This is a genomic window from Microbacterium sp. JB110 (genome assembly GCF_003335195.1).
GTDB lineage: Bacteria > Actinomycetota > Actinomycetes > Actinomycetales > Microbacteriaceae > Microbacterium.
In genome coordinates, this window is record NZ_QPGM01000010.1 from 1 (window position 1) to 57,671 (window position 57,671).

The window sequence follows — 57,671 nt, forward strand, 5'->3', positions numbered from 1 at the left end:
GGCCCCGGCGGACCCTTCGCTCGCCGCCATCGCCTCGGTCGTCGACGTCTCGTCAGCGGGCGCCGCAGCTGCCGGGGCGGCGGATTCGACGCTGCCCGCGTCAGGCGATGCTGCTGGCGAAGCGCCGAACTCCGGGGCCGGTGTCGGGTCGGCGGCGGCAGGCGGCTCCTCGGCTTGCTGCCGGGTGCGCGCGCCTGTCGGATCGCTTGGAGCGGCCGGCCTCGGCAGCGCCGGGCTGTGCGCAGCGGCGTCGGGTCGCCGGTCCGCGGGCGCAGGAGACGGCGCCGTCGGAGCCGCGGGAACTGCGGTGGGGTTCGCCGGTGCGCGGCCGGAGCCAGCCGAGCGCTCGCGGGGCCGAGCGGCCAGGCCCCGGAGCCTGCGGCCGAGCGCGGAGGCGACTGCTGCCCGGCGCGGCAGCACCGGGCTGCATGGCGGCGGGCGCGACGGTGGCGCGGCACCCCGCCTCTCCACCCGCGAGCGCGGGCGTCGCGCCGGCGGCGCTCGCCGAGCGCAGCGCGGTGAGCCCCGCGCGGATCATCAGTTCGAGCTGCAGGCGAGGCGCCGTCGCACGCCATCTCGTCGAGCGTGCGCGCTGACGAGTTCGGTGCGCGACAGCCGCTCCGAGCCGAACGCCTGCGCCTGCACGGACATGGCTCCGAGCTCGTCCGTCGGTGTTCCCGCACGCACGGCTGCCGCCCCGCGCCGATCGCCGCGATGATGATGAATCTCGCAGACGCTCGAGCAGGTCGTCGAGAAGCCGCGGATCCTGCCGTCTGCACGACGGCTCCTGACCCGCGAGAACGCCGCTCCTGCGATCGTCGGATGCGAACGCCTCAGGACGCCGTCGAGCAGCTCGCGTGCGTGTAGCCGAGCAGCGCGACCGCCGCTCGTACCCGACGGACGCACCGTCCGAAACCGCGATGCAAGCTGGTCAGGATCGAGAGCGTGTCGCGCGGCGACCCACCACCTGACGACACGAGCCGTCAGCACGCCAGGCTCGACGGCGATGCCTCCTGAGCGCACAGGCTCTCGACGTACTCGAGCATGGCGCCGGCGGAACGAGGCGGAAGGGTAGTGGTTGCGTGCGGGACCGGATCGTGCCATCACCTTGTCCGGCTCGTCGTGGCGAAGATGAAGCTTCACATGCTCCGCGGCTCCTCGACGAGCTTCAGCAGCGCGTTGAGCCTGCGGCGTCACCATGTGCCCTCGTCGAGGATGAAGATCGTAGCGGTCGCGGCTCGGTGCGAAACGGCGCGCTCACGCAGATCGCGCGCATCGTCGACACCGTTTGTGGCGGCCGCGTCGATCTCGATGACGTCGAGGATCCGCCGCCCTGCGCGAGAGAGTTCGACGCAGCTGTCGCAGTGCCGCACGGGGTGTCCGTCGACCTTCTGACAGTTTCAGGCAGCGTGCCAGGATGCGCGCGGACGTCGTCTACCGCACCCGCGCGGGGCCGGAGAACAGTAGCATGCCCGATGCGGTCGCCTCTCAGCGCCGTCATCAGCGGGTCGGTCACCTGGGCCTGCCCGATCATCTCCCCGAAGGTCTCTGGTCGTAGCGGCGATAAAGGGCGGTTGTCACTCCACAGCCTACGCGTACACCGACACCGACACGGCGGAGGCACGCGGCGGAACAATCTCCGTCCGCGGCTTGGCTGAGCATGAACGACACCAGCCCGCCCCCGCCCGCCTCGGAATCGACTCTGGGCTCGACGTCGGTGCCCGTGGTGCGCGCTCGGCGAGCGCCGTCTCCGCTCGGTATCTCGGACCTCCGTCAGGCGAGGTTCGACGTGCGCTCCACTCGTCCAGCTCGACTCGAATGCGCCGGAACGCGCGACGATGTCGCAGGCGGAGTACCTCGCAGGCCGCGCCTCGACCGAACGCCTTGAGGCGAGCCACCGCCATCTCAGCGACGCGGCGAGCAGGTCGGCTTCCGCTTCGACCACGCAGCCACCGTGCCGCGAACACGTTCACGGCGCACCGATGATCCAAGGGGCCACCGCTCACGGAGTCCAGGCCGGCGTCGTCGACGCGCTGCTCGTGGTACTTCCAGAACGGCGTCGACGTGGGCGATGCCGCCGCACTGAGGGAGGTCGTCGTCTCCGCCGGCCTCACCCTGTGACGGCCGACGAGGTGCTCGCCGACTCCGCGCCTACGCCGACGATGTGCGAGGCACATCGCCCAGGCGTCCTCTCTGGGCATCCAGGGCGTTCGTTTCTACGTGCTCGACGGCCCTACGGCATCCAGGCGCCCAGCCCGCCGAAGTTTGAACAGGCCTCACCCAGGTGTACGAAAGGCTCAATCCGAAACCGGCCAGCCTGCTGAACCTCGTCGGCGGCGCAGGGCACCGCCTGCGGCCCCGACGGCTGCGAGCTAGTCACCGCTGTACGACCAGAAACGCCGCGATCGGGATCCGAGCTCGTCATCGGGTGCACGACGTCTAACGTGACTGGTGGGCGAGGGTGGCGCAGCGCGGTGCCGTCCAGCGCTGCAGTCCGGAGAAGCGCTTCACCGTGGGCCGGCCGCTTCGCACAGGTCCTGGTCGCGAGCGCGACGGTGAGCGGCCCATCCGTGCCGACGACGAAACCTCGCCGCACGCTCAGCTCGACGGGCTCTCCCGATTGAGCACGATCGGATCGCTCGCGCGTGATCGTCACCGGATCTGCGAGCCCCACCATGCAGCGGGAACGACAGCTCAGGCCAGTCGGCGGCAGGCGCGGATCGAACGACAGCCGCCGCCGTGGTGCGCATTCCGCGAATCCGTTCACGAGGCCGTCCACACCCGCCGGGCAGATGCGACGTGCACGCCGCCGACGCAATTGCTGTGCAGGTCGGCGAGGTCGACGACAGTGCGTCTCGAGTACGAGACTAGAGATAGTGATCTCTCTCAACAACCCGACAAAAACGGGAAAAAAAAAAAGGGAGGGAGGGGAAAAAAAAAGAAAAAAAAGAGAGATCACTATCTCTAGTCTCGTACTCGAGACGCACTGTCGTCGACCTCGCCGACCTGCACAGCAATAGCGTCGGCGGCGTGCACGTCGCATCTGCCCGGCGGGTGTGGACGGCCTCGTGAACGGATTCGCGGAATGCGCACCACGGCGGCGGCGCGTCGCTCGATCCGCGCCTGCCGCCGACTGGCCTGAGCTGTCGTTCCCGCTGCATGGTGGGGCTCGCAGATCCGGTGACGATCACGCGCGAGCGATCCGATCGTGCTCAATCGGGAGAGCCCGTCGAGCTGAGCGTGCGGCGAGGTTTCGTCGTCGGCACGGATGGGCCGCTCACCGTCGCGCTCGCGACCAGGACGGTGCGAAGCGGCCGGCCCACGGTGAAGCGCTTCTCCGGACTGCAGCGCAGGACGGCACGTTGCGCTGCGCCACCCTCGCCCACCAGTCACGGAGACGTCGTGCACCCGATGACGAGCTCGAATCCCGGTCGCGGCGTTTCTGGTCGTAGAGCGGTGACTAGCTCGCAGCCGTCGGGGCCGCAGGCGGTGCCCTGCTTCGCCGACGAGGTTCAGCCGGCTGGCCGGTTTCGGATTGAGCCTCGTAGTACACCTGGGTGAGGCCTGTTCAAACTTCGGCGGGCTGGGCGCCTGGATGCCGTAGGGCCGTCGAGCACGTAGAAGGAACGCCCTGGATGCCAAGAGAGGACGCCTGGGCGATGTGCCTAGCACATCGTCGGCGTAGGCGCGGGGTCGGCGAGCACCTCGTCGGCCGTCACAGGGTGAGGCCGGCGGAGACGACGACCTCCCTCAGTGCGGCGGCATCGCCCACGTCGACGCCGTTCTGGAAGTACCACGAGCAGCGCGTCGACGACGGCGGCCTGGACTCCGTGAGCGGTGGCCAGCTTGGATCATCGGTGCGCCGTGAACGTGTTCGCGGCACGGTGGCTGCGTGGTCGAAGCGGAAGCCGACCTGCTCGCCGCGTCGCTGAGATGGCGGTTGCTCGCCTCAAGGCGTTCGGTCGAGGCGCGGACTGCGAGGTACTCCGCCTGCGACATCGTCGCGCGTTCCGGCGCATTCGGGTCGAGCTGGACGAGTGGAGCGCACGTCGTCGACCTCGCCTGACGGAGGTCAGAGATACCGAGCGGAGACGGCGCTCGCCGAGCGCGCACCCCGGGCACCGACGTCGAGCCAAGAGTCGATTCCGAGGCGGGCGGGGGCGGGCTGGTGTCGGTCATGCTCAGCCAAGCCGCGGACGGAGATTGTTCCGCCGCGTGCCTCCGCCGTGTCGGTGTCGGTGTACGCGTAGGCTGGGGAGTGACAACCGCCCTTTATCGCCGCTACGAGCAGAGACTTTCGGGGAGATGATCGGGCAGGCCCAGGTGACCGACCCGCTGATGACGGCGCTGAGAGGCGACCGCATCGGGCATGCTACTGTTCTCCGGCCCCGCGCGGGTGCGGTAGACGACGTCCGCGCGCATCCTGGCACGCTGCCTGCCTGAACTGTCAGAAGGTCGACGGACACACCGTGCGGCACTGCGACAGCTGCGTCGAACTCTCTCGCGCAGGGCGGCGGATCCTCGACGTCATCGAGATCGACGCGGTCGCCACAAACGGTGTCGACGATGCGCGCGATCTGCGTGAGCGCGCCGTTTCGCACCGAGCCGCGACCGCTACGAGACTTCATCCTCGACGAGGGCACATGGTGACGCCGCAGGCTCAACGCGCTGCTGAAGCTCGTCGAGGAGCCGCCGAGCATGTGAAGTTTCATCTTCGCCACGACGAGCCGGACAAGGTGATGGCACGATCCGGTCCCGCCCGCAACCACTACACGTCCGCCTCGTTCCGGCGGCGGCATGCTCGAGTACGTCGAGAGCCTGTGCGCTCAGGAGGCATCGCCGTCGAGCCTGGCGTGCTGCCCGCTCGTGTCGTCAGGTGGTGGGTCGCCGCGCGACACGCTCTCGATCCTGACCAGCCTGAATCCCGGTTCCGGACGGTGCGTCCGTCGGGTACGAGCGGCGGTCGCGCTGCTCGGCTACACGCACGCGAGCTGCTCGACGGCGTCGTGAGGCGTTCGCATCCGACGAACGCAGGAGCGGCGTTCTCGCGGGTCAGCAGTCGTCGTGCAGACGGCAGGATCCGCGGCTTCTCGACGACCTGCTCGAGCGTCTGCGAGATTCATCATCATCGCGGCGAACGGCGCGGGGCGGCAGCCGTGCGTGCGGGAACACCGACGGACGAGCTCGGCGCCATGTCGGTGCAGGCGCAGGCGTTCGGCTCGGAGCGGCTGTCGCGCACCGAACTCGTCAGCGCGAACGCTCGACGAGATGGCGTGCGACGGCGCCTCGCCTGCAGCTCGAACTGATGATCCGCGCGGTGCTCACCGCGCTGCGAGCGGCGAGCGCCGCCGGCGCGCCGCCCGCGCTCGCGGGAGGAGAGGCGCGGTGCCGCGGCACCGTCGCGCGCGCCGCCATGCAGCCCGGTGCTGCCGCGCCGGGCAGCAGTCGCCTCCGCGCTCGGCCGCAGGCTCCGGGGCCCGGCCGCTCGGGCCCGCGAGCGCTCGGCCCGCTCCGGCCGCGCACCGGGGAACCCCACCGCAGTTCCCGCGGCTCCGACGGCGCCGCCTCCTGCGCCCGCAGACCGGCGACCCGACGCCGCTGCCCGCAGCCCGGCGCTGCCCAGGCCGGCCGCTCCAAGCGATCCGACAGGCGCGCGCACCGGGCAGCAAGCCGAGGAGCCGCCTGCCGCCGCCGACCCGACACCGGCCCCGGAGTTCGGCGTTCGCCAGCAGCATCGCCTGACGCGGCAGCGTCGAATCGCCGCCCCGGCAGCTGGCGGCGCCCGCTGACGAGACGTCGACGACGAGGCGATGGGGCGAGCGAAGGTCCGCCGGGGCCGCGCGGCGACGCAGCAAGGACGCCGGCAGAGCCCTCGCCCGCTGCCGCAGAGGAACGTGCCGGAGACCGGCGTCGATCCGAGGCTCGACGACGTCCCTGCCGCCGGATGGGCGACCGTCGCCCCCGGCACGGCGCAGCAGGCCCCCGCGACATCCGGGTCGGCGCAGGCGGCACCCGCTGACGGTTCGCCGCAGGGCACAGCGCCGGGCGACTCCGCCGAACGGCCCGCGCAGACCGCAGGCGCAGAGCGCCCAGGCGCCTCGGCGCCTGCGGACGAGGCGTCTGCAGACGAGGCGCCTGCCGGTCCGCTGACGCTCGCGCGCTTGAACGAGGCATGGCCTCGCATCCTCGATGGGCTGAGAACCACAGCTCCGCAGAGCGCAGAGCTGGTCGGCCAGTCGCGCGCCGCGGAGGTGCGCCCTGGCGACGTCGTGATGATGGCTTTCCCCTCGCAGCGGCACATGTCGGGGTTCAAGGGGGCCCCGGCCGACGACCTGCGCAACGCGATCGTCGAGGTGCTCGGCGTGCGTGTGAAGTACCTCGCGCGGGTCGAGCCCCAGACACCAGCACCGTCTGACGAAGTGCCGCCGCCAGACGACGACCCCGAGCCGGGGTCGTACGACGACGCCTACGCACGCCCCGAGAGCGGGTCGTCATCCGGCAGCGCCGGTCACAGCCCGCAGGCGGGGTCGAGCACACCAGCGGGTCAGCGACCCGCGCCAGCCGGAGACACGGCAGCGACCGCGCATCGCGGCGGAACTGCGGACGCATCGGCGCAGACGGGCGGAACGGGCGCTCCCGTGACCGAGTGGGCCGTCGCGGCGATTCCCGGGGCGGCGGGCGACACGACCACAGTCACGGAGCCGGCCCGCGAATCGAGCGGCTCTGCTGATGCCGATGTGCATCCCGGCGCGTCGGATGCTGCGCCAGGCGCTGCGAGCACTCCGAACACGGCTCGCAGCGACACGACTGTCGCGCCGGCGACATCCGCGGACGGCGCAGACGGCGCACCTGCACCGGCGGCGCCGAGCGCCGCGCCGGTCGCTGGCCCGACTGACTGGGGCGTCAACCTGAAGGCTCCCGACCCGGTCGACACGGAACCGCCCGCGGCGGACGCGGCACCCGAGGTCGTCGCTACTGTTCCCGCGGCGTCGGCTGCTCCCGCCGCTTCCGCTCCCGCGTCCGCAGCCCCTGCCGAGTCGACCGTTCCCGCGGCACCCGCCGCCTCGGCGGCACCCGCACCCGCTCCCGCTGCGCCAGGGGCGTTCGCACCGCCGGAACCGCATCCCGAGCCCGAGCCGCCGATCGACGAGCCGCCAGTGCCGAGCGAACCGAATGATCCGAGCCGTCCCACCGTGCAGCGGCGCCAGGTGTACGTTCCTGACGGCGTCGAGCGTCGCGGCGAGGCCGTGGTGCGGCAGATGCTCGGCGCGACGTTCCTGCACGAGGAACCGTACGACCCACCAGCGACCGCGCGCTTCTCCTGACCCGGCCGACCGGCCGACCTGACCCCGAGGACACCCACATGTACGACGGCATCGTCCAGGAACTGATCGACGAGCTCGGCAGACTCCCCGGAGTCGGGCCGAAGTCCGCCCAGCGCATCGCATTCCACATCCTGCAGACGCCGAGCTTCGACGTGTCCAGGCTCAGCCAACTGCTGGGAGAGGTGCGCGAGCGCGTGCGCTTCTGCGACATCTGCGGCAACGTCTCGGAGCAGGAGCGGTGCGGGATCTGTCGCGACCCGCGTCGCGACCCCGAAGTGATCTGCGTGGTCGAGGACGCCAAGGACGTGTCGGTGATCGAGCGCACTCGCGAGTTCCGCGGCCGGTATCACGTGCTCGGCGGCGCGATCAGTCCGATCGCGGGCGTCGGCCCTGACGACCTGCGCATCCCGCAGCTGATGCAGCGCCTCGCCGATGGGGAGGTCAAGGAGGTCATCCTCGCGACCAACCCGAACCTCGAGGGCGAGGCCACCGCGAGCTACCTCAGTCGCCTGCTCACGTCGATGGAGATCGCCGTCTCGCGCCTCGCATCCGGCCTCCCCGTCGGCGGCGACCTCGAGTACGCCGATGAGGTGACTCTGGGGCGTGCCTTCGAAGGCCGCCGCCGCCTCTGAGCGTGCTGAGCCGCGCGAGGGCACGCACATCGCGGCGTTGTCGTCGGTCCCCGACCTGATGGTCGACTCCCTCCTCTGCCTTGCGCTGCACGCGATCGAGTGAGGCATCCGAGCGTTTGCGCTCGTGTGCCGAACGATTGAGCGTTGAAGGGGCGAAGCCCCGAACACGCACCCTCGCACGGCTCAGAGGCGCCGGAAACGCGGGTCTGCGAAACGCTGTGAATTTTCCGGTTCGGGCGCACCCCCATACGATTGGGCATCGGGTGTGACCTTCGCATCCGCGACCCGGGAGAGATTAGTGGCCCTGATCGTTCAGAAGTTCGGCGGATCGTCTGTCGCAGACGGCGAGAGCATCAAACGCGTGGCGAAGCGCATCGTCGACACCCGCAGAGCGGGCAATGACGTCGTCGTCGCGGTCAGCGCGATGGGCGACACCACCGACGAGCTGCTCGACCTCGCGAACGCGGTCGCGCCGATGCCCGCGCCCCGTGAGCTCGACATGCTGCTCTCCAGCGGTGAGCGCATCTCCATGGCACTGCTGGCCATGGCGATCCATTCGATGGGCTTCGAAGCCCGCTCCTTCACAGGCAGCCAGGCCGGCATGCTCACGACGGCCGACCACGGCTCGGCGCGCATCGTCGACGTGACCCCGGTCCGCCTGCGCGACGCGCTGGACGACGGCGCGATCGTCATCGTCGCGGGCTTCCAGGGCTTCAACCGCGACACCAAAGACATCACGACGCTCGGCCGCGGCGGCTCGGACACCACCGCCGTCGCGCTCGCTGCCGCGCTGAACGCCGACGTGTGCGAGATCTACAGCGACGTCGACGGCATCTTCACGGCCGATCCGCGGCTCGTGCCGATGGCGCGCAAGCTCGACACGGTCAGCTCGGAAGAGATGCTCGAGCTCGCGGCCAACGGCGCGAAGGTCCTGTACATCCGGGCGGTGGAGTACGCCCGCCGCCACGGCGTACTGATCCACGCCCGCTCAACCTTCACATCGAACGAGGGAACCTACGTTCTCGGTGAGGGGATGAGAGATCCCCGCGCAGCAAGAGGAGAGAAAATGTCGGATGCCAACGGTACCGAGTCGGACGCCATCGGCAACGAGGAGCCGCTCGTCGCGGGCGTCGCCACTGACCGGAGCCAGGCCAAGATCACGGTGATCGGTGTTCCGGATGTTCCGGGCTCGGCAGCCGAGATCTTCGCGCTGGTGGCGAAGACCGGCGCGAACATCGACATGATCGTGCAGAACGTGCAGTCGGCCTCCGCCGGCCGCACCGACATCTCCTTCACTCTTCCGCGCCCCGACTCGAACGAGGTCGTGCGTCGTCTCACCGACGACAAGGAGAAGCTCGGATACGAGAACCTCATCTTCGACGACCAGATCGGCAAGCTCTCGGTCGTCGGCGCGGGGATGCGCACGACGTCGGGCGTCTCGCAGGTGCTCTTCGACGCGCTGCGCTCGGCGAGCATCAACATCGCGATGATCTCGACCAGCGAGATCCGGATCTCGGTGCTCGTCGCCGCCGAAGACCTCGACGAGGCCGCCCGCGCCGTGCACACCGCCTACGGGTTGGACGGCGAGATCGAGGCCACCGTCTACGCCGGAACCGGTCGCTGACCGGCACAGACCTGACGAACGAACGGCGTTCCGCGTGCACGAGCACGCGGAACGCCGTTTTCGCGTCAGATCCCACCGAATGTGACGCGTGTGTGACGACGTTCTCACGTCCCCTCCCGTGCCGAGTGACAGCACGTTGACGGCGAGGAAACGTGCCGGCCGTGGCAGGGAAACACCGAGCTTCTAGCGTCGGGAGCACATCCCCGACCGCGTAGGAGCTGGCATGACCTCGACCATCACAGGCCCCACACCCGCGCACGCACCGACAATGAGACCCGGCCGCTGGCTCGACGGATGGACACCGGAGGACCCCGCGTTCTGGCAGTCCCACGGCAGGCGGATCGCCAGGCGGAACCTGGGCTGGTCGATCTTCGCCGAGTTCCTGGGCTTCGTGGTCTGGCAGCTGTGGAGCATCGTCGTCGTGATGCTGCCGTCCGCCGGCTTCGAGCTGACCACGGCCGAATCGTTCTGGCTGATCTCGCTGCCGAGCCTCGTCGGCGCCACCCTGCGGTTCCCGTACACGTTCATGGTCGCCATCGTGGGCGGGCGGAACTGGACGATGATCTCCGCCGGCCTGCTGCTCATCCCCGCAATGCTGCTCGGCATCGTCGTGCAGAACCCCGACGCCCCGTTCTGGATGCTGCTGGTCGTCGCGGCCACCGCAGGCGTCGGCGGCGGCAACTTCGCCAGCTCGATGGCGAACATCACCCACTTCTACCCGCAGCGCGAGAAGGGCTGGGCACTCGGGCTCAACGCCGCCGGCGGCAACGTGGGCGCAGCGGTCGCCCAGTTCGCCGTGCCGATCGTCGTCACGGTGGGGGCCGCGGCCTCGCTCAACCTGGCGCTTGCCGGCTGGATGTGGATTCCGTTCATCCTCATCGCCGTGTGGGGCGCGTGGCGATTCATGGACAACATCACCAGCGCGAAGGCCGACTTCTCCGCCTCGGCGCAGGCCCTGCGCGAACCGCATATGTGGTTGCTGGCGCTGCTGTACATCGGCACCTTCGGTTCGTTCATCGGCTTCGCCGGTGTCTTCCCGAAGCTCATCGCCGACCAGTTCCCCGATTTCTCGACGTTCCAGATCGGCACGGCATCCGTATCGCTGGCGTTCCTCGGGGCGCTCGTGAGCTCCCTCACCCGCCCGTACGGCGGCAGGCTCGCCGACCGCTTCGGCGGTGCCCGGATGACCGCGGCGAGCTTCCTCCTGATGGCTGCCGGTGCCGTCGCCCTGATCGTGACGCTTCCGGTCGCCGGGTTCTGGACGTTCCTGCTGTGCTTCCTCTTCCTGTTCACCGCCACAGGCATCGGCAACGGGGCGACGTACCGGATGATCCCGAGCGTGTTCGCGGCGCGCTCCGGCGGTGAGGTGGGCACGCAGCGAGCCTCCGCCGCGGCACTCGGCCTCATCTCGGCCATCGGTGCGTACGGCGGGTTCCTCGTGCCGCAGGTGCTCAGCGCCTCGCACTCCGCGACGGGCGGCTATGAGGCGGCGTTCATCGGATTCGTCGTCGTCTACCTGGTATTGGCGGGTATCACCTTCGCCGTCTACGCCACGCGGCGCGGCGCCTTCGCCGGGGCCCGCATCTGATGCCGGCATCGATGCGCGTCGTGGTGGTCGGCTTCGGCCCGGTCGCCGTCAGGTTCGCGGAGGAGCTCCTTCCGCAGGTGCGCGACGGCCTCGTGGCTCTGACGATCATCGGCGCCGAGCGTGAGGACCCGTACAACCGGGTGCTCACGGCGGAGTACGCCGTGGGTGAGGCAGAGCGCGGCGATCTCGACATGGCCGACACGGTGGAGCTCGCCGCATCCGGCATCGCGATCCTGCGCGGGCGACGGGCGATCGCGATCGACCGCGAGGCGCGCACCGTGGAACTCGACCAGGGTGCGCCGATCGGATACGACCGCCTCGTGCTCGCCACAGGAGCTCGCGCGAACGTACCTCGACTGGACGGTCTGCACACCGTCGGGCGTGATTCATCCGGTCTCGACGATCGCCTCGTCGACGGCGTGATGGCGCTGCGCTCGCTCGACGACGCCGACAGGCTGCGCGAGTTGACCTCCCACGGCGGCAGCGCTGTCGTGCTCGGCGCCGGCGTGCTCGGCATCGAGCTGGCGCTGCTGCTGGCGAGGGCGGGGATCGCGGTGCGGCTGGCTCACTTCGGTCCGATTCCGATGTCCAGACAGCTCGATCGCGGGTCGGGTGCCGTGACCGCCGCCGTCCTGGCCGAGGCAGGCATCGAGGTCGTGCCGCACGCGCGGGCCGAGGCGATCGTGACGGAGGAGTCCGCTGCCGGATCGCGCCGCTTCAGCGCTCTCGTCTCGGGCGACGGCAAACGCATCCCAGGCGATGTGCTGATCCTGTCCTGCGGTGTCACGGCCCGCGATGACCTCGCCGTCGCCGCCGACCTGCGCACAGGGCGGGGCGTGCTCGTCGACGAGCGGCTGCGATCGTTCAGCGACGAGAGCGTCCATGCCATCGGCGACTGCGCCCACATGGCCGAGCGTGCGCACCTGCACGACGCAGCAGTGCCAGGCGCTCCCAGCGGGCTGATCGGTCCCGGATGGCGCCAGGCCGAATGGCTGGCGCGTTCGATCGCCGCGGATGCCGTGGGCGCCGAACAGATCGAGGCCTTCGGAGAGGACGTGCCGGCAGTGGTGTCGGTGAAGGGCATCGACGTGGTCGCCGCAGGCGACGTCGACGTCGACCCGTTCGCGCCCGTGCCGAGGGGCGAGACCGGCCCAGGCGTGTCGATGTGGGCCGATCCGGATCACGGCGCCTACACGAAGATGGTGACCCGCGACGGGGTCCTCACCGGATTCGTCAGCGTCGGCATGCCGCGCACCGGAGCCGAACTGAGCGTGCTCTACGCGCGCCGCGGCGAGCTGCCGAGCGACCGCTCTCTGCTGCTGCGCCTCGACGCAGACGACGACGCAGCCCCGCGCGCGACCGGTCGCGACGAGACCGTCTGCGTGTGCAACGCGGTGACCGCCGGCGCCATCGAGGACGCCGTCACGGACGGATGCGACACCGTCGCAGACGTCGGCTCGTGCACGAGAGCGGGAACCGGATGCGGCACCTGCCGGGGACGCATCACCCGGATGCTCGAGGAACTGGAGGCGTCGCCGCTGTGAGCGCGAACGATCCGGCCGTCGACACGCACTGCCCCTACTGCGCCCTGCAGTGCGCCATGACGCTGAGCCCGGTATCCGGTGCAGACGGGCCACCTGTCACGGTCGCGGGACGCGACTTCCCGACCAACCGCGGCGGTCTGTGCCGCAAGGGATGGACGTCCGCTGAGCTGCTGGGGTCGAGTGACCGGCTCACCTCCCCGCTGATCCGCGGCGCAGACGGCGAGCTGCACGAGGCCGGATGGGACGAGGCGCTCGATCTCATCGCCGACCGGATCGACGGGGTGCGATCACGGCACGGCGCGGACGCGATCGGTGTGTTCGGCGGCGGAGGCCTCACCAACGAGAAGGCGTACCAGCTCGGCAAGTTCGCCCGCATCGCCCTGGGCACTTCGCGCATCGACTACAACGGCAGGTTCTGCATGTCGTCGGCAGCTGCGGCCGCCAACCGGTCGTTCGGGCTCGACCGCGGGCTGCCGTTCCCCGTCTCGGACCTCGGCGAGGCAGACGCCGTGCTGCTGCTCGGATCGAATGTCGGCGACACGATGCCGCCGTTCGCCTCGCACCTGCAGGGCGCCAGAGCTCGCGGCGGGCTGATCGTGGTCGACCCGCGGCGCAGTTCGACCGCCAAGATGACCGGCGACGGCGGGGGAGTGCATCTGCAGCCGGCGCCCGGCACCGATCTCGTGCTGCTGCTCGGGCTGTGCCACATCGTGCTCGCCGAGCGGCTGCATGATCGCGAGTACCTGGAGGCGCGCACCACGGGACTGGATGGGCTGCGCCGGTCGGTGTCGTCGTGGTGGCCTCAGCGCACGGCGGAGGTCACTGGAGTTCCCGTCGCCGCTCTGCGCCGCGTCGCTCATCTGCTCGCCGAAGCGGGCTCGGCGTACATCCTGACCGGTCGCGGCGTCGAACAGCACGCAGACGGAACCGATGCTGCGACTGCTGCGATAAACCTCGCGCTGCTGCTCGGTCTGCCGGGAACCGAAGGCAGCGGCTACGGCACGCTCACCGGGCAGGGCAACGGCCAGGGCGGCCGCGAGCACGGCCAGAAGTGCGACCAGCTCCCCGGCTACCGCAGCATCACCGATCCGGATGCCAGATCTCACGTCGCCGAGGTATGGGGCGTGGACGCGGCGACGATCCCCGGTCCAGGCGTTCCTGCCGCTGAGCTGCTGCGCACGGCAGGAACTCCGGAGGGCGTCAGCGCGCTGCTCGTGCACGGTTCGAACGTGGCCGTCTCCGCACCGGATGTGTCCCGCGTGCGCGAGGCGCTGGCACGGCTCGATCTTCTCGTGGTGAGCGACTTCTTCCTCTCCGAGACGGCGGCCATGGCCGACGTCGTGCTGCCGGTGCTGCAGTGGGCGGAGGAAGAGGGCACCATGACGAACCTCGACGGGCGGGTGCTGCGCAGGCGCAGGGCGACGCTGCCGCCCGCGGGAGCGCGCAGCGAGCTGTGGATCTTCCGCGAGCTGGCGGCCCGTCTCCGGGCTCCGGGCCGATGGCAGCTCGACCCGTCCGACGTGTTCGACGAGCTCGCGCAGGCGTCCGAGGGCGGGAGAGCCGACTACTCGGGGCTCAGCCACCGGATGCTCGATACCGGCGTCGCCGCGCACTGGCCGTTCCCTGCCGGGTCCTCGGGGACGCCCAGAATGTTCCTCGACCGCTTCGCCCATCCGGACGGGCGCGCCAGGCTCGTCCCGGTGCGCGCCATCGCGCACGAGCAGGCAACCGGGCGTGAGCTCGCGCTCGTGACGGGGCGGCTGATGGGGCACTACCAGTCGGGTGCGCAGACGCGTCGTGTGCCCGAACTGGCGGCGGAGCATCCGGAACTGGTCGCCCAGATCCACCCGACCACCGCGCGGGACCGCTCGCTCGGCGACGGCGATCGGGTACGAGTGCGCAATGAGCAAGGCTCCGTGATCGCGATCATCGGCCTCAGCACCGACATCCGGCCCGACACGGTCTTCCTGCCGTTCCACTTCGCAGGCGACGCCAGCGCCAACCTGCTCACCAGCGCCAGCACGGACCCGATCTCGGCGATGCCCGAGTTCAAGCACGCGATCGTGGAGGTGGAGCCGGATCCGGGCGTTGCCCGCTGAATGTGCCCTGGTGGCGCGCCGCCGGTAGACTCTTCGCAATCGCAGGCGACCCCGCGCCGCGATCCCCAACCCCCGAGGAAGCTTTCATGGCACGCATTGCAGAATCCGGAGTCTCGCTCGCCGTCGTCGGCGCCACCGGTCAGGTCGGCGGCAAGATGCTGGAGATTCTGGCGCAGCGCGAGTTCCCGATTCGCGAGCTGCGACTGTTCGCCTCGCCGCGCTCGGCGGGCAAGGAGCTGAGCTACGACGGCCACACGGTCGTCATCGAGGACATCAACTCCACCGAGCTGGCCGGCATCGACATCGCGCTGTTCTCGGCCGGCGGCGGGCCCTCGAAGGAGCACGCCCCGCGCTTCGCCGCCGCAGGCGCCACGGTGGTCGACAACTCCAGCGCATGGCGGATGGACCCAGAGGTTCCGCTCGTCGTCAGCGAGGTCAACCCGCACGCGATCGACGAAGCTGTCAAGGGCATCATCGCGAACCCGAACTGCACCACGATGGCCGCGATGCCCGTGCTGAAGGTGCTCGACGCCGAGGCGGGGCTGGAGCGTCTCATCGTCTCCACGTACCAGGCGGTCTCGGGGTCCGGGCTCGGCGGAGTGCAGGAGCTGCTCACGCAGGCCGAGGCCGCAATCGAGCAGGGCAGCGCCGCAGAGCTCACCCACAGCGGCCAGGCCGTCGACTTCCCGGCGCCGGAGAAGTACGTCGCCCCGATCGCGTTCGACGTCGTCTCGCTCGCCGGGAACATCGTCGACGACGGCTCCAACGAAACCGACGAGGAGAAGAAGCTCCGCAACGAGAGCCGCAAGATCCTCGAACTGCCCGAGCTGCGCGTCTCCGGAACCTGCGTGCGCGTCCCGGTGTTCACGGGCCACTCGCTCAGCATCAACGCCGAGTTCCGCGACCAGATCACGGCGGACCGCGCCCGCGAGGTGCTCTCCGGTGCGCCCGGTGTCGTGCTCGACGAGGTGCCCACCCCGCTGAAGGCCGCCGGCGCTGACCCGAGCTTCGTCGGCCGCATCCGTCAGGACGAGTCCGCGCCGGATGGCAAGGGCATCGCCCTGTTCATCTCGAACGACAACCTGCGCAAGGGCGCGGCGCTGAACACGATCCAGATCGCCGAGCTGATCGCCGCCAGAGTCCCCGCGGCGGTCTGACCGAGAGAAGGAAGATCCGGATGCTCCCGAGCGGGGGCATCCGGATCTTCTGCGTTCCGGCGCGACGGGCGTGTGCGGCCTCATCATCCTGAGCGTTTTCGACGGATGCGAAGGAAAGCCCGATTCTTCCCCTCCCGGCCGTTTAGGCGCAGGCGTCAGCGAGTTCTAGGATGATCGGGTGAGCGAATCTGTCGATGTGGTGCTGATCGGCGGCGGAGTGATGTCCGCGACCCTCGGCACTCTCCTGAAGGAACTGCAGCCCGACTGGAAGATTGTCGCCTTCGAGCGCCTCGGTGACGTCGCGCAGGAGAGCTCCAACCCCTGGAACAACGCCGGCACGGGGCATGCTGCGCTGTGCGAGCTGAACTACATGCCGGATCCGGATGATCCGGCGAAGGCCGTGAACATCAACGAGCAGTTCCAGGTGAGCCGCCAGCTGTGGGTCTCGCTCATCGAGCGCGGCATCCTGTCGGCGCCGGAGACGTTCATCAACTCGACGCCGCACATGACGTTCGTGCGGGGTGAGAAGGGCGTCGCCTACCTGCGCCAGCGCTACGAGACGCTCAAGGAGCAGCCGCTGTTCTCCGGCATCGAGTACAGCGAGGACTCGCGGGTCATCAACCAGTGGGCGCCGCTGCTGATGCAGAAGCGTCGTGCGGGCGAGCCGTTCGCGGTCACGCGCGTGCCGGCAGGGACCGACGTCGACTTCGGTGCCGTGACGCACCAGCTGTTCGACCACCTCACCGAGAACGGCGTCGACCTGCACCTCGACCACGAGGTGAAGAAGCTGAAGCGCCGCAAGGACGGCACGTGGGACGTGCGATACCGCAACATGGCGGGCAAGACACCGGGCGAGATCAACGCGAAGTTCGTGTTCGTCGGCGCCGGAGGATGGGCCATCAAGCTGCTGCAGTCGGCGGGCATTCCGGAGATCTCCGGCTACGGCGTCTTCCCGATCGGCGGTCAGTTCCTGAAGACCTCGAACCCGAAGCTCGTCGCCGAGCACCAGGCGAAGGTGTACTCGCAGGCCGCCGTGGGTGCGCCGCCGATGTCGGTGCCGCACCTCGACGCGCGCATGGTCGACGGCGAGGGCTCGCTGATGTTCGGGCCGTTCGCGACCTTCAGCCCGAAGTTCCTCAAACAGGGCAACTGGACGGACATCGTGCAGCAGGTCCGCCTCGGCAACATCGGCTCGATGCTGAAGGTCGGCGCTACGAATCTCGACCTGGTGAAGTATCTCGTCAGCGAGCTGCTGAAGGGTCGCGAGCAGAAGCTCGAGGGGCTGCGCGAGTTCATGCCGACGGCGAAGGCTGAGGACTGGGAGCTGATCCAGGCCGGTCAGCGCGCCCAGGTGATGAAGGGCGGCAAGCTGCAGTTCGGCACGGAGGTCGTCTCGTCCGCAGACGGATCGATCGCGGGTCTGCTCGGCGCCTCGCCAGGTGCCTCGACCGCGGTGCCGATCATGCTCAACCTGCTCGAGAAGTGCTTCCCGAACGAGTTCCCCGCCTGGAAGTCCGAACTGCAGAGCCTGGTTCCCACCTTCGGCACCTCGCTGAACGACGACCCCGACCTGACGGCGCGCACGGTGTCGGCCTCCGCGGAGAAGCTCGGCATCCAGCGCTGAGCGGCGTCCCGTGGTAAGACGGGTGCATGGAGCACGCGACTTCGGCTGACGGCACGCGCATCGCATTCGACCGGCACGGAGACGGCGATCCCGTCGTGATCGTCGGCGGCGCGATGTCGACGGCGGCAGCCGGCACGCCCCTCGCCGAGGCGCTGCCGGAGTCCGAGCTCCTGATCGTGCCGGAATCGCAGAACCACGGCCTCGATCCGGTCGGAACCGCTCGCGAGGTCCGAGTGCGGCTGACGGCACGGGAATAGCCGTCGAACCTAAGCACCGGTCGCGCGCTACTGTGCGTCTGGCAGGTCGCGCAGGCGGGGGAGCGGCTGCGTCTCGATCGCGGCGTGCTCGGCGATGGCACGGCGCTCCAGCAGCGGGAACGCGACGCGGAAGGTCGCGCCGCCTCCCGGCGTCTCTGTGACGGAGACCGAGCCGTGGTGGGCCTCGACGATCGACGACACGATGGCAAGGCCCAGCCCGCTGCCGCCGGTCTCGCGAGCGCGCGAGGAGTCGGCGCGCCAGAACCGCTGGAAGATCTGCTCCCGGATGGCTTCTGGTACTCCGTCGCCGTGGTCGACCACGGCGATCCACCCTGCCTCGGCGGCGGAATCGATGCCGACCTCGAGTTCGATCGACGTGCCGTCGGGGCTGTAGCGGCGCGCATTGCCGATGAGATTCGCCACGACCTGTCGCACCTTGTGCTCCTCGCCCAACACGATAGGGGGCAGGCCCGCATACTCATCCGTCACGGACGCTCCGGTGCCGATGCGCGGTACGGGGCGCGTCTCGGCGTTGAGCTCGTCGTCGGTCGGCGTCGTCTGCTTGCTGCGACGGCGCAGGATGCTGATCGCCGATGTGGTGGCGCGCTCGAGCGCGGAAGGCGTGCCTTTCTTGCGGCCTGCGTGCTCGTCATCCGGAGCGCTGTGCGACTCGTCCTGCAGCGGCCTGATGGGGCCAGTGAAGTCGTGCAGGGTGCGATCGATCACCCTGACTCTGCGCGTGCTGTCGGCGGCGCGGGCGTCGAGCGCGGCGTCACCGGCGACCTTGCGCAGATCGACTGGCGTGATCTCCAGCTCCCGCTTCTCGTCGAGGCGCGCGAGAGCGAGCAGATCCTCGACCAGGGCGCCCATCCGGATCGCTTCCTTCTCGATCCGCTCCATCGTGCGGTCGAGATCCTCCGGCTTGGTGATCGCGCCCATCCGGTACAGCTCTGCATAGCCGCGCACGCTGACGAGCGGGGTGCGCAGCTCGTGGCTCGCATCGCCGATGAAGCGCCGCATCTGGCGCACGGTGGCGTCGCGCTGTTCGATGGACTGGTCGACGCGGTCGAGCATCGTGTTGATCGCGACCGTGAGCCTGCCGATCTCGGTTGTGGGCTCGCTGTCGGCCATGCGCTGGCGGAAGTCGCCGCCCGCGATCGCCATAGCTGTGGCCTCCACCTGGCCGAAGCGGCGGAAGGTGAGTGTGACGACCCAGCGGGTGAGGAAGGCTCCGGCGACGATCGTCATGATCGCCACGAAGGTGAACACGACGAAGTAGGTGCGCACGACACCGAGCGTCTCTGATTCGGGGATCGCAACGATCTGGCTGTAGAGGGTGTTCGTGCCCTCCAGCTCGACGACGGCGACCGAGGCGCGGAAGCGGTCTCCGTCCTCCGAATCGATCGCGAACACGCGCGACTCCAGCGCCGTGGCGCGATCCGGTGTCAGCTCGGTGGCGAAGACGGGCTTCTCCGAGTCCTCACCGATGCCGCCGGCCGAGCCGATGAAGGTGCCGTCAGGACCGTACAGGCCGATGAAATAGCTCGTGTTGAGCTCGTCCTCGTTCGGCGTGATCTCGACCACGCCGTCCTCGTTCTCCGAGACCTGGAGCAGCCGCTTGGCGACGTCCTCCGACTGCACCAGCTGGCGCACCGTCTCGTTCACGTTGTTCAGCAGTGCGCTGTAGAGCACGAACGACGTGCCGACCCCCGCCACGAACAGCCCCATCGCCAGCACCGCGACGGTGACGCCTGTGACCTTGGCGCGGAGGCTGATGCGCCGCCACCACCGGGTTACGGCGTCGGTTTTCTCGGCCAGGGCGAGCCCCTACGCGGCCTTGTCGACCTTCAGCATGTAGCCGAAGCCGCGCTTGGTCTGGATGAGCGGCTCAGAAGCCTGCGGGTCGATCTTGCGGCGCAGGTACGAGATGTAGCTCTCGACGATGCCGGCGTCGCCGTTGAAGTCGTACTCCCACACGTGGTCGAGGATCTGCGCCTTGCTCAGCACGCGGTTGGGGTTGAGCATCAGGTAGCGCAGCAGCTTGAACTCGGTGGGGCTGAGCTCGATGTGCGTGTCGCCGACGTAGACGTCGTGCGTGTCCTGATCCATGGTCAGCTCGCCGGCGCGGATGACCTGCTCCTCCTCCTCGTTCAGCATCGTGCGGCGCAGGATCGCCTGGATGCGCGCCACGATCTCGTCGAGGCTGAACGGCTTGGTGACGTAGTCGTCGCCGCCGGCGTTGAGGCCCTTGATCTTGTCCTCGGTCTCGTCCTTCGCCGTGAGGAACAGGATCGGAGCGGTGTACCCGGCGTCTCTCAGGCGCTTGGTGACGCTGAACCCGTTCATGTCGGGCAGCATCACATCGAGCACGATCATGTCGGGCTCTTCCTCGAGCACAGCCGAGATGGTCTGGGCTCCGTTGATCACGGTGCGGACCTGGAACCCCGCGAACTGCAGGCTCTGCGAGAGCAGGTCACGGATGTTCGGCTCGTCGTCGACGACCAGGATGCGAGGTGCAGTCATGGCCCCATTATGTCGGTGTCTGTGATGATCCGGCTGGAAATCGCGGGTTTACGTGGGATTTCCCCTGCAGGCGAACGGTTTCGGGAGGCAGGTTCCGCTGCCGGGAGTGCTGCATCCGGGTGTGCGGAGCGCGGCAGGAGTGCGCATCCCCGCCGCGCTGCGCACACCTCACCGCCCGTTCAGCGTGAAACTCATCGTCGTCGACGATGTCTCGCCGGATGCATCCGTCGCGCGGATCTCGAGACGGTAGCGGCGCGGCTTCAGATCGTCCGGAAGGGCGATCTCACCCGTCCACGTCTGTTCGCCAGCCGGAGCAGACGTCGGCGCAAGCTGTGCGACGGTGCGCCCTGTCGTGTCGCGCAGCGTTGCGTCTACGGACACGATCCCGGATGCATCGGTCGCGGCGACGGTGATCGCGCCAGGTGCGCTCGAAGGCAGCGGGCGGTGCGGGGCCGCCGCGTCGATCTCCGGCGCGCTGCCGTCGACGGTCAGTGTGTGCTCGCCCTCACCTACGGTGACGGTGCCGCTGCGGGAGCCCTGTGTCCAGGTGAGCTCTGTCGGGCCGTCCGTGATGAGGTCGATCGCCGCTGGCTCGGCATCGCTGATACCCGCCATGTCCATATCGACCGTGAGGGAGGCGACGTTCTCCGCCGCGAGCTCGATCCGGTTCTCCTGCTCGATCGGGTTGCCAGGCACGATCTGCTGATCGCGCACCTCGGCATCGCGCCCGGCGATCACTCGCGTCTCCTCGGTGAGCTCGGGTTCCTGCTCGGTCGTGGCCAGCGCACCCGAGCGCGCGGTGATCCGGGCCCAGCGCGCATCGTCGTCACGGTCGCTCAGACCGCTCGCCCAGTGCGCACGGTCGATGGGGGTGCCCAGGTCTGCACGTCCGTCTCCCGGCTCCCACCGGAAGGCGAACTCGCCGGGCGTCGATGTCGTGCGGCCGTCGAGGTAGTCGGCGACGTCGGCCCATCCCAGCCAGGTGCCCAGCGTGCCGTGATCGCCGCCGTCGAAGTACTCGGCGCGGTATGCGATGCCCGCCTTGTGCATCTCGGCGTCCCACGTCCGGGTGTTCTGCTCGGCGATGTCGGCGGTGCCCGACACGATCAGCGTGTTCAGGCCGACGAGGTTCTCCGCCCTCAGCTCGGCGCCTGACCTGTCGCGCTCACCTGCCGTGTTGAAGTATCCGGCGCCCGAGACGATCGCCGCGCCCGCGAACGCCTGCGGGTAGTTCGTGGCGATGCGGGTAGCACCGACGCCGCCCATGGAGAACCCGGAGATCGTCGTCCGCGCCGGGTCGAGCGCGTAGGCCTGCGCGACGCGGTTCCACGTCTCCCACACATCGACCTCGGCCTCGTTCAGGTACCAGGCCGACAGGCCGCGGCCGAGCGGACTCAGGCAGATCGAGCCGCGCTCCTCGCACAGCGGTCGGTGCACGTCGTCCTTGCGGTCGCTGAGGAACGCGTTGTGGTTGCCGTCGCCGCCGTGCATCATGATCGTCAGCGGCGCCGGATCATCCGGATCGTACGTCGTGGGCACGTAGACCGTGTACGGCTGCACCCGGCCGAAGAACGTCGCCGGCTGCAGCGCAGGGCCAGGGCTGCGGCGGGCGGCAGGGTCCATGCCCTGGCCGAGATCGAGATTCGAGACGTACCAGCGGGTCGAGTAGCCAGAAGGCTGCGGCTCGGGCGTCGTCGTTCCGGATGCCAGATCCCGCCAGTCGAGCGCGAGAGCGAAATCGCTGACATCGCCATCGGCGAGCCGTTCCGACTGCCGGCCGTTGTTCCACTCCGTCGATGCATCACCGGTGTCGCCGACGAGATGCGGTTCGTCGTCCATGTCGCGGAACGCCGCGTTGTACACGCGCGTGCCGTCCGGCGCTTCAGGGGCAGCCGCGAATCCTGTGCCGTCCGCATCGGCGACGCCGGCGACCAGCCTCGCGGTCCACTCGCCGTCGACGGCGAGGGCGTCGCGGGGAACCGAGACGACGAACGAGCGCGCATCCGTGTCGACCGTGAGCCGCCCGCCGAGGTCGGCGACGTCCGCCGCATCTCCGCTCTGGAGGTCGATCAGCTGTGCGCCGCGGGAGGAGACGACCAGCGCCGTGTCGATGCCTGGGGAGTGCACGCCCGCACCGGCCGGCCATGCGTCCGTGCCCGTTGCGGGATCGGAGTCCGTGTCGAAGGCCCACGCAGCGATCGGCACATCCGGGTCGATGAGCGTGTTCCAGTCGACCCGCCAGTGCGTCTGCGTCTCGTCCACGGCGACGCCGGCGCGGAACACGTCTGCGCCGTTGGCACCGGCATCCGGATCGGCGTAGGTGAAGTCACCTGTGCCGGTGTCGTCGTACAGCCAATCCGTCCACAGCAGCGCGCCATCGTCCAGCCGGCTGGTGCCAGAGGTGCGCGAGAAGTCGTCCGAGAAATCCCAGCCAGCGGGTGCCGGCAGCTGCGGTTCCGACCGGAGTGCGGCTTCCGGGACCCCACCGGGCATACCGGAGACTGCCGCTTCCGGATCATTCGGTGCGGCCTGGGCCGCGGCAGGTGCGGCGGCGAGAGTGCCGAGTGCGAGCGCCGCTGCGGCGGCTCCCGCGCTCCAGCTGCGGCGGAATCTGCTCGGCGGTGAGCCGAAGCGGCGCGAGTGAACCATGTGCATTGCATCTCCTTCGAAGCAACATCAACCAGATTGATAATTCGCAGTCACGCTAGCGTTGCGGTGCTTTGAATGTCAACGAGGTTGATCAAAGTGCGTTCGCCAGGCGGCGATAGCGGCCCGCGAGATGCGCAGTTCTTCGACGAGAACCCGTCGAAACCGGCGCATCTCGACGAGATGTGCGCATCTCGGCAGCGGGGTCAGAGTGTGCGGGGCGGGGGTGCCGCCGTGGCGCCGGGGACGAAGGCGACGGGCATCGCGACCGGGTCGGGGCGTCCTCCGGCGAGGAGCTCCTCGACCAGACGGCCAGCCTCGCGACCGCGGTCGCGCAGGGGCTGGCGCATCGTCGTGAGCGGCAGGTCGAGCCATGGCACGGCGATGCCGTCGAAGCCCGTGATCGTGAGGTTGGCAGGCACGCGCAGGCCGCGCTCGCGTGCGGCCGCGACGGCGCCGGCAGCGAGAACGTCGTTCTGCGCAAGGATGGCGGTCACCCGCGGGTGCGCGTTCAGCAGGACGTGGGCAGCGGCGGCGCCCGCCTCGGAGTCGCGACCGCCGGCCTCGACGCGCTCTGCGTGCGGGAACACCTGCTGCACGGCCTCGAGCCGGCCGCGGATGGTGCGGTTGGCGATGGCGTCCAGTCGGGAGCCGATCGGCTCGGGGGCGCCGGGGGAGCGCGGCTCGCCGAGCTGCGTCGTTCTCATGATGACGCCGACCTCGGTGTGGCCGAGGTCGGCGACGTGCTCGGCCAGGCGCATCGTTCCGCCGCGGTCGTCGATCTCGACCAGCGTGATGTCATCGGCGTGCGGGCCCTCGATCCCCACCATGGGCACGCCGCGGGAGCGGACGAGGGGGAGCAGCTCGTCGAACTCCTCGCCGCGCGTGGCGAACACGACGGCGTCGACGGGCAGGGACTGCAGGGGATCGGGGCGACCTGTCGGATGGGCACGCCCCGGGAGCAGAAGCTGGCCGAAGCCCACACGGTCGAGGCTGTCGGAGAGGCCGTCCATCGTTGCCAGGGCCACCGGGTTCTGGAATGCCAGTCCCACACGCTCGGCGATGACGATGCCGACGATGCCGCTGCGTCCCCGACGAAGGGAGCTCGCGATCGGGTGCGGCCCGCCGTAGCCGAGAGCAGAGGCCGCGGCGAGGATGCGCTGTCTCGTCGGCTCGAGTACGCGATCCGAGCCGCGGAATGCGAGCGATGCTGTGGATGTGGACACCCCGGCGCGTTCGGCGACATCGGCGATGGTGACGCGCCCCGACCGGCCTCGACCCTCATGGCTCTCGCGTGCGACTGCTCTCACACTCTTACCGTAGCGCCCGCATCGCAACGTTTCGATACGTTCGTCGTCCGACTTGCCGCTCGTTGCCGGGAGTTCACCGATCGGCCACAGAGGAAGCGAATCATCGAAACGGTGCGATGACCGTCGCACCCGATCTTCGACAGAAGGAAACGCACTGTGATCAGAAAGCGAGCATTCCCAGCGGCCGCGGCCGGTGTCGCCGCCGTCGGCGTCCTCGCGGCCTGCGGCCCCGTTGCCACGGACGGCTCGGCCGCTGACGCCTCGACGGGCGAGTCGAGCCTCACCGTCTTCATCTCAGGTGACACCAACGTGCAGGAGCTGTGGGAGAAGGGCATCATCCCCGCGTATCAGGAGGTGAACCCCGACGTCGAGGTCAGCACGACGATCGACCTCCACGGCGAGCACGACCAGCAGACGGTCGCGAAGCTGACCACGGCGACCGAAGCGGGCGACGCGCCGGGCTTCGACCTCATCGACGCGGGCTTCGTCGTCTCGAGCGCGGCGGAGGCCGACACGCTGCTCGAGGTCGATGCCGACTCGGTCGACGGCCTTGCATCCGTACCGGAGACCACGATCGACGCAGGCAAGGGCGTCGGCATCCCGTACCGCGCTTCGTCGGTGCTGCTCGCGTACGACACCGAGGCGGTCGACGAACCTCCGCACACGCTCGACGACCTGCTCGCGTGGATCGACGACAACCCCGGCCGGTTCGCCTACAACTCGCCGTCGACGGGGGGCTCGGGCGGGGCGTTCGTCACCACCGTGCTCGACAGCTTCCTCTCCGACGGCGACCAGGACGAGCTCCGCGCGGGGTACGCGAAGGAGCTGGAATCCGGATGGGACGCCGGCTTCGAGCGCCTGTCCGAGCTCGGCGATTCCGTGTACCAGGGCGGGGTGTACCCCAACGGCAACAACCAGGTGCTGGATCTCCTCGCCAGCGGTGAGATCTCGATGGCGCCGGTGTGGAGCGACCAGTTCATCACGGGGCAGAAGTCGGGGCTGGTGCCCGACACGGTCGGGTACACGCAGATCAGCGACCCGAGCTTCACCGGCAGCGCCTCGTACCTGGGGATTCCGAAGACGAGCGAGCACACGGACGCCGCAGTGGAACTGGCGAACTTCGTGCTGAGCGCGGAAGGCCAGCAGATCATCGCCGAGCAGATCTCCGGCTACCCGGTCGTCTCGCTCGACACGCTGCCGAGCGAGGTGGCCGACACCTTCGCCGACGCCGACCCGTCTGCTCTGCGTCCTGGCTACTACAGCGAGGTCAGCTCCGACATGGCCAACGAATGGGACAAGCGAGTTCCGTGACCGGGCAGGTCATCCCCGCGGTGAGCGGAGGGTCGCGCGCGAGCGCGCGGCCCTCCCGCTCGGCCGCGCGGAACGCCCAGAGGAGGCGGCGTGCCATCGGCTTCTCGATGGCACTGCCCCCGGTCATCCTGATCGCGCTGTTCGTCGGGCTGCCCGTCCTGCTGGCGATCGGCTTCAGCCTCGGCATGACGGGCGGACTCAACAGCACGGCCGCCGCGATCGGGCAGAACGTGCACGAGGCCGACGGGCTCGTCACCCTCGACGCCTATGCTGAGCTGTTCGCCGATGTGCGCTTCGGGCGCGACCTCGGCGCGACAGTGCTCGTCACGGTCGTGACCACGGCCGTGACGCTCGCGATGGCGATCGGCATCGCCGTGTTCCTGCGGCTGCATGGCGGGTGGCTGGGCGCCGTGCTGTCCGGTCTCGGCATCGTGCCGCTGTTCATCCCCGTCGTGATCGCCTCGTGGGGGATCCTCACCTTCTACTCGGGCGACGGGTTCGTGCGCAGCGTGTTCGCGCAGTTCGGCCTGGAGGGCCCGGTGTTCGGGTTCACCGTCACCGGCGTCGTCATCGCCTCTGTCTGGGTCAATCTGCCGTTCTCGCTGCTGATGGCGACGTCTGGGATGCAGGCCGTGCCCGACGCGCTGATCGACGCCGCACGAGACGCCGGAGCGTCGACCTTCGCGATCATCCGCGGCGTGCTCGTGCCGATGGCGGGCATCCCGCTGGTGATCGCGTCGACCTTCACCGCGATCGGTGTCCTCGGACAGTTCACGGTTCCCTACTTCACGGGGCCGAACGCTCCGCAGCAGCTGGGCGTCGACATCAGCAAGTACTTCCAATCGTTCAACCAGCCGCAGCAGGCCGCCGCGATCGCGGTGGTGGTCTTCGTCATCGCGTCAGGAGTCGCCGCGCTGTACGTCTGGGCGAACTTCCGCAGCGCGAAGCAGGAGGGGAGGGTCTGATGACCGAATCCGTCCGCCGCGGCGCAGGCCGCGTCATCGTCGGTGTGCTCATCGTCGCCGTCGCCTGCTTCATCCTCGGCCCGCTCGTCTGGCTCGCGGCGCACGCCTTCGCCACGGAGTGGAACTATCCCTCTCTGCTTCCCGACGGCCTCACCCTCGACTGGTGGCGCGTCGTGTTCGCTGATCCGGCCCTGTTCGCATCGATCCAGAACTCGTTGTTCTTCGCACCCCTGACCGTCATCGTCTCCGCCGTCGTCTGCCTGCCTGCCGCCTATGCGTTCTCGCGCTTCGACTTCCCTGGGCGGCGGGTGTTCCTCGTCGGCCTGTTCGCGACGAACGCGTTCCCCAAGATGGGCCTCTTCGTCGCGATGGCGACGGTGTTCTACGGCCTGAACCTGATGGAGACGGCGCTCGGCATCGTCATCGTGCACGTGATCGGGACGGTCGTGTTCATGACGTGGATCCCTGCTGCGGCGTTCAGCGCCGTGCCGCGCTCCCTCGAGGAAGCTGCCCGCGACGCGGGTGCGGGGCGCATGCGGGTGTTCCTGACGGTGACGCTGCCGATGGCGATGCCCGGCATCCTCGTCGCCGCGGTGATGTCGTTCCTCGCCTCCTTCGACGAGTCGCAGGGCACGTATCTCGTCGGGGCGCCCTCGTTCATGACGATGCCCACTGAGATGTACTCCCTCGTCCTGAACCATCCCCAGCAGGTCGCCGCGGTGTTCGCGCTCCTGCTGTCCATCCCCTCCGTCGTCCTGCTGCTGCTGACCCGCAGATACATCATGGGCGGGCAGCTGGCCGAGGGCTTCCAGATCCGCTAGGAGAACCGTGACAGACACGACTGCGATCGACGTACCGGGCCTGCGCCTGGCCGGCCTCACGAAGGAGCTGGGCGGCCGCACCATCGTCGACAGCCTCTCGCTCGACATCGCCGAGGGGGAGCTCGTCTCCCTGCTCGGCCCATCCGGGTGCGGCAAGACGACCACGCTCCGGATGATCGCCGGCTTCCTCGCGCCGGAGAGCGGAAGCGTCGCCGTCGCTGGCCGAGACGTCACCGCGCTCGGCCCGGAGCGACGCCCGAGCGCCATGGTGTTCCAGAACTACGCGCTGTGGCCGCACATGACCGTGGCGAAGAACATCGCCTACCCGTTGCGCATCGCGCGCGTTCCGCGCAGAGAGATCGCGCAGCGGGTGTCTGACGTACTCGAGCTCGTCGGACTGTCGCACCATGCCGACAGCCGGCCCGCGCGGATCTCGGGCGGTGAGCAGCAGCGCGCGTCGCTGGCCAGGGCGCTCGTGCAGCGCCCCCAGCTGCTGCTGCTCGACGAGCCGCTGTCGAACCTCGATGCGAAGCTGCGCGTGCGAGTGCGCGAGGAGATCAGAGACATCCAGCAGCGTCTCGGCATCACGACGGTTCTCGTCACGCACGACCAGGAGGAGGCGATGGCCGTCTCGGATCGCGTGGCGGTGATGAACGACGGGCGGATCGAGCAGGTATCGACGCCGGGCGAGCTCTACCGCGCGCCCGCGACGGAGTTCGTGGCGGGGTTCATCGGCGCCAGCAACACCATCGCCGCTCCGGACCTCGGCGACGGCGAGGAGGGCGTGCGCTGGATCGTGCGCCCCGAGCACGTCGAGATGGTCGACCACGGCATACCGGCGTCCGTGACGCGCGTGCTCCCGCACGGCCACTTCACGGAGGTCGCACTCGTGGCGCGCGGCGTCGAACTGCGCTGCTACGTCGGCACCGACGTGCCGGTCGTCGGCGATGAGGTGCGGATCCGGATCGCGCGGGCGCTGAGATACGACGACGGCCGCCTCGCATCCGCCTACGACGGACGGACGGCGCAGATCCGAGAGCGGGTTGCGGCATGAGCGGGCGGATCGTCGCCCACCGCGGATACCACGGCGACGACGCGCACGGTGCGAGAGAGAACACGCTCGCCGCCGTCGACGCGGCGCTGGCCGCGGACGCGGAGGTGATCGAGGTCGACGTGCGGCTCACGCGCGACGGCAGTGCGGTGCTGCTGCACGACGCGACACTGGAACGGCTGTGGGGAGATGAGCGCGCCGTCGCCGAGATGACGCTCGACGACGTCTCAGAGGTCGGCGGAGGCCGGCACCGGATTCCGCTGCTGGTCGACGCCCTCGAGCGGGTCAGCGGCACGGGATCCGCGCTGCTCATCGACATGGAACACGCGGCGCCGGCAGCGGAGGCGATCGAGGTCGTGCGCGGAGCACAGGCAGAGGCGTTCACCGAGTGGTGCGGCAGCATCGACGCCATGCGCATCGTACGCGATGCGCTGCCCGATGCCGTGATCCACCTGCCGTGGAACTCTGCAGACCTCCCGACAGCGTCCGGCCTGGCACAGCTGCGCCCGACCTACGTGAACGCGCCCCACCTGCTCGTCGGCACCGCATTCGTCGACGCCGTGCACGCGCTCGACGCGCGCGTGGCGTGCTGGACCGTCGACGAGCCGGCGCAGGCGGCGCACCTCGCGCGCATCGGCGTCGACTCGATCACGACCAACAGGCTCAAGCGCATCCGCGACGCCGTCGCGACGGATCTGCGCGACGAACGGGCCCGTCGCCTGAGTGTGGTCGACGCGCTCGCCGGACACGCCGCCCTTCTCACGCGCACGGCGCGCCGGGACGGGGTCGGCCCGGTCTCCACGAAGCAGGACGCCGCCGATCACGTCACCGAGGTCGACCGGACCGTCGAGCGCGACGTGAGGGCTGTCCTCGGCGCGCAGTTCCCTGACCATGACATCGTCGGCGAGGAGTACGGCGGCAGCTCAGACGGCACCGCACCGTGCTGGTACCTCGACCCCATCGACGGCACAGCCAACCTCGCGAACGGGGTGCCGTGGACGAGCTTCTCCCTCGCACTCGTCGAAGGCGATGGGCCGGTGGTCGCGGCCGTGCTCGACCCGGTCGGCGAGACGCCGGTCGTCGCGGCAGCAGGAGCGGGCGCCTGGCGCTGCGGTGAGCGGCTCGCAGCACCTGAAGCGCACGGCGGCGACCCGCTCGTGGGCCGCATCGTCACAGCCGAGCTCGCCGGCGCACAGGCGTGGCCGGGCTTCGTCGAGATGCTCTCCGCCCTCGCCATCCGCAGCTGCACGCTGCGCGTCCCTGGCTCGGGCACGGCGACCCTCGCAGGTGTCGCTCTCGGCCGAGGCGTCGCGGCGATGGTGCATCGGTACAGCCCCATCGACCACGCCGCCGCCCTGCTCATCGTCGCGGAGGCAGGCGGTGCGGTGCGAGACGAAACGGGTGCGCACAACCTGCATCCGGAATCCGGCGCCGTCTTCGTCGGAGCATCTGCCGACGCCGCCGAGGCGCTGCTCGCGGAGTATTCAACAGCCCGCGAGATGCGCACTTTCTCGACGAAATGACGTCAGAACCTGCGCATCTCGGCGAAAAGTGCGCATCTCGGCGGCGTGAGCGGGGCGCCGAGTGCCCTGCTCAGGCGGCGGCGAGGGTGTCTGCGTCGTAGATGGTGTAGCTGTAGCCCTGCTCGGCGAGGAAGCGCTGGCGGTTCTGGGCGAAGTCCTGGTCGACGGTGTCGCGGGCGATCAGCGTGTAGAAGCTCGCGGTCTGCCCGTCCTGCTTCGGGCGCAGCAGACGTCCGAGGCGCTGGGCCTCCTCCTGCCGCGAGCCGAACGAGCCGGAGACCTGGATCGCGACCGAGGCATCCGGAAGATCGACCGAGAAGTTGGCAACCTTCGACACCACAAGCACGGGCAGCCTGCCCTCGCGGAACTCCTGGAACATCCGCTCACGCTCGTCGACCGGTGTCGACCCGGTGATCTGGGGAGCTCCGAGCCCGTCGCTGAGCTCCTGCAGCTGATCGAGGTACTGGCCGATCACCAGCACCTGCTCATCCGGATGACTCCGGATGATCCGGCGGGCAACGTCGATCTTGGCCGGGGCCGTGGCGGCGAGCCGGTACCGATCGTCGTCGGCGCTCGCCGCGTACTCGAGCCGCTCGTCGGCCGGGAGGTCGACCCGCACCTCGTAGCAGGCAGCCGGCGCGATGAAGCCCTGTGCTTCGATCTCGCGCCACGGCGCATCGAATCGCTTAGGGCCGATCAGGCTGAACACGTCGCCCTCGCGACCGTCTTCGCGCACCAGCGTCGCGGTCAGGCCGAGGCGGCGGCGTGCCTGCAGGTCGGCGGTGAGCTTGAACACCGGAGCGGGAAGCAGATGCACCTCGTCGTAGATGATCAGGCCCCAGTCGAGAGCATCGAGCACGCCCAGGTGCGCGTACTCGCCCTTCCGCTTGGCGGTCAGGATCTGGTACGTCGCGATGGTGACCGGCTTGATCTCCTTGACCTGTCCGGAGTACTCGCCGATGTCCTCCTCCGTGAGGGACGTGCGCCGCAGCAGCTCGTCGCGCCACTGACGGGCCGAGACCGCGTTCGTCACCAGCACCAGCGTCGTCGTCTTCGTCTCGGCCATCGCACCCGCGCCGACCAGCGTCTTGCCCGCGCCGCACGGCAGCACGACGACGCCTGAGCCGTCGGTGGAGAACGTGTCGACCGCGTGCCGCTGGTAGGGCCGCAGCGACCACTCCGTCTCATCGAGCGCGATCTCGTGCGGTGTGCCAGGCGTATATCCGGCGAGGTCCTCGGCCGGCCATCCGATCTTCAGCAGCTCCTGTTTGATCTGCCCGCGCGCCCATGCCTCGACGACGAAGGTGTCGGGGGAGGGATGGCCGACCAGCAGCGGCTGCACCTTCCTGTTGCGCGACACCTCGGCGAGCACGGCGTTGTCCGTGGAGCGCAGGATCAGCTGCCCGTCGTCGTCGCGCTCGATGGTGAGCCGGCCGTAGCGGTTCACCGTCTCCCGGATGTCGGTGGAGACCGACGCGGGAACAGGGAACCTCGTCCAGCGATCGAGAGTCGCGAGCATGTCCTCTGCCGAGTGCCCCGCAGCCCTGGCGTTCCACAGCCCGAGCCGCGTCACGCGGTAGGTGTGGATGTGCTCGGGAGCGCGCTCGAGCTCGGCGAACACCGCGAGCTCGTGCCGCGCCGTCTCGGCATCGGGATGCGCGACCTCGAGCAGCACGGTGCGGTCGCTCTGGACGATGAGGGGGCCATCAGACATAGCGAACAAGTCTACCGGCGTGGGGTGAACACGGCGTCACGCGGGTCGGACGCCGGTGATCGATCTGATGGGGAGGGTGCGTTCCACGTCGGCGCCGCGGTCGAGCCCGCGCAGGCGACCTCCGCCCATCCCTGTCGCCTCCAGCGTGAGTTCGCGCGTGGAGCCGTCGGGCATCGCCACCGACACGATCAGCGTCGACTTGCCCTTCACCGCGGCGTTCAGCTCGCGTTCGAGCCAGGCGGTGTCGGTGTCGTCCGCCTCCGACTCCCGCAGCCGTTCGATGAGCGAGCGGTGGCGCTGCTCGGCCGGAGCGGCATCCGGGGCCACTCTGTTGCGATCGAGCACGATCGTCTCGCCCGCCTCGTCGATGGCGACGACGGGGTAGCGTGCGTCGGAGAGTGCCCAGAACACCGCCCGCCAGTCGGCTCGAGTGCGCAGCAGCGCGCCGTCCGCGACGAGGCCGACGGCGCGAAGCGATTGGTCGACGGCGATCGTCGCGACGAGGTGATGGTCGGGGCTGGAGACGATCGTGCGGCCCGTTTCGGGCTCAAGCGACACCCGCACCAGCCCGTGCCGCCCAGCGGTGCGATCGATCAGGTACGCCAACGGCTGCGGCACTCCCGTGATCGACAGCCCGCCGAGGAACTCTCTGATCGACTCAGCGGTCTCGCCGGCGGCCAGGGCGGAGGACACGGACCCCTCGGTGAATCGGTAGGTCGATGCCTGCGCGTGCGATTCGCGCACGGCCATCGCGCGCAGCCGCACGTCGAGCGGGGGCGAGAGCGTGCCAGGGGAGATGGCGGTGAGATCGTTCTGCAGGAAGACCCGGTCGACCTCGGCCGGCAGAAGTGCCAGCAGCGCCGACGGATCGGCGTCGCGACCCTCGCGCAGCGGTCGCGCCCACGCCGGCTCACCGTCTGCGGCGATGAGACCGGCGAGCTCGAACATCCGGCGCCAGCGGTCGGCCTCTTCCGGCCAGCCGGCCGCGAGCGGGTACGCCTCCGGCCAGAGCTCGGGGTCGACCCATCCGGATGCACCGGAGACCGGCCGGATGCCGTCGGGAATCGCTTCGCGCAGACCGAGCGCGAGATGCTCCCACCGGTGGGGCGTGGCCGCTCTCGTCCATTCCGCACCGGCGGGGGTGACCAGCCACCGCCGATCATCGGCGCGGATCAGGCCGGCCGTCTCCGCGGCCTGAACGAGGATGTCCGCCTCATCTGGGTCGCGGACGATGCCCTCATGGGTGAGTCTGCGGCGCTCGTTCGCGCCGAGCCGGCCGCCGACACGGGGCATCGGCGTGCGCATGCCGTCGAGCAGCACCTCTGCCATCGCCGACATGCCGGTGAAGGCCCGCTCCGCGGCGTGCGCTGCGGCATTCTGCGATGCCGCGACCGGCGCCGACGTCGGCGTGCGCGTGAGGCCATCCGGAATCGCCGTCAGCACGGGTGCGTACGGTCGTCCGTCGGCGTCGGTGAGACCGAGGCGCTCGCCGCCGGCGCCTTCCGTGAGATCGCACAGCACATCACGGGGGAGGGAACGAACAGCGGAGGTGACCGCATCGGTGGAGAGCAGGGCGTCAGCGGCGTCGAACCAGTCGCGCCACGATGCGTGCGCGGAGACACCGCGTGCCGAGAGCAGGGCGGCGATCTCAGCGTCACCCGCGACGCTGAGCCGCTCCGCGAGTGAGCGGACCCTGGCTTCGGCGCTGACGACAGTCAAGATGCTACGGGCGCTTCGCCGCGCGGCCCTTCCGGATCATCGTCATGATGACGAGCGTGAGCATCATCACGAAGCCGACGGGCAGGCCGATCATCGGGAACCACGACACGATCGGCCATGCCCCCTCGGCCAGTTGTGCTGCGTTCAACCCCGAGGCACTGGCGATCAGGATGACGAAGAAGCACACGACGGACACGATGATGATTCCGAGCGATGCGAAGGTCAGGAAGCGGTCGACCCCGCGGACGGGCGGCTCCTGCGCTGAGGACGGATTGCTCACCTTCCCAAGGATACGGCAGGCCGTGCGATCCGGGCGCGGGCGACGGTGCGGATGGGTAGGCTGGGGGAACGGGCGGTCCGCCCTGTCCGCATGTTGGATTCGTACTTCAAGAGGTGCCCATGCCCACCGGCAAGGTCAGGTTCTACGACGAGGAGAAGGGCTTCGGCTTCATCTCCTCAGAGGATGGCCAGGATGTCTTCCTGCACGTCTCAGCGCTGCCAGCCGGCGCCGACGCACCCAAGGCGGGGATGCGCGTCGATTTCGGCATGGCTGACGGGCGCAAGGGCCCGCAGGCGCTGTCCGTGCGCTATCTCGAGAAGGCGCCGAGCAGAGCGAAGCCGGCCCGCAAAAACGCGGAGGAGATGGCCGTGATCATCGAAGATCTGGTGAAGCTGCTCGACGGAGTCGGTGAGGACCTGCGCCACGGCCACTACCCGTCGAACGCCCACGCCCGCAAGACTGCCCAGGTGCTGCGCAAGGTCGCGGATGAGATCGATGCCTGAGCCGCAGGACGGGGCGGCCGAGGCCGCAGACGCGCAGCACGACGAAATGTCGGAGCCGGATGCCCGGCTCATCGCCGCGCACGACCTCGCGCTGGCCGCTCTGCGCGAGATCACGCCTGCCGAGTCGATCGGCGTTCCCGCCGGCCACAGGGCGGAGAAGGACGGCGTCGTCTCGCTGCTGTTCGAGAACCGGCTGCTGGGCTACCCCGGTTGGTACTGGACGGTGTCGCTTGCGGTGGTGCAGGACGCGGAGCCGACCGTGCTCGAGGCCGAACTGCTGCCAGGCGACGACGCGCTGATCGCGCCGGAATGGGTGCCGTGGTCCGTGCGCCTGAAGGAATATCAGGCCCAGCAGCGCGCGGCGGCCGAAGAGGAGGCGGCCCGCGCTGAGGCACAAGGCGACGACGAGACGGCCTTCGACGAGTTCGACGAGACCGACCCGGATGACGACGGAGACGATTTCTCGGAGGACGGTTCGCCGATCCTGCACGCCGGAGACGTCGACGGCGTCGACATCGACGAGCTCGACGCGGGCGACGATGACGAGCCGGATGACGACGAAGATCTGGACGACGAGGATCCGGATGACGACGTCGACTCGGACGACGGTGACGACGCCGAGACGAGCCGCTGACCGCGGCACGTCTCGGCGATAGCCGCGCCGCTGGCTAGGCGGGCTGGTTCTCGAGGACGTGCTCGATGCAGCGCACCAGGCGGCGCACGTCGTCGGGGTCGATCGAGACGAATGTGGCCACGCGCAGCTGATTGCGGCCCAGTTTGCGGTACGGCTCGGTGTCGACCACGCCGTTGGCACGAAGCGTCTTCGCGATGGCCGCCGCGTCGATGTCGTCGGCGAAGTCGATCGTTGCGACCACGGGCGAGCGGTGCGCGGGGTCTGCGACGAACGGGGCGGCCACCGAGGACGCCGTCGCCCAGTCGTAGAGCACGCCGGACGATTCGCGGGTGCGGGCGTCGGCCCACGCGAGGCCGCCGTTGTCGATGATCCAGCCCAGCTGGCTGTCCAGCAGGTGCAGCGTCGTGATCGCCGGTGTGTTGTAGGTCTGGTTCTTGCGCGAGTTGTCGATCGCGGTGACGAGGCTCAGCGATTCCGGCACGTAGCGGCCGCTCGCGGCGATGCGCTCGGCCCGCTCGATTGCGGCCGGTGACATGATCGCTGCCCACAAGCCGCCGTCGGAACCGAGGTTCTTCTGCGGCGCGAAGTAGTACACGTCGGTCTGCGCGATGTCGACGTCGATGCCGCCGGCAGCGCTGGTGGCGTCGATCACGGTGAGGGCACCGTTGTCGCCTGATACGCGGGTCACCGGGGCGTACGCGCCCGTGGATGTCTCATTGTGCGGCCACGCGTACACGTCGACGCCCGGCGTCGGCTCGGGCAGGGCGATCGAACCGGGTTCCGCCGTGCGGACATCCGGGGCCTCGAGCCACGGCGCGCCCGCCGCCGTGGCGAACTTGCCGCCGAATTCGCCGAAGGACAGGTTCTGGCTTCTCGACGAGATCAGACCGAACGCTGCGGCATCCCAGAACGCGGTCGACCCGCCGTTGCCGAGCACGACCTCGTAGCCGTCGGGTAGGCGGAACAGGTCGGCGAGACGCTCGCGGACGCTGCCGACGAGGTTCTTCACCGGGGCCTGGCGGTGCGACGTCCCCAGCAGGGAGCCGCCGACGGAGGCGAGAGCGGTGACCTGTTCTTCGCGGACCTTCGACGGGCCGCACCCGAAACGGCCGTCGGCTGGCAGGAGTTCAGCAGGAATCGTGAGCGTCATGGCTCAATCGTATGACCGCTCGCGGACCCGTACACGCACCCGGTCGAGGTAGGCTTGCCTAACACCGATACGGAGGCCTCGATGACCGATCTGATCGATACGACGGAGATGTACCTGCGCACCATCCTCGAGCTCGAGGAGGAGAACATCCTTCCCCTGCGCGCGCGGATCTCGGAGCGCCTCGGGCATTCCGGTCCCACTGTGTCGCAGACGATCGGCAGGATGGAGCGCGACGGGTTGGTGCACGTCGGAGACGATCGGCGCCTGGAGCTGAGCGCGGCCGGCCGTCAGAAGGCCGTCGACGTGATGCGCAAGCACCGCCTCGCCGAGCGGCTGCTCTCCGATGTGATCGGGCTCGACTGGGCGTTCGTGCACGAAGAGGCCTGCCGCTGGGAGCACGTGATGAGCGAGCAGGTCGAGCGTCGGCTCGTCGAGCTGCTCGGCCACCCCTCCGAGTCGCCGTACGGCAACCCGATCCCGGGGCTCGACGCGATCGGCGGCGACGCCGGCGGTGAGTTCGACGAGGGCGTCGTGGGGCTCGTCAAGGCCCTCGACGCGGCGGGCGAGCCGATCACGGGAACCGTGCGCCGACTCGCCGAGCCTGCGCAGGTCGATCCGGAGCTGCTCGAGCAGCTGCGAGGCGCGGGCGTCGTGCCCGGCTCGACAGGGCAGTTCCGCTACAGCGAGGGATACGTCCTCGTCGAGATGAACGACCGCGACGAGGCGCTCGAACTGCCAGCCGAGATCGCCTCGCATGTCTTCCTCGTCGCACCGCGCTAGGAGCGAAACGACCCGATGCGGGTCGATTCGTGACTCTGCCGTGACTTTTTCGTTATCTTCGCGTAGCGTAGGTGCGTCGGCGCGTGTTTCGCACGCCGACACCTGCGGGCAAGCGCCTCTCCGGCTCGTCCTTCTCGCAGGCCGCACTGACCCCGAACCAGTGTTGACGAGTCGGCGCCCCTGGGCGCGAGGTGACGGAGGAAGAGCTTTTGACCCACACCGATTCGTCAGCAGGCGCACCCGACGCCGCTGAGTCAGAGACCCTCTCGAACGGTGCTTCCGCGATCTCGCGGCGCGACATGCGCCGTGCGGAGCGTGAGTTCCGCGCAGGCGCCAAGAAGCCCCAGTCGACTGTGCATCCCGTGCGTTCGTTGGCGACGGTGGGCGCGGTGCTCGCGCTCCTCGCCGGCGTGGCGATTCCCGCGTACGCGGCGACCAGCGGCAGTGCGGAGCAGTCCGACAACCCTTCGGCGCACGAGCTGGCCGAGCAGAACGCACAGACGCTGTCCGTCGGCGAAGGTGTGAAGGCCGACGACCTCGAGGTGTCGAACTACGCCGCGACTACTCCCGAGGAGATCGAGGAGCAGAAAGCGGCGGAGGCAGCGAAGCGCGCGGCCAAGGCCGCCGCGGCTGAGAAGGCCGCCAGTACGGCGTCCTCTGGCACGAGCACGCCGGCTGATATCGGCGATTCCTCGGTCGAGCCGGTCGGCGGCGCAGTGAATCCGCTGCCTGCCGGTTCCTACTACATCAGCCGCACCGTCGGCGGCGGCCACGCGGGTGCCGACATGGTCGCCCCGGGCGGCACGCCGATCTATGCGGCGAAGTCCGGCACGGTCACAGTCTCGTCCGAGGGCTACTTCGGCTACGGCGTCGCAGTGAAGATCCAGCATGGCGACGGCACGGAGACCCTCTACGGTCACATGACCTACGGCAGCCGCCAGGTCGCCGCAGGTCAGCAGGTGTCGGCAGGTCAGGCGATCGGCGCCGTGGGCAACACGGGCCGTTCATACGGCGCTCACCTGCACTTCGAATACCACATCAACGGCGCAGTGGTCGATCCGGTCCCGTACTTCGGGCTGTAACCGACGCTCAAGCGGCGCCCGTCTCCTCAGGGAGACGGGCGCCGCTTTTTCTGTGTTCGTCTCCGTGAGTTCACCCGAGTGTTGCCGCCCGGGCGTGTCGCGTGCGTTACGCTGTAGCCGTTGCCGCGAAGAACGCGAAGGGAGATGTCGTGAGCCGAATACCTCGCATCCGCACCACGGATGCTCTCGGTCGTTACGTCTTACGGCATCGTGTGCACACGATGCGCGGGTCATCCGCGCGCACAGGGCGCTGTCTGTGAGGCAGTGCCCTTTTTCGTACCCGCACCCCCTGCCTTCACAAGTGGTGGCGATGGTTCGAGAGCCCGGAAGCCGTCCGGGACCCATCGAAGGGAAAACGTATGCGCACTCTGGTACTCAACGCCGGATATGAGCCGCTCGCCGTCGTGTCGTTCAAGCGGGCGCTGGTTCTCGTGATGAACGACAAGGCGAGCGTCATCGAACGGATCGACGGCGACCCCGTCTGGGGGGCGAACACGGTCTTCGACCGTCCCGCCGTGATCATCCTGTCCCGATACGTGCGGGTCCCGCAGGCCCGCAGAGTCCCGGTGACCAGACGCGGAGTCCTGCGCCGCGACGGCAGCCGATGCGCGTACTGCGGAAAGTCGGCGTCGACCATCGACCACGTGATGCCGCGCTCGCGCGGGGGAGGCGACACCTGGACCAACCTCGTCGCCTGCTGCCTGCGCTGCAACAACCTCAAGAGCGACCGCACGCCGAAGGAGATGGGCTGGCACCTGAGGTTCAGCCCGCAGGCGCCGCGAGGAGGGGCATGGACTGTGCGGGGCACTGAGCGGGGCGATCCGCGCTGGGAGCCCTACCTCGCCCTGGCTGCCTGATGTGAACCCTGCGCGCTCGCACGGTAGGCTGAGGGCGGGCCTCCGTAGCTCAGGGGATAGAGCACCGCTCTCCTAAAGCGGGTGTCGATGGTTCGAATCCATTCGGGGGCACTTGAAGTTCGACGTTCCAACCTGCAGGCACATGCTCGGGGTTGGGACGTCGAACTCGTTTGGGCCGGCTGCTCGTTCGACTGACCAGTCGTGGGCTTCGCGGGCATGTTCCCGTCCTCTCGACAAAGGAACGGAACGAAGCCCAGGGCGGTTCAGTCGGCCTTCTTCTGGTTCGCTGCCCGTTGCGCGGGGTTGGAGAAGCCTTCGTCTTTGCCGCCGTTCTCGGCTTGTTCCTTGGTGAAGAAACGCAGGTAGGAGATGGCTAGCTAATATGGCCCCATGACTCTCGAGAGATATGCGTCGTCCCTGACTCCGCCGCGAAGAGACCTCCTGACCTTGCTGACGGCGAGAGCTTCAGGACTCGCGGCGGAGCAGACCGACATTCAAAACTTCGTGTTCGTGCCGGGATACCAACACCCAACTTGGGAAGACAGCGACGCGGTACTCTGGCGGGCGATTGAGCAGATGATGCTTGTGTCGCCTGCGGGCGACGACGAATTGCCGATCATCTGGATCGGTTACGACGTGGCAACGAGATTCACGAGTAAGCGGGAATCGCAGGGATTCTTGGTCACTGATCGGCGACTCATCGTGAAGGACACCATTGATCTCGTGTTCAGCAAGGGTGAGGAGCGGCAGTACCCGCTCTATGTCGGGCCGACCGGTATCGCGGGATCTGCCTCCACCATCGCTTCGGCGGCGATCGAAAGCTACGACTGGGAGGGTGCCGCGTCGCTTGTTGACGTCGAGGACGCTGAATGGTTCAGTCAGCTGCTTGTGAGCGCGATAACAATGATTCTCGAGACGCTTACGAGCACCGGCGCTGAGGTAGCTGACGAACCGCCGCCCTCCTCGAGTGACATTCGCGGGCGTGTGAAGGAGCTTGGGCTGGGGTCTGAGGTGAAGTATTTCGACGATAAGAAGCACGCCAAGCACTTCTCGAAGTTTGCTAAGAAGATGCCGCTAGATGAGGGCGAGCAAGTTCTCGCTTCGTTCAGTGATGGCACGCTGGCCGGTGTGTATGGCCTCATGCTCACCGACCGCAACGTGCGATCACGCGACCTTATGGAGGAACCCGTAAGTACTCCGCGCTCTCAGGTGGACGCCGCGGCAGTGCGGGTGAGCCCGAAGAGTGAGCATAAGATCATTGTCGCCGCTGGCGAGGTGCACGATGTCCCGAGTCACCTGAGCGAAAACGAAACGACCGCGCTGGTGACTCTCATTCAGGAGTGGGCGGACCTGCAGATCAACTGATCCGTCTCGTTTCTCGATTGCCGTTGTCGTCGCTGTCGTCGTCGTCGGCATTCTTGGCTCTTCACAATCCAGGGTGTAGAGACGGAATGGAGTGTCGTCCTCGGTCAGGTGAGGCCGAGCGCACGTGTCCAGATCAGGCTGAGTGCGTCGACTGACTGGTGGGGGTCCTCGTCCCTGGCGAAGGTGGTGTAGAACTCGCGCTCGGTCATCGCGACCAAGGCGCGGATCACCGCCGGGAGTCGGTGCTCCAGTTCGTCGTCGTTGGCCGTTTCGGAGGAGACGATGGCTAGGGAGCTGTGCTCGATCTCGGTGCGTGCTTGGTTCCACAGGTCGGCGACTGTTTCCACGCTTGGTGTGAGGTCCGCTGCTGCCCGCAAGACTGCGCCGTGTGTCCTCCACAAGAGCGCTGTGCGTCGGATGGCCTCGGTGATCGCGACCGCGCCCGCCGAGCCAGTAGCGCGGTCGCTGGTGGCGACACCTGAGGTCAGCTCGTTGACCACGCGTTGTATCAGGGCTGCCAGCACGTCGTTCTTGGATCGGAAGTAGAAATACAAGGTTGCGCGGTTGATGCCGGCCGCGTTGGCGATCGACTCGACGGTCATTGCATCCGGTCCGGCCTCGCGAAGTTGCTTCTCGGCTTCGTCGAGGATTGCCCGCTCGCGCAGCTCCCCCTTGGTTGGCGCTAGAACGCGGCGACCGCGCTCGTCGTAAATGTAAGGGGACACCCGACCAGGGTATACCCCGACCAGTCGGGAATCTACATGGTGTTGATTATTATCAACACCATGTAGATTAGGTCGTATGAATCAATCACCGAAGTTGTTCTTCATCACTGGTGTCAGCTCCGGATTCGGGCTGGCCTTCGCCGAAACCGCCCTGGAGGCGGGGCACACCGTTGTAGGCACTGTTCGTCGGTCCGAGGACGCGGAGGCGTTCGAGGCCCTGGACCCGCGACGAGCCCGAGCCGTTCTTGTCGATGTGACTGATGACGACGCAGTGCAACGCGCCGTTGATGGCGTCGAGCGCGATCTCGGAGCGATCGATGTGGCGATCGCCAACGCCGGCTACGGCCACGAAGGCGTCCTTGAGGAGTCGCCCATGTCGGAGCTCCGCCGACAGTTCGACGTCAATGTCTTCGGCGCCGTGGCCACTATCCAGGCTATCCTGCCGTACATGCGACAGCGCCGCCGCGGGCACATTATTGGCGTCACCTCGATGGGTGGCCTGATGACCGTTCCTGGGCTGTCGTACTACTGCGGCAGCAAGTACGCGCTCGAGGCGATCTTGGAGACGCTCGGCAAGGAGGTTGCCGGCCTGGGGATTCATGTCACCGCAGTGGCGCCTGGCTCATTCCGCACCGACTGGGCCGGCCGATCCATGGTCCGCAGTGAGCGGTCACTCCCGGACTACGACGAGCTCATGAACCCGATACGGGCCAACCGCCAAGCCGCGCACGGCAACCAATTGGGCGACCCCCGGAAGGCTGGCCAGGCGATACTCACGATCATCGAAGCACCCAATCCCCCCGCGCATCTCGTGTTGGGATCGGATGCGCTTCGCCTCGTGGTCAACGGACGAAAGACCATCGACGACGAGATCACAGCTTGGGCCGAGCTCAGCCGGTCCACCGACCTCGCGGACGGAGCCCAGATCACCGGTTGACTGACGAGAAAGTCAGCTGGCCCACCCGCTGAGAAGAGACGGGCCCACCAAGTGGGCCGCCCGCGGGCCCGGGCCCGTCCCCTTCTGGTCGTTCCGCCCGGGCGTAAGGAGAGGCGATCGGCAGCGGCGGGTTCTCACACCGCTCATCGAAGAGACTCCAAGGTGCCCGACGCTACCGTCGCAGCGAGCCCTACTGGGTTCGCACCCGCTGATCTGATCACGTTCTGCCGTCTCGACGAACTTGGCCTCGAGGTGACCGGCCAGCGACTCGAACCCAACCGTGCTGTGCTCGCCTGCCGGGTAGTCGAACCCGACAACTGGTGCCGACGCTGCGGTGGCCAGGGGGCCGTGCGTGACACCGTGATCCGACGACTCGCCCACGAACCGCTCGGCTGGCGGCCCACCACGTTAGCGGTCACGATCCGTCGCTATCGGTGCGCCGGCTGTTCGCACGTGTGGCGCCAAGACACGACCCTCGCCGCCGAACCGCGAGCGAAGCTGCTGAGGTGGGCGCTGGAAGCTCTGATGGTCCAGCACCTCACCGTCGCCCGCGTCGCCGAGAGCCTCGGGATCGCCTGGAACACCGCCAACGACGCCGTGCTCGCCGAGGGCAAGCGGGTCCTGATCGACGACGTCACCCGCTTCGACGGGGTCCGGATCCTCGGCGTCGACGAGCACGTCTGGCGTCACACCAGGCGTGGCGACAAGTGCGTCACAGTGATCATCGACCTGACCGGCATCCGCAACGGCACCGGCCCAGCTCGCCTGCTCGACATGATCGAGGGCCGCTCAAAGCAGGCGTTCAAGACCTGGCTCAGCGAGCGCCCGAAAGCATCGCGCGACGGAGTCGAGGTCCTCGCGATGGACGGGTTCACCGGCTTCAAGACCGCCAGTACCGAGGAACTGCCCGACGCGACAACGGTGATGGACCCGTTCCACGTGGTCCGCCTGGCCGGCAACGCGCTGGACCGGTGCCGGCGACGGATCCAGCAAATCACCCACGGCCACCGGGGCAGGAAGGACGACCCGCTCTACCGCGCCAGCCGGACCCTATACACCGGTGCCGATCTCCGTAGTGACAAGCAGAAGGACCAGCTCACCGCCCTGTTCGACAGCGACGAGCACGTCCAGGTCGAGGCAACCTGGGGGATCTACCAGCGAATGATCACCGCGTACCGCGAACCCGACCGTGCCCACGGTCGTGAGCTGATGGTCAAGTTGATCGAGTCCGTCAGTCACGGCGTGCCGCCCTTGTTGAGCGAACTCGTCACTCTCGGGCGGACTCTGAAGCAGCGTGCCGACGACGTGCTTGCCTACTTCGACCGCCCAGAGACGAGCAACGGGCCGACCGAAGCGATCTGTGAGTCTGGCTCTGGCTGATCTGGGATCGGCTGGTCAGGATGGATACCGGTCGTGTCGAACCGGGTGTGACTCTCGAAGCAATTGGCCCGCAGCTTGCGGTGTCTTCCCGTTGAATTGTCCGCTCGGTGCGGCGCGGCCGGCGCCGTCCGGCCCACCTCGGTGACCTCATCAGGAGACTGCCCGACCCTCCGGTCGTGGCCCATCACAGATTCGCCCCGAAGTGACCTCTTCCCGGACCGGCGCCGGCCGTTCAGCGACCGTGACCATGTCCGTCTCAGGAGAGGAGCGTCGATCGCCATGGCTATCGTCGCGCATGCTCGTCCGTTCGTCATCGGCGTGGACACCCACGCCCGCAACCACGCCGTCTCAATTCTCGCTTGCCCGACCGGCGAGATCGTTGATGAGGCCCAGTTTCCAGCCACCGCCGCAGGCCTGTCTCGGGCCGTGTCGTGGGCCGGGCGCCGCACTGGCGGTGACGTCACTGTGCTCTGGGTGATCGAGGGCACCGGTACCTACGGTGCTCGTCTGCGCGCAGTAGCCGCGGACACCGGATACACGGTCGTCGAGGCTCCGCGGATAAACGCCCGCGCGAACCGCACGATCGGCAAGTCTGACCCGCTCGATGCACGCCGTATCGCTGCCGCAGCCCTCCCGCTGCACGAGACGCAGCTGCGCGAACCGCGCGCTGACGACGGCGTCCGCGCGGCAGTCAAGGTGCTGCTCGCCTCCCGCGACCACATGAGCACCGAGCGCACCGCGACGATCAACGCGCTCACCGCGCTGCTGCGCGTCGTCGACCTCGGCATCGACGCTCGCCGCCCGCTCACCCAGGCCCAAATCGACGCAACTGCCGCATGGCGGGCCCGCCATGAAGCCCTCGCCACAGCGACCGCGCGCGGCGAGGCCACCAGGCTCGCTAAACGGGTCGCTGCGCTCGACAAGGAGCTCAAGGACATCACCAAGCGCATCACAGACCTTGTTCGCCAGAGCCCCGCTGGTGGCCTGCTCGACCAGCCCGGCATCGGCCCGGTCACCGCCGCCGTCGCGTTGACGTCCTGGTCGCATCTGGGTCGGATCAGATCCGAGGCTGCGTTCGCCAGCCTCGCCGGCGCCAGCCCAATCCCCGCGTCCTCGGGCAACACCGTGCGGCACCGCATCAACCGCGGCGGTGACCGCCGTCTGAACCGCGCCCTCCACATGGCCATCGTCACTCGCATGCGCATGGACCCAAGAACTCGCGCCTACGTCGAGCGCCGCACCGCTGAAGGACGCACCCTCCGCGAAATTCGCCGCTGCCTGAAGCGCTACCTCGCCCGCGAGATCTACCGCCACCTCACCACCGCAGCCCGCGCCCAACTCACCGCTTGACAAACATAGGAGATTCAACGGACGCCTGGAGCACCTGCGCGGCTCGGCCCTGGGCTTCCGCAACCTGACCAACTACATCGCCAGATCCCTGCTCGAGTCCGGCGGATTCAGGCCCCGACTGCACCCTGGATGTGAAGAGCCCCATTGCAGTGCGTGAGGCCCGGCCGGAACGAATTCCGGCCGGGCCTCACGCATCGCCTCGGTCAGTTCGCGGCGTCGTACGCCTCGAGGATCGTCGCCGGAACGCGGCCGCGGTCGGAGACGGTGTAGCCGTTCTCCTTCGCCCACGCACGGACGGCGCCGAGGTCGCGGGAGTTGGAGCCGCGTCGGCGCTGCGCCTTCGGTGCGGCGCCCGCCGCGCGACGGCCGGCCGAAATGTACGGCGCGAGCGCGTCGCGAAGGTCGTTCGCGTGCTTTTCGGTCAGGTCGATCTCGTAGCTCTTTCCGTCGACGGCGAAGATCACGCTTTCGCCCTCTCCGGGTTCGAGAACGGTGCCGTCAAGGTCGTCAACAAGCTGATGCACAATTTTTCGAGCCATGTCGGAACAATAACACCCCTGCACGGACCGCGCTATTCACCTTCGGTGTTCTCAGCGCCTCGATAAGGTGTTTCGCAAGCCGCAGATGACGACGGTTACTCCCGTCCCTCCCAAACACCACTCGAACCGCGGCGATGACTTCCCAGTAAATGGGTGTCGACGATTCCGATCGCCTCCATCAGCGCGAACATCGTCGTGGGCCCCACAAAGCGGAACCCGCGCCCACGCAGGTCTTCTGCGAGAGCGATCGATTCCGGCGACGACGACGGCACCTCGCCGGCTGTTGCCGGCGCGGGCGTCCGATCGGGGCGGTGGCTCCACACCAGCTCCGCCAGACCGCCGTCCGCGCGCAGTGCGACGGTGGCCGAGGCGTTGTCGATCGTGGCCAGGATCTTTGCCCTGTTTCTGACGATTCCGCTGTCCGCGAGGAGTCGTTCGATATCAGGACCATCGAATTCGGACACGGCGTCCGGATCGAATCCCGAGAATGCCGTTCGAAATGCCGGTCGCTTGCGCAGAATGGTCGCCCACGACAATCCGGATTGGAATGCCTCGAGGCTGAGACGTTCGAAGACACCGCGCTCGTCTCGCACAGGAACGCCCCATTCAGTGTCGTAGTAATCGCGGAGCAGTTCATCTTTCGACGCCCACAGGGGGCGGGCCAGTCCGTCTTCTCCGGTGACGAGATCGGTCATTCGCCGTTCCTGTCGTTTCGGGCATTCGGCACTGCGTTCACTGTGCGTTCTCGAGTTCCAGCTCGATCAGATAGCGCTTCGCTTCCTCGTTGCCGCCGTATTCTCCGAGCGAGCCGTCCGCGCGGACGACTCGGTGCACAGGCACGACGAGGGAGAACGGCGTCGTACGACATGCCGTTCCGACGGCCCGTGCGGCGCGTGGGCGACCGGCAACGGCGGCGACCTCCCCGTAGGACGCGGTTTCGCCGTAGGGGATCTGACACACTGCGCGCAGAGCGTCGCGGGCGAAGCCGTGCGTCAGTCGCCAATCGAGCTCGAAGTCGAACACTCGCCGCTGTCCGGCGAAGTACTCGTCGAACTGGCCGGACACCTCGTCGGTGCGCGACGGGTCGGCGTCGCAGATGACTCCGTGATCGCGTGCGAGACGTTCGGCGGCGGCGTCCGGCGACCCGACAGCGAGCGCGACGAGGCCGACATCGGAGAAGGCGAGCACCGCGGCGCCGATCGGCGTCTCGACGATGCACGAGCGGTAGGACGACAGCGGGATCATGGACCCATCATGGGGGTGGTTCCGGCACCGATCGATGTGAACTCACCGGCAATCCCGCGAAACTCCGAGGATGCACGCCCGGTGGGGGCGGCGGGTGCATACCCTGACAGCGTGTGGCGTGCAGATGACGACGCCGCGGATCCCGATCCCGCGGCGACCGCGAACCCGACCGACCTGGGTGTCGCGGAACCCGGTGTCGAGGTCGTGCACGCCGCCGACTCCGAACGCGACCGGCTGCGCGCCGCAGCCGCAGCGCTCGGAGGGCCGTCGCCTCTGCTGCATTTCGCAGACGATGCCGATGCCGCGATCGACGTCACAACGGCCCACCCAGCCAGCCTCCCGCAGTTCATCACGGGTCGTTCGACGCTGCTGTCGAATCTGTTCCGTGATGAGGTCGCGATGCGCACGGCCAGGCTGGCCGCAGAGAAGATCACGGCGAAGCACGTCGAGCTGCGCAACGTCAGGGCCATCGACGCGGTGCGACTGGCGGTCGGGGTGGCCACCTGGACCACGGCAGGGGAGCGATTCACCGCGCCGGTGCTGCTGCGTCCGCTCGGCATCCGCCGGCACCACACCACTTTCGAGCTGAAGCTGCACGGGGGCTTCTCCGTCAATCCCGAGCTCGTCCGAGCGCTGCGCGAGCAGTACGGGATCGAGCTCGACGGGGCGCAGCTCGCCGCGCTCGCGCACTCCGACGGAGTCTTCAAGCCGCAGCCCGTCATCGACCACCTCAGAACGGTGACGCGAGACATCGCCACGTTCAGCGTGCGTCCGCGGCTGATTGTGTCGACCTTCGCCGACGTGGGCCGTGCGATGGCCAGCGACCTGTCGGAGCTCGATCATCCCGTCGTCGACGCGCTCTCGGGGCACGACGGCGCACTGCAGTCTCTGCGCGGAGACCGCGGCGTGCCGGAGACCCCGCACCCCGACGAGCGCTCGCCGGCCTCAGACACCCTCCTGCTCGACGCAGACGCTGAACAGGAGCGTGTGCTCTCGCGCATCACGGACGGGCAGTCCATCGTGGTGCACACGCTGCCTGGCACCGGCGGCACGCAGACGATCATCAACGCCGTCGGCTCGCTCGTGCGGGCGGGCAAGCGCGTGCTCGTCGTGAGCCCGCGCCGTTCGACGCTGGACGGCATCAGGCACCGGCTCGCTGCTGTGGGCCTGGACGCGCTGGCGGTCGCGCCGACATCGCTGCGCCGCGACCTGATCAGGGCGATCGGCCGCAATGAGAAGGCGGTCCAACCCGATGTCTCCGATGTCGATGACGCCCTCGTGCGCCTGCGCACCGTGCTGCGTGACTACCGGAGGGCCCTCGTGCGCGAGCACCGCTCCATCAGGGTCTCGCCGCTCGACGCCGCTCGGCGACTGACCAGGCTCGCCTCCCTCGCGAACCCGCCCTCGACCAGTGCGCGGCTCGGCCTGGACGCATTGGAGAGGCTCTCAGGCGACAGGACGGACGCCGCCCGCACCCTCACGCTCGCCGCCAGGCTCGGTGAGTTCAGAGTCGGGCCTGACGAGTCGCCGTGGTACGGCGTCTCGTTCACCTCGACCGAGGAGGCCCGCTCCGCGCATGAGCTGGCGGGCCGGCTGCAGGCTGGAGACGTGCCTGAGCTGCTCGAGCGCGGCTACGAGCTCATCTCGCAGACGCAGATGCGGCCGTTCTCGACCATCGACGAACTCGGCGAGTATCTGCGACTGCTCAGCGGCATCCGGGATTCGCTCGACCGCTTCAGCCCGACGGTCTTCGAACGGCCCCTCGCCGATCTGATCAAGGCGCACATGCCTCGACGGGAATCGGCGACGCTCTCCGGAGCGGCCCGTCGCCGACTCAAGAAACTCGCCAAGGAGTACGTGCGCCCCGGCGTGCACGTCGGCGACATGCACAAGGCCCTGGTGCGTATTCAGCATCAGCGCACGCAGTGGCAGCATCTCGTCGACGTCGGCACGGTGCCTGAGATCCCGATCGGCCTGGCCGAAGTGCAGTCGCAGTGGGAGCGCGTCACCGCAGACCTGGAGCGCCTCGACGGTGCGCTGTCGAGAGGCACCCGCCTCGCGGCGATGCCGGTCACCCGCCTGGTGCGCACCCTCGGTGGACTCGCCGCCAAGAGCGAGGTGTTCGACAACATCGTCGAGCGCGCTGAACTGCGCACCAAGCTCGGGGCACTCGGTCTCGAGCCGCTGCTGAACGAGCTCGCCGTTCGTCACGTCGACGAAGGGCGCGTGGCGGAGGAACTCGAGTTCGCGTGGTGGCAGTCGGCGCTGGAGCACCTGCTGCAGTCCGACCGCGCCCTGCTTGGTGCGAACACGTCGGTGGTCGACAAACTCGAGCGCGACTTCCGCCTGGTCGACGAAGCCCACGCATCCGCATCAGGCTCGCTTCTGGCCTGGCAGCTCGCCGCGCAGTGGAAGATCGGCATCATCGACGAGCCGGATGAAGCGGAGGCGCTCAAACGAGTGCTCACTCGGGGCGAAGCCGATGTCGCGGCCCTCACCGCGCGTGCTCCGGCACTGATGCGCACGCTCGCCCCGGTATGGATCGCCTCGCCCTACGAGGCGCCGCGGCTGCCGCAGGAGGAGAGCTTCGACGCCGTCATCGTCGCCGACGCCGCCGCGATCAGCGTTGCAGAGTCGGCGCCGGCGATCAGGCGTGCCCGCCAGGTCGTCGCGATCGGCGATCCGGTGACGCAGAAGCCGACGCCGTTCCTGGTGCAGCCGGGCGTGAGGCCGGATGAGGAGGCGCCGTTCGACGGTGCCAGCCTGTTCGAGTCGTTGGCCGAGATCCTCCCGGTCGAGACGCTGACGCGCAGCTACCGCGCCGGCGGCGAGGACCTCTCGGCGCTCGTGAACGACGCGTTCTACGGCGGCGAGATCGTCTCCCTGCCGTGGGCTGGCTCCTATCTCGGGCGCGGCAGCCTCAACGTCGACTACGTCGAGGGCGGCCTCGGCGCGCCGGACCCGGAGACCGGCACGGTCTCCAGCCCCGACGCCGAGGTGGCGCGCGTCGTCTCACTCGTCGTCGAGCATGCGATCAACCGGCCGAGGGAATCGCTGATGGTCGTCAGCGCGAACCAGCGCCACGCCGACCGGGTGCGCCATGCGATCAACGTCGCGTTCTCCGGGCGCAGCGATGTCGCCGACTTCGTCTCCCGTGACACCAGCGAGCCGCTCGCGGTGCTCACGCTCGAAGAGGCGGTGGCGGAGAGCCGTGACCGCGTGATCTTCACGCTCGGCTACGGGCTCACCAAACACGGGCGCGTGCTCAGCGACTTCGGCGAGCTGTCGACGCCGGACGGCGAGCGTCTGCTCACGGTCGGCATGACCCGTGCGCGCCGCTCCATGGTGATCGTGTCGTGCATCCGGCCGTCGGCGTTCGACGAAGGGCGCCTCGAGTACGGCGCAGCGACGTTGATGAGCATCCTTGCCGGGCTGTCATCGCACGACCGCGAAGCCAGGCTCGAAGATCTCGCCGATCCGCTCACGCTCGTGTTGGCGCGCGAGCTGCGTCGAGTGGGCGTCGCCGTCGACGTCGACTACCGCGGCCTGCTCCCGCTCGTCGCGCAGCACGGGGGCAGGGCCGTCGTCGTCGAGTCCGACCCGGAGTCGCGCGGCGAGTCGCTGCGTGAGTCCCTCCGCCTGCGCCCGCACGTGCTGCGTCGACTCGGCTGGCACTATGTGCGCGTGCACGCCTTCGACCTGTACAGCGATCCGGTGGCCGTCGCAGGACGGATCGCCGCAGTCCTCGGCGTACCAGGGGACACGCACAAGGCAGAGGGCGACACCCAGCCCATGGACCTCTGACCCGGCTGCGCTGGCCGAGGGCACGCATCTGGCGGCGTTGTCCTCGTCGACGGGCTGAGCCCGTCTTCCTCGTCCGCCTTGCCATATGCGCACCCTCGGCCATGCTCACCTCGGTGGACCAGCGCGTATCCTGGGGAGCGTGACGGCCCAGGACGACTCCCCGCAGCGACAGCGCGTCGAGCGCGTCGCCGGAGCGCGGCGCGCCCGGCTGACCCGAGTCTCAGGCACGCTCGGCGACTCCGACGCGGAGGCGACTCTGCGCGGGCGCGAGCCGGGCGTCACAGCGACGGGGGAGCGCGGCGCGAACGATCAGCGACTGCGAGCCGACGTCCCGCCCCACTACTGACGCCTCGCCTCCGACATGGCGCACCGACGACGAAGCGGGCGCCGCCCGGATCATCCGGATGCGGCGCCCGCTGTGTGCGTATCGGGTCGGATCAGGCGCGATCCTTGGCGAGCAGGTCGCGGATCTCAGCGAGCAGCTCCTCCTGCGTCGCGGCTGCCGGCTCGTCTTCGACGGGCTGCTTCGCGGCACGTCGCTCCGCGAGCTTGTTCATCGGCATGACCAGCGCGAAGTACACCACGAGCGCGATCGCGATGAAGTTGATCGCCGCAGAGATGATGGCGCCGACGCCCAGCTCCGCGTCGGTCACGATGCCGGGAATCGTGATCGTCCACGCCGCGAGGTCGCCTGCGGGAACGAATGCGCCGATCAGCGGGTTGATGATCGCCTCGACGAAGGCATTGACGATCGCGGTGAATGCGCCGCCGATGACGACGGCAACGGCCAACTCGATCACGCTGCCGCGCATGATGAACTCTTTGAAGCCCTGGAACATCCTGATTCCTTTCCCCCGTCGGCCGGGCGGCCGAACGGCACTCAACGAAGTTGCGCGAGTGCGCGCGCCGGGTCAGGAAGACGCCGGTGCGGGAGCTTTCGCTCCGGAATCAGATGATGGCGCAGATGTGGTCGAATCTCCGGATGCCGCGCCGGAACTGGACTCAGATGCCCCGGCCGACCCGCGTGAGTCAGTGCGGTAGAACCCTGAGCCGTTGAAGGTGACTCCGATCGACCCGTAGACCTTGCGCAGGGAGCCCTCGCACGCGGGGCATTCCTTCAGCGAAGGCTCGGAGAACGCCTGCACGGCGTCGAAGGCGTGGCCGCAGCTCTTGCAGGCGTAGGCGTATGTGGGCAACGGGACCTCACTCGTCGGGACTCAGCGCGCGAAGGTGATCGTGCGGGTGGGGGTGACGACGCCCGTCACGGGTTGATCGTGCACCTCGCGGGGCACCGCGTCCACCAACTCCGAATCATAGATCACCGCGTATCTGGGAGTCCTGTTCGTCAAGGAGCCGAGCGTCCTGTCGTAGTAGCCGCGGCCCCAGCCCATCCGCCATCCTTCGCCGTCGACGGCGGAGGCAGGGACGATCATCAGGTCGACGTCCCGCACCGCGAGCGGCCCGAGTGCCTCGCCGACCGCCTCTGGCACGCCGACCGCCGTGTCGACCTCGCGGCCGCGCGGATCGGCGACGGTCCAATCGAGCAGGCCGTCGTCGCGCGAGATCGGCAGCAGGATGCGCAGACCCCGTTCCATGCCCGCCGCGAGGAAACCGCGCGTGCCGGGTTCGGTGGGGGAGGAGAGATAGCACGAGACGCTCGATGCGCCGCGAGCGGTGACGAGGGCTTCGAGCTGCTCGGCGATTCCCGCGGCCGCCTGCTCGAGCTGGGCCGGTGTGAGCGTCCGTCTGCGCTCGCGCACCTCCGCGCGCAGCGCCCGCTTCACCTGCCGTGCCTCGTCCGCCATGCCACGAGTGTAGGCGGGGCGCCGCATCGGCGCGGGAAGTCATTCCGGCTGATTGCCCGGGGGATCGCTTAGGGTGGGGCCATGGAACGAGCAAAGATCAAGGCCGTGATGCCGGTCGCGGGCCTCGGCACGCGTTTCCTGCCCGCGACGAAGGCAACGCCGAAGGAGATGCTGCCGGTCGTCGACAAGCCGGCCATCCAGTACGTCGTCGAAGAGGCGGTGGCCGCCGGTATCCGCGACGTGCTGATGATCATCGGCCGCAACAAGAACGCGATCGCGAACCACTTCGACTCGGTGCCTGAGCTCGAGGGCAGGCTCACAGAGAAGGGCGATGACTCTCGGCTCGGCCACGTGCAGCGCTCGAGCGACCTCGCCGACGTGCACCTGCTGCGTCAGGGCGAGCCGAAGGGGCTCGGCCACGCCGTCCACCGTGCGAAGCAGCACGTGGGCGATGCGCCGTTCGCCGTCATGCTCGGCGACGATCTGATCGACGAGCGCGACCCGCTGCTGACGAAGATGATCGAGGTCAACGAGAAGCGCGGCGTCATGGTCGTCGCGCTGATGGAGGTCGACCCCGAGAGCATCTCGATGTACGGGTGCGCTTCGGTCGAAGCGACCGACGACCCCGACGTCGTGAAGGTCACCGATCTCGTAGAGAAGCCGGCGAAGGAGGATGCCCCGAGCAACCTCGCGATCATCGGTCGCTACCTGCTCACGCCCGAGATCTTCGGAGTGCTCGAGCACACCGCGCCTGGCAAGGGCGGCGAGATCCAGCTCACCGACGCGCTCAAGGAAGTCGCAGCCGATCCCGCGCAGCCCGACGTGTACGGCGTGATCTTCCGCGGGCGCCGCTACGACACCGGCGACAAGCTCGACTACATCAAAGCGATCATGAGGCTCGCCGCCGACCGCGACGACCTCGGCCCTGAGCTGCGTCCGTGGATCAAGGAGTTCGCGGCGGGCCTGTAGCCCGCGGCGCAGGAAGCCAGATGGAATCGACGCTGGCGCACAGCCATGGACCTGTGTCCATCCGGCTCGTCCGCCCCCGCGACGCGCGCACGCTGCAGAACGAGCTGCTGACCAACCGCACATGGCTGAGGCCGTGGGAGGCGACGAGCCCGCGCGGCGGCATCTCCTTCGACATGCGCCTGTCGATCAGACGGCTGCTTCAGCAGTACCGCGAAGGCGGCGGCGTGCCGCTCGTGATGGAGTACGCCGGCGAGGTGGCCGGTCAGCTGAACGTGTGGGGCATCGCCCGCGGTTCGTTGGAGTCGGCGACGATCGGCTACTGGGTGAGCGAACGTTTTGCGGGGCGCGGCGTCACGCCGGCGTCGGTGGCGCTGGCAACCGACATGTGCTTCTTCGATATGGGGCTGCACCGGATGGAGGTCTGCATCAGGCCCGAGAACGCGGCGAGCCTGCGCGTGGTGCAGAAGCTGGGCTTCCGCTACGAGGGATTCCGGCGCAGATACATCCACATCGACGGTGATTGGCGTGACCATCATGCGTTCGCGCTCGTGCGCGAGGACGTTCCGGACGGCGTGCTGAAGCGCTGGGTGGAGGGCCGCGTGCCGCCCGACGCGGGGGCCATCCCTCAGTAGCACGGCGAGTCTCACCTGGCGTCCGCGCGTCGAGCGCGGTATACGAGAGCTCTCGCTTAGCGTTGCGGCATGGGAGGACAGGTGCTGGGCGGAGGCGTCGTCGTACTCGTCGCTGTGCTGCTCTGGCTGCTGTATCTCTTGCCGAGCATCATGCGCCGATCGCGCTACGACGCGTCGGAGCGCAACGCATTGCGGCTGAACCGCGCACTGCGCGTTCTCGCCGAGACGAGCGAGACGCCGGAGGAGGTGCGGGTCGAGCTGACCGCACGCCAGGCGCGGTCTCAGCAGAAGGCCGCACGCAGAGCACAGGCCGAAGTCGAGCGGCTGCAGCGCGAGCGCGAAGAGATCGAGGCTGAGCAGTCACGCCTCGAGCGCGAGCGGGAGCTTGCCGATATCGAAGAGCGCCGTCAGCGGCTCGAGGCAGCGCAGGCCGAGCTCGATCGGCGCGAGGCAGAGCGCGAGCTCGATGCCCAGCGGCGTGCCGACGCGAGGGAAGCCGACGCGCAGAAGCGGCTGGAGGCGCGCAGCGTCGCCACGGCTCGTGAGGAGCGCAGGGCCACGCGTGAGCGGGTACCGGCGTATGAACAGCCAGAGGAGCGCGACGCTGCGACGGCCGTCAGCCCGACGCGCGATGACCGGGCGACTGCACGTCGACGAGTTCGCCTCGCGGCGAGCCTGATCGCTCTGTCGGGGATCGCACTCACCGGATGGGGCGCGTGGGTCGCCGTGGCCGGTGCTGCGCTCAGCGCATGGGCGGGCTTCGCAGCAGGCGGCATCGCCGTGTTCGCCGTCGCCGTGCTGACGCTGCGCCGGATGGCGCGTGTCGCCCGGCGAGCCTCGGATCGCGAGCAGCGCTGGTCGGCTTCGGGAGCGAACGATGCCGTCACGGTCGCAGTCGAGCGTGACGAACGCGGCGCCGAGTCCCGCCTGCTGAACGCCGCCGATCGCGGCTGGACCCCGCGCAGGATTCCCGCACCGCTGTCGACGACGGCCGGCTCGCAGGCGGCCTCGGTCGCCGCTGCGCAGGCCGCGAGGGAAGAGCTGCTGCGCGCCGCCGAGGAAGAGGCGCTGCGGGAGAAGGCCGAACGTATGCGTCCCGAGCCGGTGCCGATCCGGTCCCCGCGTCGCGGGGAGCCCGCGGCGTCCGTTCCGGTTGACGTGGCGGAACCTGCGTCGACGCCCGCCGCGTCGGCTCCGGAGCCGAGCCGATACGCGGCGATGGGCTACGTTGACGACGCCGAGATCGAGCAGCACGTCCGCACACTGCTGGCCCGCCGCGCGGCCGGCTGACGTCGGCGGCGACATCCGGTTGCGTCGTCATCCTGGCCCGCCCGATGATCGCCCATGGCGAGCCCGCCGTCGGCGATCTGGTAATGTATATGAGGTTGATCAGGGGCATTGGCGCAGTTGGTAGCGCGTCTCGTTCGCAATGAGAAGGTCAGGGGTTCGAATCCCCTATGCTCCACACTGTGTTGAGACAGTGAAGAAGAGGCCCCGCTCCGGCGGGGCCTCTTCTGCGTCTCGACCTATCGTCCGCCCCGACTCACGCCACGGTGGCGTCGATCGTGACCTCGATGTTGCCGCGTGTGGCGTTCGAATACGGGCAGACGGCGTGGGCGGCCTCGACGAGCTGGTCGGCTGTGGCCTGGTCGATGCCGCCGAACTCCGCGTGCAGCGCCGCGGACAGCCCGAAGCGGCCCTCGCCGAGCGAGCCGATCCCGACCTCGGCAACGACAGCAGAATCCGTGAAGCGGACCTTCTGTGCGGCGGCGACGGACTTGAGCGCGGAATGGAAGCACGCGGCCCATCCGGCGGCGAACAGCTGCTCGGGGTTCGTCGCGCCGCCGGGTCCGCCCATCTCGCGGGGGATGGCCAGCTCGACGTCGAGGAGTGCATCGTCGGTGGTCGCACGGCCGTCGGCTCGGCCGTTTCCGGTTGCGGTGGCGATCGCGGTGTAGAGGGTGTCTGGCATGGGTGCTCTCCCTTTCGGAGGAGCGGGTCGGCGAAGGCCGTCCGCTCGGCGGGTGCGTGCCCCGGCGATCGGGGCGCGGCGAGGATCATACGATCCGCGTGTCTGCTAATGTAGACGAACTAGTAACCCTACGTCAAACCGTGACGCGAGCGGTGCAAGATGGAGACATGATGAACGAGCCGGATCACACCTTCGATGCCGCACCGGAACATCCGGGGGGCGGCGGTGAGCGTCGACCCGGCCCGCGTGGTGCGGTGACGCGGGAGCGTATTCTGAGCGCGGCGAGCGAGCTGTTCTATGCGCACGGCATCCACGCCACCAGCGCCGATCGGATCATCGAGCGCGCCGATGTGACGAAAGTGACGTTCTATCGCCATTTCCGCACGAAGGTCGACGTCATCGTCGCCTATCTCGAAAGGCAGGCGGCCAGCGAAGCCGAGGCTGTTACGGGTGTTCGCGAGTTCGTCGGATCCGACGGGGGCAAGGCGCTCGAGCTGCTGGCGCAGGGGATCGGTGCGGAGACCTGTCGTCCGGGGTTCCGCGGCTGCTCGTTCATCAACGCGGCTGCCGAATATCCGGACCCGGCTCATCCGGTGCGCGTCGTGGTGGATCGCCATCGCGCGTGGTTCGCAGCTGAGCTGGCGGACATGGCGAGGGGTGCGGGAGCGGATGCTCCGGATCTCGCCGCGGACGAGCTGATGATGCTGCGGGACGGCGCGATGGTGAACGGATACCTCTCGGACGCCGATCGCGTGAGTTCCGCTCTGGCTCGGGCGTTCCGTGCGGTGATCGAGTCGCACGGGGCCGGGCGGGGGCGCTCGGCGTGAATGCAGCGAGCCGCCTATCGCGTCTCGAACCATTCGTGCCAGTATCTCCCGTCAAGGGAGCACGCCACGATGGCCGTCGGCCAGAGGAAAGGCAGCATCATGATCATCGCCGGATTCATCGTCGCGATTCTTGCCGCACTGTTGCACGTGTTCATCTTCTATCTCGAGTCCGTTGCATGGGAGAGCCCGCGCGCGATGGCGACGTTCGGCACGGCGGACGCGGATGCGGCGCGTGCCACGAAGCAGCTCGCGTACAACCAGGGCTTCTACAACCTGTTCCTCGCCCTTCTGGCGATCGGCGGCGCGGTCGTGGCGCTCCTCGGCTTCCTCACGGTCGGTGCGACGCTGACGCTGGCCGGCACGGGATCGATGCTCGCCGCGGCGGTCGTGCTGTTCGTGTCGTCGTCGGCGCACAGGGGAGCGGCGCTCAAGCAGGGAACCGTGCCGCTGGTCGCCGTCGTCGTGCTGGCGATCGGGCTGATCCTGTAGGCATCGTTCGCCGCTCGAATCTGGTCGGCTGGACGCGCGAGGGCGGCGAGCAGTTCCCTGCAGGGAAACGCTGTGCGGTCGGAGTTCCGAGCACTGTGATGTCGTCGATCGAGGTTCGGGACCGTTGCGCGACTGGACGTGGCGAACAGCTTGACGTCTCCCGGCAGGCCGCCGCAGGTCGGGGCGATGCCTGACGACGCGCCTGCATGGCGCACGAGGCATGCGAGTCCGTTGTGAGGGCGCCGTCGCGGCCGACTGCGTCGAGGCGCCGGGATGGCGTGTCTCGGTTGCATAACGGTCGTTCGGATGTGTCGGAATGGTGCCGCGATCAGGGGTGGAATGTCGGAGGTCACTGCGATCGTGGGGTCATGACCAACCAGCAGATTCTCGACCCCGCGGCGGCGGTGCCGGGCGCGCCGGTGCCAGGCACGCCGCGCGCGCGGCGGCCGTGGGATCCGACTCCTGGGGAAGCGGAGGCCACGGCGAGTCTGCTGCAGACGCGTCGGCAGATCGATCAGGTGATCGCGCAGATGCAGGCCAGTCGGGCGGTTGTGACTGAGTTGCTGCTGCGTGTGGCGCAGGGGCAGCAGGTTCGCGCGGAGGGTGTCCCTGTCGTGGGAGCTCGGGATGGGGCGCCAGCGCTGGAGCCGGATGATGCGGCGGTGCGGGCGATGACGGGGGAGATCGCCGCGGTGTCGCGTGAGAGTCGTCGGGCGGTGCAGGCGGATCTGAGTGAGGCGTGGAGCGTGGAGCACCAGTTCCCGGCCGTGAAAACAGCGTTCGGCGCAGGTGAGATCGACGCGGACCGTGTGTCCGTCGTCATCGCCGAGGGCTCCCGTTTGGCAGGTGATGACCTGCGGGCGCAGTTCGAGCGCCTCGTCCTCCCGCACGCACGGGCCAAGACGGTGTGGGG

At 68.7% G+C, this 57,671-nt stretch carries 50 protein-coding genes, 2 tRNA genes and 2 pseudogenes (1 of these 54 running past the window's edge); 35 read left to right on the top strand and 19 right to left on the bottom strand.

Going from position 1 to position 57,671, the window contains the following annotated elements; translation table 11 throughout:
- The 3 genes and pseudogenes from CIK77_RS17945 to CIK77_RS17760 all read right to left on the bottom strand — a co-directional run.
- Positions 1–420 (bottom strand): annotated as a pseudogene (locus tag CIK77_RS17945) (hypothetical protein); the annotation flags it as partial.
- A gap of 773 nt (positions 421–1,193) precedes the next feature.
- Positions 1,194–1,373, bottom strand: coding sequence for a hypothetical protein (locus tag CIK77_RS15465; RefSeq protein WP_114347277.1), 180 nt, complete (start codon positions 1,371–1,373; stop codon positions 1,194–1,196).
- A 2,342-nt stretch (positions 1,374–3,715) separates the two neighbouring features.
- A complete protein-coding gene (locus tag CIK77_RS17760; protein ID WP_181861424.1) occupies positions 3,716–3,883 on the bottom strand; it encodes a hypothetical protein in 168 nt (55 codons plus the stop codon).
- Positions 3,884–3,892: 9 nt separating this feature from the next.
- On the opposite strand from CIK77_RS17760, the gene CIK77_RS17765 reads away from it, so the two are divergent.
- From CIK77_RS17765 to CIK77_RS15515, 11 genes are all read left to right on the top strand, one after another.
- Positions 3,893–4,066, top strand: coding sequence for a hypothetical protein (locus tag CIK77_RS17765; RefSeq protein WP_181861425.1), 174 nt, complete (start codon positions 3,893–3,895; stop codon positions 4,064–4,066).
- Between the two features lie 634 nt (positions 4,067–4,700).
- On the top strand, positions 4,701–5,306 hold the full coding sequence (locus CIK77_RS15470) for a hypothetical protein (protein ID WP_147271156.1): 606 nt from the start codon (positions 4,701–4,703) through the stop codon (positions 5,304–5,306).
- Between the two features lie 588 nt (positions 5,307–5,894).
- Positions 5,895–7,325 carry a hypothetical protein gene (locus tag CIK77_RS15475; RefSeq protein WP_114347279.1) on the top strand — a complete coding sequence of 477 codons (1,431 nt, stop codon included), beginning with the start codon at positions 5,895–5,897 and terminating at the stop codon, positions 7,323–7,325.
- Between the two features lie 38 nt (positions 7,326–7,363).
- Positions 7,364–7,957: a recombination mediator RecR gene (recR, locus tag CIK77_RS15480; RefSeq protein ID WP_087053953.1), complete on the top strand. Its 594-nt coding sequence runs from the start codon at positions 7,364–7,366 to the stop codon at positions 7,955–7,957.
- 298 nt (positions 7,958–8,255) lie between these two features.
- On the top strand, positions 8,256–9,581 hold the full coding sequence (locus CIK77_RS15485; protein WP_087053952.1) for an aspartate kinase: 1,326 nt from the start codon (positions 8,256–8,258) through the stop codon (positions 9,579–9,581).
- Positions 9,582–9,804: 223 nt separating this feature from the next.
- Positions 9,805–11,169 carry an MFS transporter gene (locus tag CIK77_RS15490; RefSeq protein WP_087053951.1) on the top strand — a complete coding sequence of 455 codons (1,365 nt, stop codon included), beginning with the start codon at positions 9,805–9,807 and terminating at the stop codon, positions 11,167–11,169.
- An 11-nt stretch (positions 11,170–11,180) separates the two neighbouring features.
- Complete coding sequence (locus CIK77_RS15495) at positions 11,181–12,713, top strand: FAD-dependent oxidoreductase (RefSeq protein ID WP_181861426.1); 1,533 nt, start codon at positions 11,181–11,183, stop codon at positions 12,711–12,713.
- Positions 12,710–14,812, top strand: a complete 2,103-nt coding sequence (locus CIK77_RS15500; RefSeq protein WP_258861484.1) for a molybdopterin oxidoreductase family protein — start codon at positions 12,710–12,712, stop codon at positions 14,810–14,812. The genes CIK77_RS15495 and CIK77_RS15500 overlap by 4 nt, the downstream gene beginning before the upstream one ends.
- 86 nt (positions 14,813–14,898) lie before the next feature.
- Positions 14,899–15,969 carry an aspartate-semialdehyde dehydrogenase gene (locus CIK77_RS15505; RefSeq protein WP_087053948.1) on the top strand — a complete coding sequence of 357 codons (1,071 nt, stop codon included), beginning with the start codon at positions 14,899–14,901 and terminating at the stop codon, positions 15,967–15,969.
- A 178-nt stretch (positions 15,970–16,147) separates the two neighbouring features.
- On the top strand, positions 16,148–17,593 hold the full coding sequence (mqo, locus tag CIK77_RS15510; protein ID WP_087053947.1) for a malate dehydrogenase (quinone): 1,446 nt from the start codon (positions 16,148–16,150) through the stop codon (positions 17,591–17,593).
- A gap of 26 nt (positions 17,594–17,619) precedes the next feature.
- Entirely contained in the window at positions 17,620–17,850 is a 231-nt protein-coding gene (locus CIK77_RS15515) for a hypothetical protein (RefSeq protein ID WP_087053946.1), read from the top strand.
- Between the two features lie 27 nt (positions 17,851–17,877).
- Here the strand turns inward: CIK77_RS15515 and CIK77_RS15520 are convergent, their stop codons facing one another.
- The 4 genes from CIK77_RS15520 to CIK77_RS15535 all read right to left on the bottom strand — a co-directional run bounded on the left by CIK77_RS15520 (position 17,878) and on the right by CIK77_RS15535 (position 24,329).
- Positions 17,878–19,578, bottom strand: coding sequence for a sensor histidine kinase (locus tag CIK77_RS15520; RefSeq protein ID WP_087054029.1), 1,701 nt, complete (start codon positions 19,576–19,578; stop codon positions 17,878–17,880).
- Positions 19,579–19,677: 99 nt separating this feature from the next.
- Positions 19,678–20,373: a response regulator transcription factor gene (locus tag CIK77_RS15525; RefSeq protein ID WP_087053945.1), complete on the bottom strand. Its 696-nt coding sequence runs from the start codon at positions 20,371–20,373 to the stop codon at positions 19,678–19,680.
- A gap of 168 nt (positions 20,374–20,541) precedes the next feature.
- Positions 20,542–23,028, bottom strand: coding sequence for an alpha/beta hydrolase-fold protein (locus tag CIK77_RS15530; RefSeq protein ID WP_087053944.1), 2,487 nt, complete (start codon positions 23,026–23,028; stop codon positions 20,542–20,544).
- A 197-nt stretch (positions 23,029–23,225) separates the two neighbouring features.
- Positions 23,226–24,329, bottom strand: a complete 1,104-nt coding sequence (locus tag CIK77_RS15535; protein ID WP_087054028.1) for a LacI family DNA-binding transcriptional regulator — start codon at positions 24,327–24,329, stop codon at positions 23,226–23,228.
- Between the two features lie 156 nt (positions 24,330–24,485).
- Between CIK77_RS15535 and CIK77_RS15540 the strand changes: the two genes are divergently transcribed.
- From CIK77_RS15540 to CIK77_RS15560, 5 genes are all read left to right on the top strand, one after another.
- A complete protein-coding gene (locus tag CIK77_RS15540; protein WP_087053943.1) occupies positions 24,486–25,640 on the top strand; it encodes an extracellular solute-binding protein in 1,155 nt (384 codons plus the stop codon).
- A 107-nt stretch (positions 25,641–25,747) separates the two neighbouring features.
- Positions 25,748–26,605: an ABC transporter permease gene (locus CIK77_RS15545; RefSeq protein ID WP_249268482.1), complete on the top strand. Its 858-nt coding sequence runs from the start codon at positions 25,748–25,750 to the stop codon at positions 26,603–26,605.
- Positions 26,605–27,426 (top strand): ABC transporter permease, encoded by an 822-nt coding sequence (locus CIK77_RS15550; RefSeq protein ID WP_087053941.1) that lies wholly within the window; start codon positions 26,605–26,607, stop codon positions 27,424–27,426. Before CIK77_RS15545 ends, CIK77_RS15550 begins: the two co-directional genes overlap by 1 nt.
- A gap of 7 nt (positions 27,427–27,433) precedes the next feature.
- Positions 27,434–28,480: an ABC transporter ATP-binding protein gene (locus CIK77_RS15555; protein WP_087053940.1), complete on the top strand. Its 1,047-nt coding sequence runs from the start codon at positions 27,434–27,436 to the stop codon at positions 28,478–28,480.
- Positions 28,477–30,000 carry an inositol monophosphatase family protein gene (locus CIK77_RS15560; protein ID WP_087053939.1) on the top strand — a complete coding sequence of 508 codons (1,524 nt, stop codon included), beginning with the start codon at positions 28,477–28,479 and terminating at the stop codon, positions 29,998–30,000. The genes CIK77_RS15555 and CIK77_RS15560 overlap by 4 nt, the downstream gene beginning before the upstream one ends.
- A gap of 70 nt (positions 30,001–30,070) precedes the next feature.
- Here the strand turns inward: CIK77_RS15560 and CIK77_RS15565 are convergent, their stop codons facing one another.
- The 3 genes from CIK77_RS15565 to CIK77_RS15575 are packed head-to-tail and all read right to left on the bottom strand — an operon-like array spanning position 30,071 to position 33,713.
- A complete protein-coding gene (locus CIK77_RS15565; RefSeq protein WP_087053938.1) occupies positions 30,071–31,714 on the bottom strand; it encodes a DNA repair helicase XPB in 1,644 nt (547 codons plus the stop codon).
- 36 nt (positions 31,715–31,750) lie between these two features.
- Positions 31,751–33,433 (bottom strand): helicase-associated domain-containing protein, encoded by a 1,683-nt coding sequence (locus CIK77_RS15570; protein WP_087053937.1) that lies wholly within the window; start codon positions 33,431–33,433, stop codon positions 31,751–31,753.
- Between the two features lie 4 nt (positions 33,434–33,437).
- On the bottom strand, positions 33,438–33,713 hold the full coding sequence (locus CIK77_RS15575; RefSeq protein ID WP_087053936.1) for a multidrug ABC transporter ATPase: 276 nt from the start codon (positions 33,711–33,713) through the stop codon (positions 33,438–33,440).
- Positions 33,714–33,832: 119 nt separating this feature from the next.
- On the opposite strand from CIK77_RS15575, the gene CIK77_RS15580 reads away from it, so the two are divergent.
- Together CIK77_RS15580 and CIK77_RS15585 are read left to right on the top strand one after the other, a co-directional pair.
- On the top strand, positions 33,833–34,216 hold the full coding sequence (locus CIK77_RS15580) for a cold-shock protein (protein ID WP_087053935.1): 384 nt from the start codon (positions 33,833–33,835) through the stop codon (positions 34,214–34,216).
- A complete protein-coding gene (locus CIK77_RS15585) occupies positions 34,209–34,850 on the top strand; it encodes a DUF3027 domain-containing protein (protein ID WP_249268481.1) in 642 nt (213 codons plus the stop codon). The genes CIK77_RS15580 and CIK77_RS15585 overlap by 8 nt, the downstream gene beginning before the upstream one ends.
- Positions 34,851–34,884: 34 nt before the next feature.
- On the opposite strand, the gene serC is transcribed toward CIK77_RS15585, so the two are convergent.
- Complete coding sequence (gene serC, locus CIK77_RS15590; protein ID WP_087053933.1) at positions 34,885–36,000, bottom strand: phosphoserine transaminase; 1,116 nt, start codon at positions 35,998–36,000, stop codon at positions 34,885–34,887.
- Between the two features lie 81 nt (positions 36,001–36,081).
- On the opposite strand from serC, the gene CIK77_RS15595 reads away from it, so the two are divergent.
- The 5 genes from CIK77_RS15595 to CIK77_RS15615 all read left to right on the top strand — a co-directional run bounded on the left by CIK77_RS15595 (position 36,082) and on the right by CIK77_RS15615 (position 40,084).
- Positions 36,082–36,780, top strand: a complete 699-nt coding sequence (locus tag CIK77_RS15595; protein WP_087053932.1) for a metal-dependent transcriptional regulator — start codon at positions 36,082–36,084, stop codon at positions 36,778–36,780.
- A gap of 209 nt (positions 36,781–36,989) precedes the next feature.
- Positions 36,990–37,862 carry a M23 family metallopeptidase gene (locus CIK77_RS15600; RefSeq protein ID WP_249268480.1) on the top strand — a complete coding sequence of 291 codons (873 nt, stop codon included), beginning with the start codon at positions 36,990–36,992 and terminating at the stop codon, positions 37,860–37,862.
- 359 nt (positions 37,863–38,221) lie between these two features.
- Entirely contained in the window at positions 38,222–38,719 is a 498-nt protein-coding gene (locus CIK77_RS15605; protein ID WP_087053931.1) for an HNH endonuclease, read from the top strand.
- Positions 38,720–38,757: 38 nt separating this feature from the next.
- Positions 38,758–38,830, top strand: a tRNA-Arg gene (locus tag CIK77_RS15610).
- Positions 38,831–39,109: 279 nt separating this feature from the next.
- Positions 39,110–40,084, top strand: coding sequence for a hypothetical protein (locus tag CIK77_RS15615; protein ID WP_087053930.1), 975 nt, complete (start codon positions 39,110–39,112; stop codon positions 40,082–40,084).
- 104 nt (positions 40,085–40,188) lie between these two features.
- Here CIK77_RS15615 and CIK77_RS15620 read toward each other — a convergent pair whose 3' ends face one another.
- Positions 40,189–40,809: a TetR/AcrR family transcriptional regulator gene (locus CIK77_RS15620; RefSeq protein ID WP_170934041.1), complete on the bottom strand. Its 621-nt coding sequence runs from the start codon at positions 40,807–40,809 to the stop codon at positions 40,189–40,191.
- Between the two features lie 94 nt (positions 40,810–40,903).
- Between CIK77_RS15620 and CIK77_RS15625 the strand changes: the two genes are divergently transcribed.
- The 3 genes and pseudogenes from CIK77_RS15625 to CIK77_RS15635 all read left to right on the top strand — a co-directional run bounded on the left by CIK77_RS15625 (position 40,904) and on the right by CIK77_RS15635 (position 44,476).
- Complete coding sequence (locus CIK77_RS15625; protein ID WP_258861485.1) at positions 40,904–41,746, top strand: oxidoreductase; 843 nt, start codon at positions 40,904–40,906, stop codon at positions 41,744–41,746.
- A 162-nt stretch (positions 41,747–41,908) separates the two neighbouring features.
- Positions 41,909–43,105 (top strand): annotated as a pseudogene (locus CIK77_RS15630) (ISL3 family transposase); the annotation flags it as partial.
- Between the two features lie 300 nt (positions 43,106–43,405).
- A complete protein-coding gene (locus tag CIK77_RS15635) occupies positions 43,406–44,476 on the top strand; it encodes an IS110 family transposase (protein ID WP_087053927.1) in 1,071 nt (356 codons plus the stop codon).
- A gap of 203 nt (positions 44,477–44,679) precedes the next feature.
- On the opposite strand, the gene CIK77_RS15645 is transcribed toward CIK77_RS15635, so the two are convergent.
- The 3 genes from CIK77_RS15645 to CIK77_RS15655 form a co-directional block, all read right to left on the bottom strand.
- Complete coding sequence (locus CIK77_RS15645; protein WP_087053926.1) at positions 44,680–45,015, bottom strand: histone-like nucleoid-structuring protein Lsr2; 336 nt, start codon at positions 45,013–45,015, stop codon at positions 44,680–44,682.
- 95 nt (positions 45,016–45,110) lie between these two features.
- On the bottom strand, positions 45,111–45,710 hold the full coding sequence (locus CIK77_RS15650; protein WP_087053925.1) for a DNA-3-methyladenine glycosylase I: 600 nt from the start codon (positions 45,708–45,710) through the stop codon (positions 45,111–45,113).
- Positions 45,711–45,747: 37 nt separating this feature from the next.
- Positions 45,748–46,260, bottom strand: coding sequence for a methylated-DNA--[protein]-cysteine S-methyltransferase (locus CIK77_RS15655; protein WP_087053924.1), 513 nt, complete (start codon positions 46,258–46,260; stop codon positions 45,748–45,750).
- A 111-nt stretch (positions 46,261–46,371) separates the two neighbouring features.
- Between CIK77_RS15655 and CIK77_RS15660 the strand changes: the two genes are divergently transcribed.
- Both CIK77_RS15660 and CIK77_RS15665 read left to right on the top strand, forming a co-directional pair.
- Positions 46,372–50,064 (top strand): ATP-binding protein, encoded by a 3,693-nt coding sequence (locus tag CIK77_RS15660; RefSeq protein WP_087054026.1) that lies wholly within the window; start codon positions 46,372–46,374, stop codon positions 50,062–50,064.
- Positions 50,065–50,203: 139 nt separating this feature from the next.
- Positions 50,204–50,410 carry a hypothetical protein gene (locus tag CIK77_RS15665; RefSeq protein WP_087053923.1) on the top strand — a complete coding sequence of 69 codons (207 nt, stop codon included), beginning with the start codon at positions 50,204–50,206 and terminating at the stop codon, positions 50,408–50,410.
- Positions 50,411–50,501: 91 nt separating this feature from the next.
- Here the strand turns inward: CIK77_RS15665 and mscL are convergent, their stop codons facing one another.
- The 3 genes from mscL to CIK77_RS15680 all read right to left on the bottom strand — a co-directional run bounded on the left by mscL (position 50,502) and on the right by CIK77_RS15680 (position 51,869).
- On the bottom strand, positions 50,502–50,903 hold the full coding sequence (gene mscL, locus CIK77_RS15670; RefSeq protein WP_087053922.1) for a large conductance mechanosensitive channel protein MscL: 402 nt from the start codon (positions 50,901–50,903) through the stop codon (positions 50,502–50,504).
- Between the two features lie 72 nt (positions 50,904–50,975).
- Positions 50,976–51,260: an FmdB family zinc ribbon protein gene (locus tag CIK77_RS15675; RefSeq protein ID WP_087053921.1), complete on the bottom strand. Its 285-nt coding sequence runs from the start codon at positions 51,258–51,260 to the stop codon at positions 50,976–50,978.
- Positions 51,261–51,281: 21 nt separating this feature from the next.
- Entirely contained in the window at positions 51,282–51,869 is a 588-nt protein-coding gene (locus tag CIK77_RS15680; RefSeq protein ID WP_087053920.1) for a 5-formyltetrahydrofolate cyclo-ligase, read from the bottom strand.
- An 81-nt stretch (positions 51,870–51,950) separates the two neighbouring features.
- On the opposite strand from CIK77_RS15680, the gene galU reads away from it, so the two are divergent.
- From galU to CIK77_RS15700, 4 genes are all read left to right on the top strand, one after another.
- Complete coding sequence (gene galU, locus CIK77_RS15685) at positions 51,951–52,838, top strand: UTP--glucose-1-phosphate uridylyltransferase GalU (protein ID WP_087053919.1); 888 nt, start codon at positions 51,951–51,953, stop codon at positions 52,836–52,838.
- A gap of 20 nt (positions 52,839–52,858) precedes the next feature.
- Positions 52,859–53,470 carry a GNAT family N-acetyltransferase gene (locus CIK77_RS15690; RefSeq protein ID WP_087053918.1) on the top strand — a complete coding sequence of 204 codons (612 nt, stop codon included), beginning with the start codon at positions 52,859–52,861 and terminating at the stop codon, positions 53,468–53,470.
- A gap of 69 nt (positions 53,471–53,539) precedes the next feature.
- Positions 53,540–54,760: a hypothetical protein gene (locus tag CIK77_RS15695; protein WP_087053917.1), complete on the top strand. Its 1,221-nt coding sequence runs from the start codon at positions 53,540–53,542 to the stop codon at positions 54,758–54,760.
- A gap of 102 nt (positions 54,761–54,862) precedes the next feature.
- Positions 54,863–54,935: transfer RNA gene (locus tag CIK77_RS15700), tRNA-Ala, on the top strand.
- A 78-nt stretch (positions 54,936–55,013) separates the two neighbouring features.
- Here the strand turns inward: CIK77_RS15700 and CIK77_RS15705 are convergent.
- The gene (locus CIK77_RS15705) at positions 55,014–55,442 is read right to left on the bottom strand and encodes an organic hydroperoxide resistance protein (RefSeq protein WP_087053916.1); all 429 of its coding nucleotides are present in this window, start codon (positions 55,440–55,442) and stop codon (positions 55,014–55,016) included.
- A gap of 167 nt (positions 55,443–55,609) precedes the next feature.
- On the opposite strand from CIK77_RS15705, the gene CIK77_RS15710 reads away from it, so the two are divergent.
- From CIK77_RS15710 to CIK77_RS15720, 3 genes are all read left to right on the top strand, one after another.
- Entirely contained in the window at positions 55,610–56,269 is a 660-nt protein-coding gene (locus tag CIK77_RS15710; protein ID WP_249268479.1) for a TetR/AcrR family transcriptional regulator, read from the top strand.
- Between the two features lie 99 nt (positions 56,270–56,368).
- Positions 56,369–56,758, top strand: a complete 390-nt coding sequence (locus CIK77_RS15715; protein ID WP_087054024.1) for a DUF1304 domain-containing protein — start codon at positions 56,369–56,371, stop codon at positions 56,756–56,758.
- Between the two features lie 368 nt (positions 56,759–57,126).
- Positions 57,127–57,671, top strand: partial view of an HNH endonuclease signature motif containing protein gene (locus tag CIK77_RS15720; protein ID WP_181861427.1) — the 5' end (the start) only. The gene runs 1,180 nt beyond the window's last position; 545 of the gene's 1,725 nt are visible here — the first part of the coding sequence; its start codon is at positions 57,127–57,129; its stop codon lies beyond the right edge, outside the window.

Coding starts and splice junctions, on each gene's coding strand:
- recR (WP_087053953.1), top strand. CDS start 7,364: ATGTACGACGGCATCGTCCAGGAACTGATCGACGAGCTCGGCAGACTC.
- CIK77_RS15490 (WP_087053951.1), top strand. CDS start 9,805: ATGACCTCGACCATCACAGGCCCCACACCCGCGCACGCACCGACAATG.
- CIK77_RS15495 (WP_181861426.1), top strand. CDS start 11,181: ATGCGCGTCGTGGTGGTCGGCTTCGGCCCGGTCGCCGTCAGGTTCGCG.
- CIK77_RS15505 (WP_087053948.1), top strand. CDS start 14,899: ATGGCACGCATTGCAGAATCCGGAGTCTCGCTCGCCGTCGTCGGCGCC.
- CIK77_RS15515 (WP_087053946.1), top strand. CDS start 17,620: ATGGAGCACGCGACTTCGGCTGACGGCACGCGCATCGCATTCGACCGG.
- CIK77_RS15520 (WP_087054029.1), bottom strand. CDS start 19,578: ATGGGGCTGTTCGTGGCGGGGGTCGGCACGTCGTTCGTGCTCTACAGC.
- CIK77_RS15525 (WP_087053945.1), bottom strand. CDS start 20,373: ATGACTGCACCTCGCATCCTGGTCGTCGACGACGAGCCGAACATCCGT.
- CIK77_RS15530 (WP_087053944.1), bottom strand. CDS start 23,028: ATGCACATGGTTCACTCGCGCCGCTTCGGCTCACCGCCGAGCAGATTC.
- CIK77_RS15545 (WP_249268482.1), top strand. CDS start 25,748: ATGGCACTGCCCCCGGTCATCCTGATCGCGCTGTTCGTCGGGCTGCCC.
- CIK77_RS15550 (WP_087053941.1), top strand. CDS start 26,605: ATGACCGAATCCGTCCGCCGCGGCGCAGGCCGCGTCATCGTCGGTGTG.
- CIK77_RS15560 (WP_087053939.1), top strand. CDS start 28,477: ATGAGCGGGCGGATCGTCGCCCACCGCGGATACCACGGCGACGACGCG.
- CIK77_RS15565 (WP_087053938.1), bottom strand. CDS start 31,714: ATGTCTGATGGCCCCCTCATCGTCCAGAGCGACCGCACCGTGCTGCTC.
- CIK77_RS15580 (WP_087053935.1), top strand. CDS start 33,833: ATGCCCACCGGCAAGGTCAGGTTCTACGACGAGGAGAAGGGCTTCGGC.
- CIK77_RS15585 (WP_249268481.1), top strand. CDS start 34,209: ATGCCTGAGCCGCAGGACGGGGCGGCCGAGGCCGCAGACGCGCAGCAC.
- serC (WP_087053933.1), bottom strand. CDS start 36,000: ATGACGCTCACGATTCCTGCTGAACTCCTGCCAGCCGACGGCCGTTTC.
- CIK77_RS15595 (WP_087053932.1), top strand. CDS start 36,082: ATGACCGATCTGATCGATACGACGGAGATGTACCTGCGCACCATCCTC.
- CIK77_RS15605 (WP_087053931.1), top strand. CDS start 38,222: ATGCGCACTCTGGTACTCAACGCCGGATATGAGCCGCTCGCCGTCGTG.
- CIK77_RS15615 (WP_087053930.1), top strand. CDS start 39,110: ATGACTCTCGAGAGATATGCGTCGTCCCTGACTCCGCCGCGAAGAGAC.
- CIK77_RS15635 (WP_087053927.1), top strand. CDS start 43,406: ATGGCTATCGTCGCGCATGCTCGTCCGTTCGTCATCGGCGTGGACACC.
- CIK77_RS15645 (WP_087053926.1), bottom strand. CDS start 45,015: ATGGCTCGAAAAATTGTGCATCAGCTTGTTGACGACCTTGACGGCACC.
- CIK77_RS15650 (WP_087053925.1), bottom strand. CDS start 45,710: ATGACCGATCTCGTCACCGGAGAAGACGGACTGGCCCGCCCCCTGTGG.
- CIK77_RS15655 (WP_087053924.1), bottom strand. CDS start 46,260: ATGATCCCGCTGTCGTCCTACCGCTCGTGCATCGTCGAGACGCCGATC.
- mscL (WP_087053922.1), bottom strand. CDS start 50,903: ATGTTCCAGGGCTTCAAAGAGTTCATCATGCGCGGCAGCGTGATCGAG.
- CIK77_RS15680 (WP_087053920.1), bottom strand. CDS start 51,869: ATGGCGGACGAGGCACGGCAGGTGAAGCGGGCGCTGCGCGCGGAGGTG.
- galU (WP_087053919.1), top strand. CDS start 51,951: ATGGAACGAGCAAAGATCAAGGCCGTGATGCCGGTCGCGGGCCTCGGC.
- CIK77_RS15690 (WP_087053918.1), top strand. CDS start 52,859: ATGGAATCGACGCTGGCGCACAGCCATGGACCTGTGTCCATCCGGCTC.
- CIK77_RS15695 (WP_087053917.1), top strand. CDS start 53,540: ATGGGAGGACAGGTGCTGGGCGGAGGCGTCGTCGTACTCGTCGCTGTG.
- CIK77_RS15705 (WP_087053916.1), bottom strand. CDS start 55,442: ATGCCAGACACCCTCTACACCGCGATCGCCACCGCAACCGGAAACGGC.
- CIK77_RS15710 (WP_249268479.1), top strand. CDS start 55,610: ATGATGAACGAGCCGGATCACACCTTCGATGCCGCACCGGAACATCCG.
- CIK77_RS15715 (WP_087054024.1), top strand. CDS start 56,369: ATGATCATCGCCGGATTCATCGTCGCGATTCTTGCCGCACTGTTGCAC.